Genomic DNA, 56,247 nt, shown 5'->3' with positions numbered 1-56,247 from the left:
CGCTGTGGGTGCTGGGGCCGCAGCTGGAGCAGGTGCTCGGCCGGCTGCGCTACACGGTTCTCTACGTTCTGTCGGCGCTCGGCGGCAACGTCCTGCTCTTCCTGGTCGACCCGGGACAGCCCGCGCTGGGCGCCTCGGGCGCCATCTTCGGCCTGTTCGCGGCGTTCTTCGTGGTCGGACGCCGCCTGGGGACGGACACCAGGGGCATCGCGTTCCTGATCGTGATCAACCTGATGTTCACGTTCACCTTCTCGGGCATCTCCTGGGAAGGCCACGTGGGCGGGCTGGTCACCGGCGCGATTCTGGCCGCGGCGTTCGCGTACGCCCCACGGAACCGGCAGCAGGCCGTCCAGGTGGGAGCGTCGGCGATCGTCGCGGCCGTCCTCGTCATCCTCACGGTCGTTCAGACGACCGCCCTCACCGCCTAGGGCCTAGCGGGCGAGCCGATGGAGCCAGTCGCGGAGTAGGGCCGTCTCCGTCGGGCGGAGGGCGACCTCGTCCGCGGTGGTGAGGGCGGCGTCCAGGGCCAGGGCCCGGGAGGCCAGCCCGGGGTCGGCGGCCGGGGGCGGGCCGGTGGTGAGGGAGTCGATGAGGGTGTCGCGCATCCTCACGGAGATCTCCGGGTCGCGGCTCTCGGCCGGAGCGCCGACCAGCGACAGCGTGACGCCGGTGACGGCGGCCAGGGTGAGCTGGGCGGCCACGGCGGACGGCACCCTCAGGCGGCCCGCGGCCGCGACGCGGTCGAAGAACCTCAGCAGGAGATCGCGGGCTTCGTCGGCGGCGGGCGGGCGGCGGCCGGGGCGGTCCGTGCCGTACATCAGCAGGTAGAAGGCCGGGTGGCGCAGGCCGAAGTCGACATGGACGTCCCAGCCGCGCCGCAGGTCGCCGACCGGGTCGTCGGTCTGCGCCAGATCGTGCTTCTCGGCCAGGTAGAGGTCGAAGGCGTGGATGGCCAGCGCCGCGAGCAGGCCGTCCTTGTCGCCGAAGAGCTGGTAGAGCGAGGCCGCGCGGATGCCGGCCGCCGCGGCGACCGAGCGGGTCGAGAGCGCCTTGGCCCCGTCCCGCTCCAGGATGCCGGCCGCCACCTCGAGGATCTGCCGCCGCTTCGCTTCGTCCACGGTTGCAATGCTACGACATTCGGCGTATCACTGGTACATCCAGTGCTACGCACTTTTGCGTGGCAGTGATACACCGAGGGAGAAGCCACATGAACCGTCTCGGATACGGCGCCATGCAGCTCGCCGGGCCGAACGTCTGGGGACCGCCGGACGACCCCGAGTCGGCGCGGAAGGTGCTGCGCCTGGCGGTCGACCTGGGGGTCACGTTCTTCGACACCGCGAACGCGTACGGGCCGCGTACGGTGAACCGCCTCATCGGAGAGGCGCTGCGGCCGTTCCCCGAAGGAGTCATCGTCGGCAACAAGGTCGGCGCCGGTCGCGGCCCGGACCGGTCGTGGATCATCACCGGCCACCCGGACACCGTCCGCCGGCAGGTCCACGAGGCGCTGACCGACATGGGGACGGAGGCGAGCGAGCTGACCTACCTGCGGCTCGGCGGCGACGGCCCGAGAGCGCGGAGCGACGTGCCGCTGGAAGATTCGCTCGGCGTGCTCGTCGAGTTGCGTGACCAGGGGCTCATCCGCCACATCGGGCTGTCCGGCGCGTCGCCGGAGATGCTGGCCCGCGCGCAGAGGATGACGCCGATCGCGGCCGTGCAGAACCGCTTCAACCTGCTCGACCGCAGTGGAGTCCAGGTCCTCGCCGACTGCGAGGCGCAGGGCATCATGTTCGTTCCCTACTATCCGCTGGCCGCCGGGCGGCTCGGCGGCCACGACGCGTTGACAGGCCCCGCGGAGCGCCTCGGCGCGACGCCGGCCCAGGTCGCGCTGGCCTGGCTGCTGCGCCGTTCGCCGGCCATGGTCGTCATTCCCGGCACGGCCGACCCCGACCACTTGCGCGCCAACGTCGGCGCGACCGTGGTCGCCGAGGAGCTGACCGACGCCGAGGTGGACCGCCTGACCGGCCTCGTCGACGAGTCGGAGGCCGTCCTCGACCGGCCGCACCAGTCCACGCTGGAGGCGTTCGGCTCCGCAGGGGAGAACACCCTCTGACCTGGCCGCCTCAGGCGCCGCGGCGGTATTCGACCTCCTCCTGGGTCCAGGCGAGCAGGGCGAGGAGCTCCTCGACGATGCCGGGTGCGGCGGCGATCGTCGCGACCGACGACGACGTGTGGTCCGAGCCGTCCTGGTCGATGACCACCACGCCGGCCTCGCGGGCGATGATGACGCCCGCCGCCGTGTCCCAGGGCTTGTTGGACATCGTCATGCTCGCGTCCAGCTTGCCCTCCGCCACCCAGGCGAGGTCGATGGCGGCCGACCCGAGCATGCGGACCCGCTGGGCGCGGCCCGCCAGGCGCCCGGTCAGGGCGAGGCGCAGATGGTTCTTATCGTCCGCGTCGACGCCGACGGCGTAGTCGCCGAGCGCCACCACCGCGTCGCGCAGGTCGGCGGTGCGGCTCGCCGCGATCCGGCGGTCGCCGACGTACGCGCCGGCGTGCTCGACCGCCCAGTAGCGAGCGCCCAGAAAGGGCAGGTCGATGACGCCCAGCACCGGGCGCCCGGCGTACAGCAGGCCAAGGGAGACGCCGGTCAGCGGCATGCCGTGGACGAGGTTGGCCGTACCGTCGATCGGGTCGAGCGCCCACAGTAACTCGCTGTCCGGGTCGCCGCTGACCCCTTCCTCCTCGCCGAGCACCGCCACGCCCGGTGTACGTTCGCGCAGGTGGGCGCGGAGGGATCGCTCGACGGCGAAGTCGAGCTCGCTGGCCATGTCGCGGTCGCCCTTGGCCGTCAGGAAGCCGGGCAACCGGGAGCGGATGAGTTCGTTGGCGATGGCGACTGCCTCGATCGCGGCCGGAAGCAGAGCTCCAGGCGCGGCCGTCATATCGGTCGGCTCCGTTCGCATAATTCGGTATAGATCCGCTCGAATGTGCTGTAAAGACCAGGGCTCCTTGAGCACTTGCGAACCACGAACGTCGGCGAGTCGACCCCCCGCGCGTGCGGGAGGTACGGCTGCAGGACACAGGTCTCGCTGTCGACCAGCACGATGCCGAACCGGATCGTCTCGTCGTACACCGCGATCGAGAGCCGGTCGCGCGCCTCGGACGGCAGCCGGTCGCGCAGCCGTGAGAGCACCTCGATGTTCAGCTTGGTCAGCATGACCAGGTGATGGTCGGTGTAGCCCTCTTCGCGCTCGCGCGCCTGGATGGCATCGCCGTCCGGGTCGAGGAACAGGCACCGCAGCTCCGCGCCGCCCTCGATGAGACGGTGCAGGCGCTGGTCGGGGTACTGCTGGCAGATCAGGTTGAGCGACAGGCCCGCGGCCCGGATGTCGCTCGCGCCGTCGAACAGGGCGTGCGGCGGCATCGCGTACGTGAAGTCGGCACGGGTCGGGAAGACCGCCACCAGATCGGCGAACGGCCCCTCGCGTGGGCGGGAGGTCGTACCGGCCAGGACGTCCGGCGGGCAGGGCCCGAACAGCTCGTCGGCGGTCCAGCCGGGAAACATGATCTCCAAGACCCGGCAGTGGTCGGTGTAGGGCAGCCGTTTCAGCTCGCCGGAGGTCCAGCGGTGCAACTGCGCCCGGCTGGGCGCCGTCCCCACGAGACCGCGGTCGACCTGGCGGGCGGCGTCGTCGTACGCGGCGCGGAAGAGTCCGTAGCGGTGCCACTGCCGCTGCCGCAGGAGGATTTGGAGCAGGATCGGCTGAGCTGACACCGTCCGGCCTTTCTGGTCACGAGTGCGAAGTCAAGAATAGCGACAATCCATTACTCAGCGAGACCAACTAGAGACGAAGAGTAGACATTCACGTTGAAGATGCCTCGCCGTGGGCGTCGCGGTGGCAAGCCACCGGCGCGATGCTGTCCTTGTGGGCGACGCGCGAGGCATCGAACAGACCGAAGAAGTCCGGTTACTCGCCGCGCTGTGCAGAGAACTCGCCAAACAGGGACTCGATGTCGGCATGAGCGACGCCAAGCCCGCCCTGTCCGTACGACGCCGTCGCTACGCCCCCAGGCTGTGGATACTCGTCGACGCCGGTTTCTTCGAGTGGGGCTGTGGCCGGCGGCACGCGGTGACCGATCCGGCCGGTACGGCCGCGCGGATCGCCGGCGACGTACGCCGTTCGATTTCCTGAGAGAAAAGGGAACCACTGAGACGCCTGCGGTGTCGAAAGTGTTCAACCCGATCAGGCGGGCCCGATCGAGGCCCTCTGCCGGCCCGCGTTTTCATCCGAGGAGTCGAGTTCAGTGCGTATACCAGCCGTGCGGATCGCCGGGACGTGTGCCATCACCGCTGCCCTGGCACTGTCGGTCGCCGCGTGCGGCAGCCAGGACAAGAAGGCGGCCTGCGACAAGCTGCAGAAGACCATCACGGACGTCAGCCAGAAGGGCATGACGCAGGTCAGCGACCCGAGCGGTCTCGCCGAGACCTACTCCGCCGGCGCGAACACCATGCGCCAGGAGGGCAAGGACTCCGGCGATGACAAGGTGGAGAAGGCCGCGAACGACGCCGCGAGCGCGCTGGAGTCCCTCGGTCAGCAGGTGAAGAGCATCGCCACGAGCGGCAGCACGACCCCCCAGATGCCGGACGTCTCGAAGCTGACGAACGCCGGCATAGAGCTCAAGTCGGCCTGCCAGGGCTGAGGCGGGGTCCGGCGAGTCGGGGGCGCCGGACCCTTCACTCTCTATTCGTCTTGTTCGGCGAGGAACCGCTCGAACTCGGCCGCGATCTCGTCGCCGTCGGGCATCCGTGCGCCCGGTCCGGCCAGCGGCAGACTCGTGCTCGACGCCTCCGCGACCGCGTCGAACCTCGCCTCCAGGCCGCGTACGGCCTCGGCGATCTCGTCGGAGGCGGCGACCTGGTCATCGATCTGCTTCCGGGCCAGCCCGCCGGCCTCTTCCAGCTCGGCCGTACGGAACGCCAGGCCGGTGGCGGCGGTGATGCCGTTGAGCAGCGCGATCGCGGCGGCGGGGTACTCCGCCTGAGCCAGGTAGTGCGGGACGTGGGCGGTGAAGCCGATCGCGTCCTTGCCCGCGTTGCCCAGGCGGTACTCCAGGAGACCGGTGGCGCTGCCCGGAACCTCGACGCGGCTGATCCACGACGGGCTCTCGCCGAGGAGGTCCGGCCGGTTGCCGTGCGGCGTCAGCTCGGTCTCGCGGGTGTGCGGCACGGCCATCGGGATGCCGTGCAGCCCGACCGACAGGCTCACGTCGAGCCGGTCGATCAGCGACATCACCGCGGCGGTGAACGCCTCCCACGACCGGTCCGGCTCCGGCCCGGTCATGACGAGGAACGGCACACCGACCGCGTCCTCACACGCCTGGACCTTCAGCTCGGGCGTCTTGTACTCGATCCACTGGTTGGTGTCGAAGATCATCGGCGGCCGGCGGGACCGGTAGTCGATCAATGAGTCGATGTCGAAGGTGGCCACCGTACGAGGGTTCATGGTGTCCGCCAGATGCTCGGTGGCGAGGCGTCCGGCGCCCCCGGCATCCATGAATCCGTCCAGGTAGTAGAGCAGTACCGGGCGTTCCAGCTCGGGAATCTCCTCGGCCAACGTGTACAGCTGCGTATGGTCCGCCACGAATCCTCCCTAGCCCGTCAATGGTGGTACGAACGCCCAACACGCAAGGCGAATTCCTGACATGGCCCGTTACAGCGTCTTCAACATCACATCGAAGATCGGCGCACCGGGCAGCGGGTTGCGCTTCTGCCCGAGTCTCTCCCAGCCCCACTTGGCCGCGGCGGCCTGAGCGGCGGACGCGGCGGGGAGCACGGTGAGGGTGGCGCGCTCTTCGGGCCGGTCGCGGAGCAGCCGGTCGTGGACGGCCTCGGCGAGATGCAGTCGCCGCCAGCGGGGATGGACGATCAGGTCGGCCAGCGCCCATGTGCGGCCGTCCCGCTCCTCGGTGAGGTCGAGCGGCAACGGGCTCAGGAGGTTTTGCCACCAGGAGGTCGACGGCGTGAGCGTCACGCCGAAGCCCAACCCGATCAGCGTGCCGGTGGTCCTGGCCTCGACGAGCGCGAACCCCGCCTGCTGCCGCTGCGTCTCGAAACGCCGGCGGAACAGGTCGGTGTACTCCTCTCCCCAGGAGTACGGCGGATCGGCGTGGACCTCCGTGTAGAGGTCGCTGTACTCGTCGATACGCCGAGCGGCCTCGTCGCCGTCAGCGTCGTGCAAGTCAATGGCGATGCTCGCCAGCGGTCTCTCCTCCTTGGTAACAAGCTGCGCAATGGGACGACTTCACCGGCCGCGGCCTCGATGAAACGCTCGTACCGGCTCGTACTTGAGGATCAGCGAACGATGACCCTGGGAACATCGTCGCCTAAATCTCTCGCCGTTGTCGCAGATGAGCGAAGCTCCGGCGCTCTCCTTGACGAGGTTCTCGCTCGCGGATATGGTCAACCTACTCGTTGATAAAGCGATTGGTTGATAAAGGTGTCCGTTGACGACGCAGATGAACGGCTGGACCGGGCGTTCGCAGCGCTGGCCGACCCCGTACGACGGGCGCTCGTCGCGCGCCTGTCCCGCGGCGAGGCGACGGTGAACGAGCTGGCCGAGCCGTTTTCGATCACCAAGCAGGCCGTGTCGCGGCACATCCAGGTGCTGGAGGCGGCCGGCCTGATCACACGAAGCCGCGACGGCCAGCGCCGCCCCTGCCACCTGGACCCGGCCGCGCTGGAGACGCTCACGAGCTGGATCGACACCTATCGGCTGGAGACCGAGAGCCGCTTCCGCCGGCTCGACGCCGTACTGGACGAGATGAGGGACCAATGATCGTCAAAGCCGACCCGGGCAGCCCGTTCATCGACGTCGTACGGGAGTTCGCGGCCCCACCGGCCCGCGTGTTCCGTGCGTGGACCGACCCCGCGCTGGTCGCGCGCTGGCTCGTGCCGCACGGGGTGGAGATGACCGTCCTGGAGTTCGACGCGCGGTCCGGCGGCTCGTACCGCTATGTCCACCGCGAGGACTCCGGCGCGGAGCACCGCTTCCGTGGCGTCTTCCACACCGTCGTCCCGGACGAGCGGATCATCCAGACCTTCGAGTACGAGGGCTGGCCGGACGTCGTGAGCGTCGAGTCCGTGACGTATGAGGATCTGGGCGGCCGTACGCGGGTGCGGAGGCACACGGCGTTCCCGTCGGTCGCGGCGCGCGACACGGCGCTGGCGAGCGGGATGGAGCGCGGCATCGTGGAGTCGATGGCGAAGCTGGAGTCGCTGCTCGGCGGGGGTTCGGTCCTGGTCGACATCTCGATGTCGCTGGACGGTTTCGTCGCCGCGCCCGGCGTCGACCTTTCTCACGGCCTCGGTGTGGGCGGTGAGGCTGTCCACGAGTGGGCGATCTCCCGCCTTACGCCGCGCGACGAGGAGATCCTCCAGGGGACCGTCGACCGTACGGGCGCCGTGATCATGGGCCGGCGGACGTTCGACATCGTGGACGCGCCGGGCGGCTGGAGCTCGGAGATGGGGTATGGCGGGGCGCGGGGCCAGGACTCCGCGCCGCCGGTCTTCGTGGTCACGCACTCGGTGCCGTCGGAGGTGCGGCTGGCGTCGCGGTTCACGTTCGTCACCGACGGCCTGGCCGCCGCATTGGCCCGGGCACGCGAGGCCGCCGGCGCGAAGGACGTCGTGATCATGGGAGGAGGGTCCGTGGCCTCGGGCTTTCTCTCGGCCGGCCTCGTGGACCTGCTGTCGATCCACGTCGCGCCCGTGGTCTTCGGGGGCGGGACGCCGCTCTTCCCTCCGGATCTCTCCCTGCGGCTGTCGCTGCTGTCCTCGGAGTCCACCGACGCCGCCACGCACCTGACGTACCGGGTGATCAACGATGGCTGACCTCGTCTCTCTCGCCCGCTCGCTGATCACCGACAACCTCTACATGGCGCTGGGCACCGCGGACGCCTCCGGTGTGCCGTGGGTCAGCCCCGTCTTCTTCACGCCCGAGGACGACTCGACCTTCCTCTGGGTGTCCTCACCGGACGCACGCCACTCACGCAACATCGCCGTACGACCGTCCGTGGGCATCACGATCTACGACTCGCGGTCGGAGGTGGGGCGAGCGTCGGCGGTGTACATGTCGGCGGTCGCTCATAAGGTGCCCGCTGATTCCTCCGCCTCGGCCCTCGCGGTCTTCAACGGGCGGCTGCCCGCGTCGCAGCACATCACGGTCGAGGAGCTTCAGGGGCTCTTCCGCCTCTATCGGGCCACGGTCACCGAGCACTCCGTGCTGATCCGGGGTGGCGACCCCGAGTACGGGAAGGGGGCCGACTCCCGGATGACGGTGACCTTGCCCGGGAAGAGAACGGGATAGAAGGGGGCAAGCCGAGCCGCAGGTGAGAGCGGGCCGTACGAGTCAGCGGGTGCGCCTTGCGACCGACTGGCTGACGGGGTTTCGCAGCAGAGAGCGACTGGTCCCACCCGCCGCTGCCCCCTTCCCCGTTCTCAGGGGGTTCCCGGGCCGGCGACCTGGCCGGACACGCTGGGCCAGTCCTTCCAGCGCAGGGGATACTTCACGAGGATCCGCGGGACGTGGATGAAGAGCTTGGCGACCTCCTGGTTGAGCGTGGGCGCCTGGGTCCAGCCGTCGCCGTCGCCCTCCAGGTAGGAGTCGGTGACGTTGCTCGCGTAGGTGTAGCCGTTCGAGGCGATGAGCCGGGTGGTGAGGCCGCCGAGCGCGCCCTTCACGCCCGGCTGTCTCAGGAAGTAGTGGCCGACCTTCTGGCGGTACCTCGACGCCGGGTTCACTCCCGGGAGCGCGTCCGTCAGGGCGTTGTAGGCGAGGTTTCCGCCGAAGCCGTCGGCGGTCTGGATGGCGTTCGTCTTCACCGAGAAGGGGTCGTAGCCGGCGACGCCGGTGAGGGTCCTGCGATCCACGCCGGCGACCAGGCTCGTACCGTAGATCCCGAGTTGGAGGGCCTGCTGACCTCCGGCGTACAACACGCTGTCGGTCAAAGTAAAGGCGATCCGCTTGACCAGCATCTCGACGATGCTGTTGCGGATCTTGGCGTACCAGCGGGCCTGGGCGATCAGCGTCAGTAACCGGGCCTCGAGGGCTCCGGTGAACCAGCCGTACGCCATGGTGAAGACGATGTTGGCGTACATCTGGATGGCGATGACCTTCAGAGCGCTGCGGATCTGGTCGTTGACGTGGGCGAACTGCTCGTGCGCCTCGGCGACCTTCCGTACGTAGCCGGCGACGTCTTCCGGGTAGGCGGTCAGTGTCTTGTGCTCGGCCGGGCCGAAGTAGTAGTGGCCGAACCCGTTGGTCCCTTCGCCCTCGTTGTGGCCTTTGACGTCGAGGGCGATCTTGTCCATGGCCGCCTTGCTGCGGTCGATCGCGTCGGCGATCTGCCGATGGTACGCGGCCACCTTCCGTACGCCGGCGTCGTCGGCCTTGGGCATCTGGACGCCCGCGACCCACAGGAGGACGTCCTCGGGGGTCATGCGGCGAACCGGTCGACTTTTGGAAGGCTGGAGGCCCAGTCGGCGACCTCGATGTTGGCGTTCATGAGGGTGAGGTTGTCGCCGACGCCGTCGTAGGCCGCGCAGATGGCTCCGGCGTAGTCGGCGATGTTGTTCCGTGCCGTGTCGAAGGACTGCTTGGCGTGCGGGTTGTCGTCGCCGTACACGTCCCCGAGAGCTGTGATCTTCAACAGGAGGTCGTCGATGGTGAGCGCGAGGTCGTGGCCCTCCTTCAGGAACGCTCTGGCTGCCGTCTTGAGTTCTCCGTGGTCGAGGAACATCGCTCTCCGTGTCACATCCGAAGGTCGTGCCGCACGTCCTGCAGGGCGGCGAGGACGTCGTCCAGATCCTGCCCGGCGCTGTGTGCGGCGTCCATGCGCCGGTTGGTCAGCATCAACTCCGTGATCAGCGGCCGCATGAGCGCCTCGGCTTGGGCGTGTACATTCTCGATGCCGTGCCGCGCCGCACTGAGGATGGCCTGAGCGAGCTCTTCGGACCCGAGACGCATGGCCCGGGGATCTATCTTGAGCTGGGAGAGTGCGCCGAACTGATCGACCTCGACTTCGACGCGCTCGTCGGCGGACCGTCCCTTGCCGCGTAGACCCGCCACCTGGCGGCGTACGTCGTGGAGCTTGTCGTTCTGCGCCACGATGGCCGAGGCGAGACTGTCGATGGACCCCATGAGGTCCTGTGGATCGGCCGCGGAGCCGTGCATTCTGGCCTCCTGGGTGTCACCGGGGATGGGTGCACGTTAATCACACATGTTCTCTTGTGTGGGTTCTGTTGGTAAAAATCCCGTTACGTCACATTCACTGCGGCGTCTTGCGCTTGGGGCGGTCGACTGGGGGCCATGATCGCAGTGGCTCCGGAAAGACGGCGGCGCGGGAGCGCGGAATCCTGAGTTCCCTTGTAGGCTGTGGGAGGTTTCCAGAGGGGCCTTAGCTCAGTTGGCAGAGCGCCTGCTTTGCAAGCAGGAAGTCGGGAGTTCGAATCTCCCAGGCTCCACAGTTGCTCATGGGGGCGACCCCCCGCCCCCCCGATGTGGAGGGCTACCGCCCCCCACGGGCTGGTGTTCGCGGTCAGCTTCCTCGTCGTCGCTTCGGCACACCGGACCTACAGTGCATCGGCGCTTGCGGTGAACGCCCTCTGTCGCGTGCTGGGTAGCGCGAGCTACGCCGCTCCGGAAACGATCACCCTGGTCGGTCGCCGGCGAACGACAGCTCGTCCTCGGCGTACCGCCAGTGGGCGTGGCGGGCTGCGTGAGGTCCATGTCTCGACCGCGGACTGTGTCCTTTCCACCCACTCTCGCCGATCAGCGGTGATCGCTCGCACTGTGGAGCGACTGCCGGCTTGAGCCATGTCGAAAAAGCGCTGGTAGAGCTGGCGACCTAGTCCGCTGCCTCGAAAGCGGGGGGCGACGCCTACGAAGTGGATGTAAGCGGCGTCCTCTGCTGACGGCGACAAGAAACCTACGAGGAAGCCGGTGAGCTCGGCATCGTCTTCGGCCACGATGCTGGTTCGGTGAAGTGGTCGAGGAACACACGAGGGAGAGCGCGGCTCGCCGAGCGGGGCCTGGAACTTCCCGAGTAACCGGTCCATCGCCTGCGGCGGGGGCACGGCAACGGCCGGCTGGGGCAGAATCGGTCGGCAGACGATCAAGGGAGCCCCATGGCCGACGAACATGCAGTCATCGTCCACATCGAGCTCGGTGATGACCGCTACGGCTCCGAGGACGAGCGCGCCACCGTCCGTACGCTCGAAACGGCTCTGAGGGTCGCCATCGCCGAGGCGGACGCGGGGGAGTTCGACGGCAACGAGTTCGGCGGCGGCGAGGCGGTGCTCTACGCCTACGGTCCGCACGCCGGCGACCTCTTCACTGCGATGGAACCCGCGCTCCGCGCCTCCGGCCTCAAACCGTCGCATGCGGTCGTCCGCTACGGCGCTGTCACGGACCAGGACTGCCGCGAGGACATCGTTCACTTCTAAGGGCTTCGGGATCTGTCGGCGGCCACGCGCGGGTTCAGCTTTCAGGTGGCGCTTCTGTGTAGTCCGGCGAGTGCCGCGTCAAGGATCGGCTGCCGGTAGTCCGGGGTACCGGGGATCTTCGCGATGGCCACCACGAGATCGAGGATCTGGTCGAGGTCGAGGTCGCCGGCGATCTGGTGTGCGTCCTGGGCGGCGGAGAGAAGCGGCCGGCCGGCTGTGAGCATCCGGCCTCGGCTGTCGAAGACGGGATCGGTTCTGTCCGTGTGCTCAAGCAGCCCGAGGACGACCGGCCGCTTGGTGGTGACGTACTGAAAGAACCGACGCAGCCAGGTCGTGAGCCGGTCCCCCGGGCTGTCACCCTCGACCGTCGCGGCGGCGGCGCAGACCTCATCGACCTCGTCGACGAGTAGTGCCTCCAGGAGTTCGTGGCGGGTCGCGAAGTTGCGGTACAGGGTTGCCGGGCCGACCCCGGATCTCCGGGCGATCTCGGCCATTGACGTCTCGGCTCCGGTGGCGGCGAAAGCGATGCGTGCCGCTTCGAGGATCCGCTGGCGGTTGCGGGCCGCGTCGGCCCTTTTGGAGGGCGGATGGTCAGTCATTCGAGTGTCCTTGCATAAGTGGAGAGGGTCTCCATATAGTGATGCGGACACCCTCTCCGTTTCACCGGAGACTTTATCGAATCTGTTCGAGGATCCGCCATGAGCACAGCGAACACTCCCGGGCCGACGGTGATGGCCGGCCCATCTCGTCCCGTTCACCGCCGGCTGGTGCTGGCGATCTGCTGTCTCAGCGTGTGCGTGACCGGCATCGACCTCACCATCGTCAACGTGGCGCTCCCGTCGATAAGCAAGGAGCTGCACGCCTCGGTCAGCGGCCTGCAGTGGACGGTCGACGCCTACTCCCTGGTCATGGCCTGCCTGCTCGTACTGTCCGGTTCGATGGCCGACCGCTTCGGCCGCAAGCGGATCTTCCAGCTCGGGCTGTCGCTGTTCTCCCTCAGTTCCCTCCTTTGCGGCCTGGCGCCCAGCGTCGGGTGGCTGATCGCCTTCCGCGGCCTGCAGGCGGTGGGCGGCTCGATGCTCAACCCGGTCGCGATGTCGATCATCGTCAGCGTGTTCACCGACCGCCGCGAACGAGCGAGAGCGATCGGCGTGTGGGGATCGGCGATCGGAACCACCATCGCGGCCGGGCCCGTGCTCGGCGGCCTGCTGGTCAGCGGTACCGGCTGGCGATCGGTGTTCTGGGTCAATGCCCCGATCGGGATCGCCGCCATCCTGCTCACCCAGAGATTCGTCCCCGAGTCCAAGGCCGCCCGGGGCCGCGCGTTCGATCCGCCCGGCCAGGCGCTGATCATCGTCCTGTTCGCGTCGATCATCGCCGCGACGATCGAGGGCCCCCGCCACGGATGGGCCGACCCCTGGATCGTCGGGCTGTTCGTACTCGCCGTCCTGGCCCTCATCGGGATGCTCATCGTCGAGCCCCGGCGATCCGAGCCACTGATCGACCTGCGGTTCTTCCGCAGCCCTCCGTTCTCCGGCGCGAACACGATCTCCGTCGTGATGTCGGCCGGCCTCGGCGGGTTCCTGTTCCTCAACACCCTCTACCTCCAGGACCTCCGCCACTTCAGCTCCCTGCACGCCGGACTGATGATCATCCCGCTGGCGGTGGGCCAAGCCGTCGCCGCCAATCTCTCCGGGCGGCTTGTCGCTTCCCGGGGCGCTCGCCTCCCCCTCACACTGGGCGGCGCGCTACTCGCCGTCGGCGGCTTCCTTCTCGTCCCCCTGACCGCGCACACCGAGAGCGTCTACCTTCTGGCCACGTACGCCATCTTCGGCCTCGGCGCGGGCATGGTCAGCCCGCCGATCACCAACACCGCCGTCTCCGGGCTGCCGCCCGGCCAGGTCGGTGTCGCCGGCGCGCTCGCCGCCAGCGCCCGCCAGTTCGGCATCTCCATCGGCGTCGCCGTCACCGGCTCGATCGTGGCCGGCACCGGCGCCGGCTTCATCGACTCAAGCCATGCCGCCTGGGCCGGCCTCGGCGGCTGCGGACTCGTCGCACTCGCGCTCGGCGTCATCTCCACCAGCAAGTGGGCCAAGGCCGCCGCCGCTCGCAACGGCCGGCGCCTCGCCACCGTACCGATCCCCGAATCCCAGGGCCGATCCGCAGAGTCCATCGAAGCGGGGAAAGAGTAATTCATGACCGCAGCCCACTCGCCGTCGGTCAGGTTGGGGCGGGAACGCCTTCGAGGACGACGACCGGGAAAACCCGGTCGGTGTTCTTCTCGTACGCGGAGGTGCCGTCGGAGACCAGGCGGTAGAGCCGCTCGCGCTCCTCGCCTGAGGTCACGACGGCCCGGGCCTGATAAGAACTGTCGCCGAGTTCGACCGTCACGGTCGGGTTGGCTCGCAGGTTGTGAAACCAGGCCGGATGCTGTGGGGCGCCTGCCTTGGAGGCCACCACGAACACTCGTTTCTCGTCGTCGACCGCGAAGCCGACCGGCACGGTCGTCTGCCGTCCGGTCCGCTGCCCGGTCGTGGTCAGCAGCAGGATCGGGAACGGCGGCCGGCTGACCACTCCGTGATTGGCGCGGAACTCGCGGATGACGCCTTGGTTGTAGGCCAGGAACTCCTCGTCGGTCGGCACGGCTCTCCTTAGTCTCTTGATCGACGGCTGTGGTGGGGAAGGCCGAATCTCGCCACGAGCCCGGGACCGCCGGGGAAGACGGTGATGCGGGCGATCCCGGCCGGGGTGGCGGTGAGAACGGCGACCCCGAGGGCTTGATGGGTTCCGTCCTCAGTGCGGTGGTAGGTGGCTGCGGCGGGCTGGCCGTTGGCACTGGTGGGGATCATCAGCCAGTCGCCGGGAGATCCGATCACGTGCGCGAGGTAACGCAGGCACGTCACCTTGCCGGAGAACCAGGTCCGCGTGCCTACCAGTTCGATGGCGGCGTCGGTGCGCAGCGCCTTCTCCAGGGCTGTGATGTCGGCATTCTCGAAACCGGCGATGTACTGGCTGAGCAGGTCCCGGGCGTGCGGTTCGGTGGGCTCGGTGATGATCTCGGCGGAGGGAGCGCTCTCATCGAGCCGGGCGCGGGCTCGTTGCAGCGCGCTCTTGACCGCCGCGGTCGACGTGCCGAGCATGGTCGCCACCTCGGCGGCACTGAAGCCCAGCACCTCCCGGAGCAGGAGCACGGCTCGCTGCCGGGCCGGCAGACATTGCACGGCGGCGACGAGCGCGAGCCGTACGCTGTCACGCGCTGTGAGGATCGCGGCGGGGTCTTGGGTCTCGAAGGTCACCGAAGTGTCCGGGACCGGCTCCAGCCACGCCACCTCGGGCTCGGCCGGCGTCGGCACGCGATCGGGATCTTCGGCGGGGCCGCCCAGGCCAGAAGGAAGTGCCCGCCTGGTGCGTTGTTCGAGCGCGGACAGGCAGGCGTTGGTGGCGATGCGATGGAGCCAGGTACGCGGCGAGGAACGACCCTCGAAGGTGCCGTACGAACGCCATGCCCGTAGGTACGTCTCCTGGATCAGGTCCTCGGCCTCATCCAGCGAGCCGAGCATGCGGTAGCAGTGCGCGAACAGCTCGCGCCGGAACTGCTCGGTGCACTGCACGAACTCCTCTGACCGATCCGTCATCACCGTGTCCTCGCCAGATCTCCAGCGCCCAAAAAGGGCCTCGGTAATACAGACCCTCAACGCCCCCGAAAGGAATCGCTCTCCCCGGCCGACCGGCCGGGAAACTTCGCAGGTACGGCGCGGAGCGGAGCGGGTGAGTGCCGAATGTAGGGTGTCACCCGCCAGAGCAGCCCTGGAGAAGCGAGAGCATCGGGTGACGTTCCAGCAGCACGTTGAGCAGCTCGTCGTACGCGCCCTGGCCGAGTTCCCCGCGGAGTCGGAGATCTACGCCGTCACGTTCCGGATTGACAGTGTCGATCAAGACCCCCGGTTCCCGTACCTGGCGATCGGCTACACCACCGAGGCCGAAGTGGCCCGGCTGCTGGCAGCGCCGAATCCACCGGAGGCGTGGGAGGCGCGCTGGAGCTACGCCTACTTTCCACCGTCCGGGCTGGAGGGAATCCGCGTCGCCGGCCACGATCCCGAACGCGACCCGATCGGCGCTGAGCTGCACCGGCGTGAGACCGCGGAACAGGGCCTTTGGTACGAGGACGAGGACGAGCTCTCCGAGCAGGAGCAGGACGAGCGCGGCGAACGGCTCAATGGTCAGTTCCATACGCTCTGCGTCGACGTGGCCCGTCGGCTTCACACCGACGGTCAGATCACCAAACTCCTGGGCCGATCGCTTCCGGTGATCCTCTACGACATGTTCGACCCCGACGAGATGTTCGCCCTGACCAAAGCCGCCAACCCGGCAGACCTGGTCACGGACTTCCTGACCGAATCCCCAGAGGCGTACGGCTGAACGCGACCTTTGGCACGTCCAGCCGCACGCGGGTGTGTACCGTCAGAGCTCGTGACCACGGACCGGCGCCCTCGCTTGGCGGACGTCTATCCCGGCCTGGTGGCTGACATCGTTCGGGCGCTACGCCTCGAAGGCCCGAAATCGGCCTCCTTCGCGGAGACCTTCCAGGAGCTACTGTTCTACGGCCCCTGTCCCGACCACGGGCCGCCCTGTCTCGTGACGGCGCCGCCCGGTACCCCGTGCCCCGCGATGACCGAGGTAGAGCTGGACGGCGAAACGCTCGCCATGTTCCACCTTGACGTGGACGACACAGCAAAGATGTCGATCACCCACGTAGAGGTCCTCGACGGCCGTGAGCTCGACCCGCCGGCCTGACCGACATCAGTGAGGAGCGGGGACCGCCGTATCGAGCAGGAGCTCCGGCAGGCCGGAGATGCTCTCCAGCACATGCGTCGCGCCGGCCGCTTCCAGGCGGGCTCGGTCGTGGGCGCCCGTAAGGACTCCCGCCACCACCGAGGCACCCGCGCGGCGGCCGCTGGTCACGTCGCTCGCCGTATCGCCGCAGACCGCGATGTGCCGTACGTCCTCCACCTGGAGGCGCAGGGCGGCGGTCAGGATCATGTCCGGGTACGGGCGGCCGCGGCCGCCGGCGTCGTCCGGGCAGATCAGCAGGTCGGCCCGTTTCCACCAGCCGAGTGTGTCGATGACGCGGCCCAGGGTGGAACGGCTGAAGCCCGTCATCAGGCACACGCGTACGCCGGACTGGGTGAGTTTGTCCATCGCGGCCTCGGCGCCGGGGACCGGCTCCAGGCCGACGCGGTCGATGGCCGCGTCGTACGCGCGCTCGAACGAGTGGTTGGCCGCTCGGGCGCGGTCTTCGTCGGGCAAGATCTCACTGAAGATGGCGAGCTTCGACTGGCCCCGTGCGTCACGCACCCGGGCCATCGAGCGGCCATATACCTCAGTGCCGGGCACGACCCCCTGCGTGGCCAGGGCTTCGGCGAAGGCCCTTTCGACCACGCCGCCGTCCGCCACGCTCGTACCGGCGAGGTCAAGGCAGGCGAGCGTGATCCGCGCTGTGTCGTCCACGCACGCCCTCCATGCTCCCCGCCGGTACCAAAGTCGTGTCTCAGCTGTCCGACGAGGTCGCCTCGGTCCAGAGGTCCAGCTCGGCCCGGTCCTGCTGAAGCCGACGCCAGACCGCGAAACCCCCGAGGGCGACCAGCGCAAGAACGATGAGCTTCTTCACGGTGGGACCCCTTCAAACTTCGACTGACAGTGCGTCTCGCAGCCTAGCAACCAGTTCGGCATGTCGGGCCGCTTCCCCCCGCACGCTATCGATCATGGGATTCGAGACATCGCCCAACGTAGGACGCGTGTTCGTCCTCCACAGTTGTGGATAACTTGTCGCACGACAAGCCGGTTTCCCGCCTCCCACTGGGAAGCACGTCTCCAGAACCGTTGTCCACAGGCCTGTGGACAACTCCCGTCTGACACGCTTCCCGGCATGACCCTCATCCGCGTCCCTGACCTGTACGAAGGTGTCGAATACGCCTACGCCGCCGTCGCTCCGCCCGGATCACTCGTCTTCACCGCGGGCGCCTGCCCGCTCGCCGAGGACGGGACGACCGTGGAAGGAGACGTACGCGCCCAGGCCCGGCAGTGCATGGCCAACCTCCGCACCGCTCTCGACGCCGCGGGCACCGACCTCGATCACGTGCTCAAGACCACGGTCTACGTCGCGTCCACGATGCGTTCGGACCTGGTCGCCGCCTGGAAGGAGGTCCGTACGGCCTTCGGCGATCACGACGCCCCCAGCACTCTCCTCGGCGTGACCGTGCTCGGTTACCCCGGTCAGCGCGTCGAGATCGAGGCCGTCGCCCACAGGTTTATTCCTCTATCTGAGGGGATGAATTCTATTGCGTGAAGGGAGACAACAAATGGCCATCGTCATTGCGGTTCTTCTGCTGGCACTGATCCTTGGCGGAGCGGGCTTCGCGGTCCACGTGCTCTGGTACATCGCCTTGGCCATCCTGGTCCTGTGGCTGCTCGGCTTCGTGTTCCGCGGAGCCGGCACGGCGGGCGGGCCCAGGAGTCGCTGGTACCGCTGGTAACCCGGCCTGAAACATACGAGCGCGTCGTCATCGTGAACAAAGCGGTGGCGGCGCGTTCGCCATTGAAGACTAAAGAAAAAGCCCCCGCCGAGAACTTCCGGCGGGGGCTGTGCGCTGGTGGGCCTAGGAGGACTTGAACCTCCGGCCTCATCCTTATCAGGGATGCGCTCTAACCGACTGAGCTATAGGCCCGTGCAGCTGCTCCTGGTCGAGGAAGACCAAGGGGCGACGTCGAGAAACAGTACCCGATCGACACCCTCAACCGGTAATCGTTTGGTCCCCCCGGCGCAGTGCAGTCGCGGTTACTGGTCCGCTTCCTTCAGCGTGACCTCCACGCCACCGACGAGATCGGCGGCCATGTTGTAGATCACCGACCACACCGTGGCCAGTGCCGTGATGAGGAGGACGTTCAGCGTGCCGATCAGGGCCGTGTAGCCGAGGATCCGCGCCGCCGAGAACCAGCTTGCCGGGTTGAGGCCGCCGGTCGTGCCCTGGTCGTTGGAGGTGAGGTCGTGGATCGTGTTGGACAGGGCGTCGAAGACGCCGAGCCAGGACAGGATCACGTACAGCACCGCGACCGCGACGAACAGCACCAGGAAGCACACCAGCGCCATGATGAAGCTGAACTTCATCACTGACCACGGCTCGAACCGTGCGACCTGCAGGTGGGCCTTACGTGCCGGTTTGCGGCCCGGTTCCGGCTTGCGCAGGGCCCGGGAGGCCGCCTCGATCGCCGCACGCGGCGTCGACGCCGGGCGCGGCGGGGCACTCGGAGCCGCGGCGGCACCGCTGGGCGCGTACGACGGCGGTGTGCTACTGCCACCCCCACCACCCCCCGCAGTCCTGCCTCCGCCGAATCCGCTGCTCGGAGGGGTCGAAGAATCCATGGCCGCGCTCCTACCCGAACTCGGCATGGCCTCACTTTCCTGCGGTTCTTTGACTATGTCGTCTTTTTTCGCGACCGGTGCGGCTTCGCCGTCCGGCTCGCCAAGGTCCTTCGGCAGCCCGAACGTGGCCGTGCGATGGGAAGACGTGCGATCCGAAGAGGACGGCGGGACCATGTCGATCCTCGTCGCGTCGGCCTCGTCGTCTTCGTCAGCAACAGGAGCCGCGTCGCGCACCGTGTCCTCGTCGTCCTTAGGCGGGACGTCGGTGACCGTTTCGTCGGCATCGTCCTTAGGGACGGTGCCGTTGGTGTCGTCGTCGGTGCTGTTGGTGCGCACGGTCACTTCGTCGCTCGGCGGCTTCGCGGCGCTGGTCTTCTTCCGCGTACGGCCGCTGTTGCCGTCCGCGCCCTTGCCGGCGTTGGCCGTCATATGACCTCCCCGGGAAGGCGACGCATCACCTGATGTCCGACCAGGTCAATCACGCGTCGCTCCCTTCCCCGGACTCTGTGTCCGGCTCTGCGTCAGCGTCCTCGATGGACTCTACGTTCCTCGCGATCGCTACGACGCTGTCGCCGTCCGCGAGGTTCATTAGACGTACCCCCATCGTCGAGCGTCCAGACTGCTTGACTCCGGAGGCTCGCGTACGGATTACGCCGCCGCTCGCGGTGATGGCATAGACCTCATCGTCTGGCCTGACCATGAGGGCCCCCACCAACCGGCCGCGAGTTTCCACGATCTTAGCGGTCAGAACACCCTTGCCCCCACGACCGTGGAGAGGGTACTGAACGGCGGGTGTGCGTTTGGCATACCCACCCTCGGTCGCGACCAGCACATCTTCGCCTTCGCGGACGACGTGCATGTCGAGAACTTCCTGACCGTCATCGAATCGCATTCCGATCACACCGGCCGTTGCGCGGCCCATCGGGCGCAGCACGTCGTCGCGGGCGGGGAACCGGATGGCCTGCGCGCCACTGCTGACCATCAGCAGGTCGTCCTCGGGGTTGACCAGGCGCGCGGCGATGAGCTCGTCGCCCTCGTCGAGGTTGATCGCGATGAGGCCGGCCGAGCGCGGCGAGTCGTACGCGCCCAGCGCCGTCTTCTTGATCCGGCCCTGCTTGGTGCCGAGGACGAGGTACGGCGCCACGTCGTAGTCGCGCAGGTCCATGACCTCGGCGATGCGCTCGTCGGGCTGGAACGCCAGCAGGTTGGCCACGTGCTGGCCCCGGCTGTCGCGCCCCGCCTCGGGGAGCTCGTACGCCTTCGCGCGGTAGACGCGGCCCTTGTTGGTGAAGAAGAGCAGCCAGTGGTGCGTCGTCGTCACGAAGAAGTGATCGACGATGTCGTCCTGCTTGAGGTGCGCACCGCGTACGCCCTTGCCGCCGCGCTTCTGCTCGCGGTAAAGGTCGGTCTTGGTGCGCTTGGCGTAGCCGCCGCGCGTGATCGTGACGACGACGTCCTCTTCGGCGATCAGGTCCTCCATGGACACGTCGCCGTCGAAGGGGATGATCTGCGTACGGCGCTCGTCGCCGTATTTGTCCACGATCGCGGTCAGCTCGTCGCCGACGATCGAGCGCTGCCGCTCGGGCGAGCCCAGGATGTCGTTGTAGTCCGCGATCTCCGTCATGAGCTTGTCGTACTCATCGGTGATCGCCTGGCGCTCCAGGGCGGCCAGCTTGCGCAGCTGCATGTCGAGGATGGCCTGCGCCTGGATCTCGTCGATCTCCAGGAGCTGCATCAGGCCGGTCTGCGCCTCGGAGGCCGACGGCGACCGGCGGATCAGCGCGATGACCTCCTCGATACGGTCGAGGGCCTTGAGGAGGCCGCGCAGGATGTGGGCGCGCTCCTCGGCCTTGCGCAGCAGGAAGCGCGTACGGCGGACGACGACGTCGATCTGGTGGTCGACCCAGTGCCGGACGAACTGGTCGAGGCGGAGCGTGCGCGGCACGCCCTCGACCAGCGCGAGCATGTTCGCGCCGAAGGTCTCCTGGAGCTGCGTGTGCTTGTAGAGGTTGTTGAGGACGACCTTGGCGACCGCGTCGCGCTTGAGCACGATCACGAGGCGCTGGCCCGTACGGCCGGAGGTCTCGTCGCGGACGTCGGCGACCCCGGTGATCTTGCCTTCCTTGACCTGCTCCGCGATCTTCAGCGCGAGGTTGTCCGGGTTGACCTGGTACGGGAGTTCGCTGACGACCAGGCACGTACGGCCCTGGATCTCCTCGACCTCCACCACGGCGCGCATGGTGATCAGGCCGCGGCCCGTGCGGTAGGCATCCTCGATGCCCCGGCGGCCGACGATCAGGCCGTGGGTGGGGAAGTCGGGGCCCTTGATCCGGGCGAGCAGCGCGTCGAGCAGCTCTTCGTCGGTCGACTCGTAGTTGTCCAGGTACCACGCGACGCCGGCGGCCACCTCCCGCAGGTTGTGCGGCGGGATGTTGGTGGCCATGCCGACCGCGATGCCCGCGGAGCCGTTGACCAGCAGGTTGGGGAAGCGGCTGGGGAGGACGTCGGGTTCTTGGGAGCGGCCGTCGTAGTTCGGCGCGAAGTCGACGGTCTCCTTCTCGATGTCCCGCAGCATCTCCATGGCCAGCGGCGCCATGCGGCACTCGGTGTAGCGCATGGCCGCGGCCGGGTCGTTGCCCGGCGAGCCGAAGTTGCCGTTGCCGTCGACCAGCGGGTACCGAAGCGCCCAGGGCTGGGCCAGCCGCACGAGCGCGTCGTAGATCGCGCTGTCGCCGTGCGGGTGGTAGTTGCCCATGACGTCGCCGACGACGCGCGCGCACTTGAAGTAGCCGCGGTCGGGGCGGTAGCCGCCGTCGTACATGGCGTAGAGCACGCGGCGGTGCACGGGCTTGAGCCCGTCGCGCACCTCGGGCAGTGCCCGGGAGACGATGACCGACATCGCGTAGTCGAGATAGCTGCGCTGCATCTCGACCTGGATGTCGACCGGTTCGACCCGATCCCGCGGTCCGTCGGGCGGCAGCGTAACGTCCGTCACGAATGATCCTCTTCCAGCTTGAGTCGTACGGGGCGCGAGGTGGCCGCGCGGCCGTTAGATGTCGAGGAAGCGCACGTCCTTGGCGTTGCGCTGGATGAACGAGCGGCGTGCCTCGACGTCCTCACCCATGAGCACGGTGAACAGCTCGTCCGCCTGGGCGGCGTCGTCGAGGGTGACCTGCAGCAGGATGCGGTGCTCGGGGTCCATCGTGGTGTCCCAGAGCTCTGCGGCGTTCATCTCACCGAGGCCCTTGAACCGCTGTACGCCGTCGCGGGGGCGCGGGTCGCGCTTGCCGCTCTCCATGCCTCGCTCGATCAGCGCGTCGCGCTCACGGTCGGAGTAGGCGTAGTCCGAGTCTTGGCCCCGCGCGTCCCACTTGATCTTGTAGAGCGGCGGCTGGGCGAGGTAGACGTGGCCGGCCTCGACCAGAGGCTTCATGAAGCGGAACAGCAGGGTCAGCAGGAGCGTGCGGATGTGCTGGCCGTCGACGTCGGCGTCGGCCATCAGGATGATCTTGTGATAGCGCAGCTTCTCGATGTCGAACTCGTCGTGGATGCCGGTGCCCAGGGCGGTGATCATCGCCTGGACCTCGTTGTTCTTGAGGACCCGGTCGATGCGGGCCTTCTCCACGTTGAGGATCTTGCCGCGGATCGGGAGGATCGCCTGGTACTGCGGGTTGCGGCCGCCCTTGGCCGAGCCGCCCGCCGAGTCGCCCTCCACGACGTAGATCTCGCACTTGCTCGGATCAGTGGACTGGCAGTCCGACAGCTTGCCGGGCAGGGAGGTCGACTCCAGCAGGCTCTTGCGCCGGGTCAGGTCGCGGGCCTGCCGGGCGGCGATGCGCGCCCGCGCGGCCTGCGTGGCCTTGTTGATGACCTCTTTGGCCTCGCCGGGGTTGGCGTCGAGCCAGCCGCGCAGGTTCTCGTACATCGCTTTTTGTACGAACGACTTGGCCTCGGTGTTGCCCAGCTTGGTCTTGGTCTGGCCCTCGAACTGCGGGTCGGCCAGCTTGATCGAGATGATCGCGGTGAGGCCCTCGCGCACGTCCTCGCCGGCGAGGTTGTCGTCCTTGCCCTCGCGCAGGAGCTTCTGCTCGCGCGCGTACTTGTTGACGACGGTCGTCAGCGCGGCGCGGAAGCCCTCTTCGTGCGTGCCGCCCTCGGCGGTATTGATCGTGTTCGCGAAGGTGTGGACGGACTCGGAGTAGGAGCCGCTCCACTGCATGGCGACCTCGACCGACATGCCCTCGGTCTCGTCGCTGAAGGCGATCACCGACTGGTGGACCGCGTCCTTCTTGGCGTTGAGGTAGCGGACGAAGTCCTCGATGCCGCCCTCGTAGTGGTAGGAGACGGTCTTCGGCTCGCCGTTGATGTGCTCGGGCCGCTCGTCGGTCAGCGAGATCGACAGCCCGCGGTTGAGGAAGGCCATCTCCTGCATGCGCCGGCTGAGGGTCTCGAAGTTCCACTCGAGCGTCTCGAAGATCGAGTCGTCCGGCCAGAAGGAGATGATCGTGCCGGTCTCGTCGGTCGCCTCGCCCTTGGCCAGCTCGCTCGTGGGGCCCTGCCAGTTGTAGGACTGGCGCCACACGAAGCCGTCGGTCCTGACCTCGGCCTCCAGCCGGGTGGACAGGGCGTTCACCACCGCGGAGCCGACGCCGTGCAGACCACCGGAGACGGCGTAGGACTTGCTGTCGAACTTGCCGCCCGCGTGCAGCGTGGTGAGGACGAGTTCGATCGCCGGTCGTTTCTCCACAGGGTGCATGCCCACGGGAATGCCACGGCCGTTGTCCGTCACGCGGACCCCACCGTCGGCGAGCAGCGTCACCGTGATGGTGTCGGCGTGCCCCGCGAGAGCCTCGTCGACGGAGTTGTCGACAATCTCGTAGACGAGATGATGAAGGCCGCGCTCGCCGGTGGAACCGATGTACATCCCGGGGCGCTTGCGAACCGCCTCCAGGCCTTCTAGGACAGTGATCGAGCTAGCGTCGTACGCCAAGTGGAGATCCTCCTGCCGGAGGACACACGCCGCGCAGCTCCCCGTAACACAAGCGGGGCGCCCGATCCACGGGCGGCCCGCAACGGCGATCGTGTCCTGTATCCGCCTCCATTCTATCCAGACCAGCCCCCTTCCTGGGCCATGAAGCGCGTTGTGAGGCCGTACAAGCCCCGAAACCCGCCCCTTCGGGATCCCCCTATTAGGTCTGGGGGGTTGCGACGCGTACGGACGGCGAAATCGAATCGGACTCATCGCCTTCACCGAGCGGTCAAGTCCCTCCACACAGCCTGTGGAAAACTCTTACGGACAGCCCGGATCATCCGACATGACAAAGCCGGATTCGGGGTCGTTCGGGGAGCCGCCGGTCAAGTACGCGGGCGGCGTCCACCGGTCACGCGGAGGCGTCCGCTGCCCCGCTGGCCGGTCGACGGACCCACGACCTTCACCCGCTGCACGGTCCCGTGGCCGAGGTCCTCGTTCAGCCGTTTGACCAGGTTCGCGGCCAGCAGACGCACCTGGGTCGCCCAGTTCGCCGAGTCGGCGGCGATGACCAGGATGCCGTCCTCGAAGGTCTCCGGCTTGGTGTGTTCGGCCAGCTCAGGGCCGACGATCTGCGGCCAGCGCCCGAAGACGCCGCCGACGGCCGCGCGCTCCTGCCAGCCGCGAGCCGCCATCAGCTCGCGGATCGCGGGGCCGAACGCCGTCGGGTCGCCCCCGCGCCCGGAGGCCCGTACGGGCTTGCGGCGCTTCTTCCGCACCTGGCCGGGCAGCGCGCCGCGCTCGCGTGCGTCGGCCTTCGCCTGGGCCAGCGCCTCCCGTGCCAGCTCGATGCCGGACTTCGCCGGGCCGGAATTTTCCACAGGCTGTGGATCCTGAGGCTCATCGGACACGGGAGACCTCCCCTTCGGAGACGTCAAAGGTCGCACCCGTGAGCTGCTCGGGCACGTCCGCGGGCACCGCCGCGGTGATCAGGACCTGTTCGGCCGGCGCGACCAGCTCGGCCAGACGCGTACGGCGGCCGGTGTCCAGCTCGGCGAACACGTCGTCGAGGATCAACACCGGGTCGTCGCCGTCGGCACGCAGCAGCTCGAACGCGGCCAGGCGCAGGGCCAGGGCGAACGACCACGACTCCCCGTGGCTCGCGTAACCGCGGGCCGGCAGGTCGCCGAGCTTGAGCACGAGCTCGTCGCGGTGCGGCCCGACCAGGCTGACGCCGCGCTCCAGCTCGTTGCGGCGTGTTTCCGCCATCGCGGCGAGCAGTGCCTCGCCGAGTTGTGCACGGTCTGTGGACAACTCCACGCCGGATGAGGCGCGGTACTCCAGGTCGGCGGCGCCGCCGGGAGCGAGGTCGGCGTAGGCCTTGGCGACCAGCGGCCGGAGCGCGGCGACCAGGTCCAGCCGGCCGCCGAGGAGCTCGGCCCCCGTACGCGCGAGGTGGGTGTCCCAGACATCGAGGGTGCTCAGCACCTCCTGGCCGGGCGCGCGGCGGTGCGCGGCGGCCGACTTCAGCAGGGCGTTGCGCTGCTTGAGCACCCGGTCGTAGTCGGAGCGCACCCCGGCGAACCGCGGCGTGCGTACGGTCAGCAACTCGTCCATGAACCGGCGCCGGTCGCCGGGATCGCCCTTGACCAGCACGAGGTCCTCGGGTGCGAACAGCACGGTCCGCAGCATCCCCAGCACCTCGCGGGGCCGCTGCACCGGCGAGCGGTTGAGCCGGGCGCGGTTGGCGCGGCCCGGGTTGATCTCCAGCTCGATCAGCGCGCGGCGCTCGTCGCGGATCACTCCGGCCCGTACGATCGCTCGCGCGGCGCCCTGCCTGACGAGGGGAGCGTCTGTGGACACGCGGTGGCTTCCGTGCAGCGCGACGTAGCCGATGGCCTCGACGAGGTTGGTCTTGCCGTGGCCGTTCGGGCCCACGAACGCGCTGATCCCCGGCTCAAGGGCGATCTCCGCGGACTCGTAGGACCGGAAGTCCAGCAGCGTCAGATGGGCGACGTACACCCAGACGAGAGTAGGGCCTGTGGCGCGCGCTCGCCTCGCCTGTCTCAGGGAGCATGGTTATCCCCAGGCTGTGCACAGTCTTCTGTGGAAACACCGGAGGGGCGGCCCCGTACGAGGCCGCCCCTGCCGAAAAGTGCGTCAGGCCGGTGGATTGACGTCGGCGCCGGGCGAGTCGGCGCCCTTCTGCGTCTCCACGGCGTGGCCGCCGAACTGGTTGCGGAGCGCCGCGACCATCTTCATGGCCGGTGAGTCGTCCTGCCGGGAGGCAAACCGGGCGAACAGCGCCGCCGTGATCACCGGTAGCGGCACGGCCAGCTCGACCGCGGACTGCACCGTCCACCGGCCCTCACCGGAGTCCTGTGCATAACCCTTGAGCTTGGCCAGGTCGGGATCGTCGTCCAGCGCCCGGTCGGCCAGGTCCAGCAGCCAGGAGCGGATCACCGTGCCCTCGCGCCAGCTGTGGAAGGTCTCCGGGACGTTCTTGATCAGGTCGCTGGCCTCGAGAAGCTCCCAGCCCTCGGCGTAGGCCTGCATCATGCCGTACTCGATGCCGTTGTGGACCATCTTGGCGAAGTGCCCGGCGCCGACCTCGCCGGCGTGCACGAAGCCGTAGTCGCCCTCGGGCTTGAGCGCGTCGAAGATCGGCTTCAGCTGCTTCACGTGGTCTTCGCTGCCGCCGACCATCAGCGCGTAGCCGTTGTCGAGCCCCCAGACGCCGCCGCTCACGCCCACGTCGAGGAAGCCGAGGCCCTTCTCGGCCAGCACCTTGGCGTGCTCCTGGTCGTCGGCGTAGTGCGAGTTGCCGCCGTCGATCACCACGTCGCCCGGCTCGAGAACCTCCGCGAGGCTGTCGACCGTGGCGCGTGTGGGCTCTCCGGCCGGAACCATCACCCACACCGCCCGTGGGGCGCTCAGGCGCTCGACGAGCTCTGCCAGAGAGCCGACGTCGGTCACGTCGGGATCGCGGTCGTAACCGACGACCGTGTGGCCGGCGCGGCGCAGGCGCTCGGCCATGTTGCCGCCCATGCGGCCCAGGCCGATCATCCCCAGTTGCATGTGAGTTCTCCTCAGAAGGGGTCCCCGTCCCTTATGAGCGTAGTGAACGGGACGATCAGCTCGACAAGCGGATCGGCATGATCAGGTAACGGTAGTCCGGGTCTTCCTCGTTCGCAGGCTTTCCGGTCATCACCGCGGGCTTGGTCGAGGTGGTCATCGCCAGCCGCGCGACGTCGGAGCCGATCGCGCTGAGCCCGTCGAGCAGGAAGTGCGGGTTGAAGGCGACGTCGATGTCCTGGCCCTCGAGCGAGGCGCCGAGAACTTCCACAGCCTGTGCATCATCGCCGCTGCCGGCCTCGAGGACGACCTCGCCCTGGCGGAACGACAGGCGTACCGGGGTGTTCTTCTCGGCGACGAGGCCGACGCGCTTGACCGCCTCGGCGAACGGGCCGGTCTCTACCTCGGCGACCGCGGAGGTCTCCTTCGGCCACAGCGACTGGTACTTGACGAACTCGGCGTCGAGCAGCCGGGTCGTCGTACGGCGGCCGCCGCCCTCGAAACCGATCATGCCTTCGCCGCTGCCGCTCCCGCCGGCGGCGAGGGCGATGGAGACCTCGGCGCCGGAGGTCAGCGACTTGGCGGTGTCCGAGAGCGTCTTGGCGGGCACCAGGGCGACCGCGGAGAAGTCGGGCTGCTCGGGCTTCCACTTCAGCTGCCGTACGGCGAGGCGGTAGCGGTCGGTCGAGGCGAGCGTCACGGTCTCGCCCTCGATCTCCAGCCGTACGCCGGTGAGCATCGGCAGGGTGTCGTCGCGGCCCGCGGCGATGGCGACCTGCGCGACGGCGGCGGCGAACTCGTCGCTGCCCACCATGCCGGCGGCCGGCGGCATCGCCGGGAGGCTCGGGTAGTCCTCCACAGGCATGGTCAGCAGTGTGAACTTCGCGGTGCCGCACTTGAGCGTGACCTTGGCGCCGTCGGTGGTGATCTCGACCGGCTGCGCCGGGAGGCTGCGGGAGATCTCGGCGAGGAGGCGGCCCGACACCAGCGCGGTACCCGGCTCGTCCGCGTCGATGTCCATCGTCATCTGCGCGGAGACCTCGTAGTCGAACGAGGACAGCTTCAGAGTGTCGCCGGCCTCGATGAGCATGCCCGCGAGGACGGGTACGGGCGGGCGGACCGGCAGTGTGCGCGCGGTCCAGGCAACGGCGTCTGCGAGGACGTCCCTGTCGATGCGGAATTTCACTTTGGACCGTCTCCTGGGGTTTCGATCACCAAGGGTCGTGGAACGGAAGAGAACGAGCGGCTTGCCTCAATCGTGGCGCGGCACGGCTCCCTACGTTCTGTCTTTCTCTCTCTAGATAGAACAAGAGTCATCGTCATAGGGGCCGTGGATACTGGGGAAAAGTCTAGTCCTCGCAGGTCAGACCGCGTTTCTGCGTCCACCGCCGCTGTGCATGGACCCTGTGGAATCAGTGGATGCCTGAGGACGAACGAAAACTGTCCCCATCTCGTCCACCGAACGTCCACCACTCGTCCCCATCTCATCCACCGGTTCTGCCCTCGATCCACATGGTTGTCCACCGAGATTGATCCACAGGTTTTTCCCCACCCTGTGTAATCCACGATCTTTGGATAACCGGTGTGGACTTCCTGTGGACGCCTGTGGACCGCTGGGGACAACTCAGGCTCCGCCGTTGCGTGCCTGTTGCTTGATGCGGTTCGTGAGCTCGGTGACCTGGTTGTAGATCGGGCGCTTCTCCGCCATGAGCTTGCGGATCTTCTTCTCCGCGTGCATCACGGTCGTGTGGTCCCGTCCCCCGAACTGCTGGCCGATCTTGGGCAGCGACAGCTCGGTCAGCTCGCGGCAGAGGTACATCGCGATCTGCCGGGCGGTGACGAGCACCCGCGAGCGCGACGGACCGCAGAGCTGCTCCATGTCGATGCCGAAGTACGTCGCGGTCTGCGCCATGATCGTCGCCGCGGTGATCTCGGGACCCGTGTCGTTGGGGATGAGGTCCTTGAGCACGATCTCGGCGAGCTGAAGGTCGACCGACTGCCGGTTGAGGCTCGCGAAGGCGCTGACCCGGATGAGCGCGCCCTCCAGCTCACGGATGTTGGTGGAGATCTTCGAGGCGATGTACTCCAGGACCTCGGGCGGGGCGACCAGGCCCTCCTGCACGGCCTTCTTGCGCAGGATCGCGATGCGGGTCTCCAGCTCCGGCGGCTGGACGTCGGTGATCAGTCCCCACTCGAACCGGTTGCGCAGGCGGTCCTCCAGCGTCACCAACTGTTTGGGCGCGCGATCGCTGGAGATCACGATCTGCTTGTTGGCGTTGTGGAGGGTGTTGAAGGTGTGGAAGAACTCCTCCTGCGTCTGCTCCTTGTTCTCCAGGAACTGGATGTCGTCGACGAGGAGGATGTCCATGTCGCGGTAGCGCCGGCGGAAGTTGTCGGCCTTGCCGTCGCGGATGGCGTTGATGAAGTCGTTGGTGAACTCCTCCGAGCTCACGTAACGCACCCGCGCGCCGTTGAACAGGCTCTGCGCGTAGTGGCCGATGGCGTGCAGCATGTGCGTCTTGCCCAGGCCGGAGTCGCCGTAGATGAACAGCGGGTTGTACGCCTTGGCGGGCGCTTCGGCCACCGCCACCGCCGCCGCGTGCGCGAAGCGGTTGGAGGAGCCGATGACGAAGGTGTCGAAGGTGTACTTCGGGTTGAGTCGGGCGGGCTCGCCGGTGTTCTTGCTCTCGGAGGGCGCCGAGGGACGCGGCTGCCAGTTGGAGCCCGGGGTGGGGACGAAGGGGTCGCGCTGAGCGCCCTTCGGACTGGGCGGGCCGCCGCTGGGCTGCTGGTCCTGGCGGTAGTGGCCGCCGTACTGGTCGTAGCGCTCGGAGCTCTGGTACTGGTCGTTCCGGCCGTACTGCTGGTCATTGCCGTACTGCTGGTTGCCGGCGTAGCGCTCGGCGGCGTACTGGCTCTCGGCGTACTGCTCGGGAGAATAAGGACGCGGGTCGGCGGCCGGGCCTCGCAGGGTCTGCCCGGTGTAGCCGGTGGGCTCGGGTGAGTAGGCGCGGGGCGCCTGCTCGTGGTCGGACTCCGGCTCGGCGGGCAGCGGCCGGTCAGGCGCCGGCGGCTGGTCCGGTTGTACGGTCACGGCGACGCGGATGTCGCGGCCGAGCTGGTTCGACAGCACCTGCGTGATGAGCGGGCGCAGGCGGTTCTCCAGGACGTCCTTGGCGAACTCATTGGGCGTCGCGAGCAGCGCGGTGTCCTCGACGAGGGCGAGCGGCCGGGTCATCGCCAGCCAGGCTCGATGCTGGGGTGGGAGGTCTCCCGGCAGGGCCTCTAGCGCCCTGGTCCACACCAGGGCAAGGTCCAGACCGTCCATGTGTTCTCCCCTCCCTCTCAGGCCCGTGTACGACACGCCGTTCCCCGGGCGTATCCCGCGCACCTGCAGTGGACCACTCTCTCACGCGTCATCCACAGGGTTGTCCACAAGTTGTGCACGGGGTGAAAGAAGGCGGTGGATAAGTCCCCTCGGTTTGACCGGAGGGCAGGCCAGACCGTAACGTACGACGGTCGAGTCGCATCGACGGCGGTGCTGCACGCCCGCAGGTCGCCGGCTCTCGCAGGCGGGGGTCCACGCGCCCGCGATGCGACCAGAGAAACGTTGACCACCCGCCCCACTGGAGTTTCGAGTGAGCAAGCGTACATATCAGCCGAACAACCGCCGCCGGCACAAGAAGCACGGCTTCCGGCTCCGCATGCGCACCCGGGCGGGGCGGGCGATCCTGTCGTCGCGCCGTCGCAAGGGGCGCACCCGCGTCGCGGTCTGACCGCGGCAGTCATGCTGCCGTCCGGCAACCGGATGCGGCGGCGAGAAGAGTTCACTTCGGCCGTCCGGCGCGGTGACCGTGCCGGGCGGCCTCGTGTGGTCTTGCACCTGCAGCATCGGGACGAGACAGACGAACCGGTGCGTGTCGGGTTCACCGTCGGCCGGCCCGTCGGAGACGCGGTGGTGCGCAACAAGGTGCGCCGCAGACTCCGGCATATCGTGCGTGAGCGCCTCTACCGGCTGCCAGCAGGTAGCCTGCTAGTCGTGCGCGCCAACCCGAAGGCGGCGACCGCACGAAACGACGAACTCGCCGCGGATGTCGACGCGGCGCTCGACCGGCTCCTTCGGCGAGAGGTCAAGAGGCGGAGATGACAGCCAAGCCGACGCCCGTCGCCCGGGCTCTGATGCTGCCGATCGTCTTCTACCGTCGATTCATCAGCCCGCTCTTCGGGCCCGTCTGCCGTTACCAGCCGAGCTGCAGCACGTACGCGATCGTCGCGCTGCGCCGGCACGGCGCCCTGCGTGGCGGATGGCTGGCCGTACGCCGAATCGCCCGCTGTCACCCCTTTCACGCGGGCGGGTACGACCCCGTGCCCCCGCGCCGGGGAGAGGCACCCTCAGACCTCACGCCGCCGCAGGGTGGCACCGTAATCGGAGAGCATTAGGAGCCAGTCGGTGAGTCTCAGCTTTCTAAGTCCGCTGTTCGAGGCCGTTACGTGGGTGATCATTCAGATCCACGCCGGCCTCAGCCTGATCTTCCCCGCGGACAGTGGCTGGGCGTGGGGTCTGTCGATCTTCCTCCTGACGGCCCTCATGCGGATCATCATCTTCCCGCTGTTCGTGAAGCAGATTCACGCGTCACGGAAAATGCAGGAGCTGAACCCCCAGGTTCAGGCGTTGCGCAAGAAGTACAAGAAGGACAAGCAGCGCCTCAATCAGGAGATGATGAAGCTCTACCAGGAGGCGGGTGCCAACCCTCTTTCCGGGTGCCTGCCGCTGGTCGTGCAGTTCCCCATCTTCATCTCGCTCTACAACGTGCTGCGCGCGATCTCGACGACCAAGCCGGGTCAGTCCAAGTACGGCATGTCGTCCGACCTCATCCAGAGCGCCCAGCACGCGCACATCTTCGGCGCCTCGATCCCCACGACGTTCGTCGAGGCGTTCGGCGACAAGCACATCGGCGCGATGATCGTGGCCGGGCTCGCGGTCGTGATCAGCTCGACGACGACGTTCTTCACCATGAAGACGAGCGTCGGCCGGTCGATGCAGAGCATGACGGCCGACAACCCGATGATGCAGTCGCAGAAGTTCCTGGTGTACCTCTCGCCGCTGTTCGGACTCTTCGGCCTGACGCTGCCCCTCGGTGTGCTGATCTACTGGGTGACCACCAACTCCTGGACGCTGGCCCAGTCGCACTACGTCTACAAGAAGTACCCGATGTCGACGCCGGACGGGCAGGCCACCGCCGGGTCCAACGGCAAGGCGGGCACCACGGCGAAGGCCGGGACGGGCGCGGCCCGTACGAACACGGCCCGTACGAACACGGCCAAGGCGGGGGCGAAGACGGGCGGCAACAGCTCGCTCGCGTCCACGGTGAAGCAGCCCTCCGGCATGCTCGGCAAGGCGCGGAAGAAGGCCGAGCCGGAGCCCGAGGACACACCCCCCGACACACCGAAGGTCGTGCGACAGCAGCCGTCACGGCAGTCGCGCAGCAAGAGGAAGCGATAGCGTGACTTCTCAGACCAGTCCGAGTACGCATGAGGAGCCCGGCGTGAGCCAAGCCGAAGCCGAGACCACGGAGGCCGAGACGGTCGACGTCCAGGCTCTCGAGCAAGAGGGTGAGATCGCGGCCGACTACATCGAGGGCCTCCTCGACATCGCCGATCTCGACGGCGACATCGACATGGACGTCGAGGGCGAGCGGGCGATGGTCTCGGTCGTCGGCGCCACGCTCGACGAGCTCGTGGGCAAGAAGGGCGAGGTGCTCGAGGCGCTCCAGGAGCTCACCCGCCTGGCGGTCCACCGTCGTACGGGCGAGCGCAGCCGGCTCATGCTCGACGTCGGCGGCTTCCGCGAGCGGCGGCGCGCCGAGCTCACCAAGCTCGGCCGCGAGACGGCCGAAGAGGTCAAGCGCACCGGCGAGCCCAAGCCGCTGGCGCCGATGACCCCATTCGAGCGCAAGGTCGTGCACGACGCGGTGGCCGCCTTCGGGCTCCGCAGCGAGTCAGAGGGCGAGGAGCCCAGCCGCTACGTCGTGGTGCACGCCGAATAGTTTCGCTGCCAACGGCCCCGTCACCTTCTTCAGGTGGCGGGGCCGGCTGCGTTGTGGGCCGTCACCTGATGTCCCGGCGGACGGTCCGCCGTACGTGCTGCTCGGCCGCCGGTTCGACGGGCTCGACGACCGGGGGCTCCTGCTCGGCGCGCACGAACGCGCCGGGCTGCGGCTGTCCGTCCACGATGTCGACGTCCTCCACGACCTGGCGGCGACGGCGAGGCCGCGTGTAGGCGAGCGTGATGACCAGCATCGCGGCGCCGACGAAGATGAGGATCCAGCCGATCATCTGGACGTCGATCCCACTGACGTGAAAATGGGTGGCGAACGCGAGGATCGCCCCTAGTGCGATGAACGCCAGAGCTGTACCGATACCCATGTCCTTTACCTTCCCTTCCCACGGAACGTCGCCTAAGGGGTACCCCTCTCCTGTGGGATATGCGTCCTGGGGCGAACGGGTTCGCCCTGGGGCGGCGTGGGGTCGGCGTGGGGGGCGGCCTCGGGCCGGCTTTGGGCTGGTGAGGGATACGTTGGCGGGTCGGCGTTCGCGGGGTGTGCCGGCGTGTGGAACCATTCGATGGTCGTGGAAGTCGCCACGCCGTTCCCGAGAGTCGCTGATTCGCGAGCCTATGTCCTCACTTCCTGCGCCGCCTCACGCTCAAGAGGTCTTCGGTGACGCGCTCCCCCTGGCCGAGCGGTACACCACGTTCCTGGCCGGTCCGGGCGTAGAACGCGGTCTCATCGGTCCACGGGAGGCTTCACGCCTCTGGGAGCGACATGTCCTCAACTGTGCCGTCTTGACGGAGCTCGTTCCGGATTCTGCGGTGGTCATCGACATCGGTTCGGGCGCGGGTCTACCCGGTGTGGTACTGGCCATCATGCGTACGGATCTGTCGGTCACGCTGCTGGAGCCGCTGCTGCGGCGTACCGTCTTTCTGCAGGAGTGTGTCGACCTTCTCGGGCTGCCGAACGTCGTCGTACGGCGGGCCCGTGCGGAGGAGGTCGCCGGCGAGTACGCCGCGGACATCGTGACCGCACGCGCGGTCGCGCCGCTGACGCGTCTCGCCGGGTGGGCGCTGCCCTTGCTCAGGCCGGATGGAGAGCTGCTCGCGCTCAAGGGAGAGCGTGCGGCGGCCGAGCTCGAAGAAGCACGACTCGTTCTGGAGAAATTCGGGGTTCGCGCGGCCGAGGTAGTCCACGTCGGTCGCGGTAAGGTCGACCCGCCGACGACGGTCGTTCGCGCTGTCGCGGGGACGGCCCCATCGAAGGGGCGGTCCGGCTCTCGTCGGGGCGGGCGTCGGCGCGGCGGAGCGCACGGACGGAAGAGGTGACGGTCCTTGACCACGAGCAAGGGACTGGGCTGGCCGGACGGAGCGTCGACGGCGCCGTCGCAAGACGCGTCGGGGCTTGGCTGGCCGACGCATGCCGCACCGGAGCAACCGCCGGTCGCCCCGCCTGAGCCGGTCGAGACGGCTCCGGTGGTCGAGGTGCCTACGCCGGTCGAAGTGATCGCGCCGGTCGAGGTGCCTGAGCCGGCTTCTCCGCAGGCCGCGGCGCCTCCGCCTCCTGATCCTGTAAAAGAGACGTCGCAGCGCGATCCGGCCCACGGGGAGTCGAAGTTGGTAAGCGAGGCACTCAAGTCCGCCGAGGTTTCACGTGAAACGAGCCAGCCGATAGCGCAGGCCGCCGCGGCCGCGTTGCGGGTGCAGGCGAAGCGTGGCGAGAAGGAGTGGCCTCGGCCGCCCAAGTGCCGTGTGATCACGATCGCGAACCAGAAGGGCGGCGTGGGCAAGACCACGAGCGCCGTCAACCTGGCCGCGGCGCTGGCGATGCACAACTGCCGCGTCCTTGTGGTCGACCTCGACCCGCAGGGGAACGCTTCGACCGCTTTGGGCGTCGAGCACCACAGCGACATCCCGTCGGTGTACCACGTGATCCTGGAGGGCGGGTCGTTCGACGACATCGTCGTGCCGGCCGAGGGGCTGCCCAACCTCTACTGCGCGCCCGCGACGCTCCACCTGGCCGGCGCCGAGGTGGACCTGGTGCCGATGGTGGCCCGCGAGAACCGCCTGCGGAAGGCGCTGGAGTCCTACGACACCGGCAACTTCGACTACGTGCTCATCGACTGCCCGCCGTCGCTGGGCCTGCTGACGGTCAACGCGCTGACGGGTGCGGATGAGCTGCTGATCCCGATCCAGACGGAGTACTACGCGCTGGAGGGCCTGAGTCAGCTCCTGCACACGGTCGATCTGGTGAAACAGCACCTGAACCCGCGGTTGACCGTGACCACAATTCTGCTGACGATGTACGACGCGCGTACGCGGCTGGCGGCTCAGGTGGCGGACGAGGTACGGAGCCACTTCGGCCCCCTGGTGCTGGGCACGGTCATCCCCCGTAGCGTCCGGGTGTCGGAGGCGCCGAGCTACGGCGAGTCGGTGCTGACGTACGACCCGGGTTCCAGCGGCGCGCTGGCCTACACAGAGGCCGCGCGCGAGATGGCGTACCGCGGGGCGGAAGAGCCCAAGTGAGCGTTGTGATGGTGGCCGGGCGGCGGCTCGGCACTGTGGTCATGGAGGAACCGAAGTGAGTCAGCCACGACGCGGGCTCGGCAAAGGCCTGGGCGCGCTGATCCCGACGGCGCCACCGCCGGGAGAGGAACCGGAGGCCGGGTCGGGCGCCGCCGCCTCCCCGGAGGGCGTCGGCCCCATGGAGCCGGTACTCGTCGCGGGAGCACACTTCGCCGAGATTCCGATCGGCGACATCACGCCGAACCCACGGCAGCCGCGCCGGACCTTCGACGAGGAGGCGCTGGAGGAGCTGTCGGCGTCGATCAGCATCGTGGGCCTGCTGCAGCCGATCGTCGTACGCGAGCTGCGCTCCGGCGGGTACGAGCTGATCATGGGGGAGCGGCGCCTGCGGGCGTCGAAGCTGGCGTCGGTGGAGAAGATCCCGGCGATCGTCCGGGAGACGGGCGACGACGACCTTCTGCGCGACGCGCTGATGGAGAACCTCCATCGGCAGCAGCTGAACGCGCTGGAGGAGGCGGCGGCGTACCAGCAGCTGCTGGACGACTTCGGCGCGACGCATGAGGAACTGGCGACGAGAGTCGGTCGCTCTCGCCCGCACATCACGAACACGCTGCGCCTGCTGAACCTGCCGCCGGCCGTGCAGCGCCGCGTGGCGGCAGGCGTGCTGAGCGCCGGCCACGCGCGTGCGCTGCTGGGGCTGGACAGCCCGGAACGCCAGGAACACCTTGCAGGCCGCATCGTTGCGGAAGGCCTGTCAGTGCGTGCGGTGGAGGAACTGATCGCCCTCGGCGAGGGCGGCGAGACGAAGCAGGCAGTCCGCCGGAAGGCGATCAACACGCCGGTGAACCCGCGGATCGAGGAACTGGCAGCCGAACTCTCCGAACGCTACGAGACGAAGGTGAGCGTCGACCTCGGCCGCCGCAAAGGGAAGATCGTCGTGGAGTTCGGCTCGATCGAGGACCTGGAGCGCATCATCGACGCCATGAACCCCGGCGCTCACCCGGGCTCGTAGGTCGACTCCGCCGTAGCTTTTCTGTTTCACGTGAAACGGCGCCACCTCGCCGCGACTATCGCGGCGCTAGGCGGCGCCGTTCGCTTTGAGTGGGCAGACGTCTGAAGCTTCGCCATGGCGAGACGCCCGCGCGGCGGCACCCGCGGGAGGCGGTGTGCGCGGGAGGCGGCGTGCGACCTAGTCGGCGATCCATGCCGTGGTGGACCCCGCCGGGCCGGTCGGCTGTAGCCCGACACCTCGACAGTCGCCGACCCTCTCCCCGCGCCCTGACGCGGACCCAGTGATCGTGGCATCCCCCTGGAGCCCAAGCACCGCCTATACGCCCCGAGACGGGGACACGCGACACCCGCGACACTCCGACGTGCGCGGCGTCGCGGTACATGTGGCATCGCGTGCATGCAGCACCTCCGACGCGCGGCAACCTGACTCACGCGATACCGCGACACACTCCGCACGCGACGCGCGTGGATCTCACCGTGCGCGGCACCTGGCGCACCTCGCACCCGACGCGCGCGGCATATCGCCGAGCGCGGCGTCCCAACGCATGCGGTGACGCGACCATGTCTCCGCTCGGTGGCCGCGGCGTCGATGCCGCCGGAAAGGTAAGTCGGGGGTCTTCATGACGGCGGTCGCGCTTGTTGGGTGGCCCGCCAGACGATGGGCGACACCGCCCCGCCGTGCCGGTCGTCGGCATCGATCGCGTCCGGAGTCCATAGGACGACAGGGGCGTTGGTACTGCAGATCCCCGAACGAGGACACGCTCTTGCCGCGGGATGCGACGTAGACCGCATGCATGCATGGATGCGCCAGGGCGCGCGTGACGTCTGTCGCTGGGCCTACCTTGCCCCCGCCTGCCGCCTGCCGCCTGCCGCCTGCCGCCTGCCGCCTGCCGCCTGCCCGCCGCGCGCTCGGCTACATCTCCGTTCGATGGCCTCGGCATCGATGTCTCCGTCGAGGCCAGCCCCACCACCGCGCCGGCGAGGCAGTAAGAAACGCTCTCCGTCGAGGCGTAGGTGCGGTTACTTCGACTCTTAAGATCAGCTCTGCCGTGGTGAAGAGACCGAAACAGCAGGGCCGCTCACGGCAATCCCACGCGCGGTTACGACTTCCGCTGGGTGACCCATGCAGGCAGCGGCGCCCAGCCACAACGACATCCGCCAAACGGGGGCCGCGTCGACGCGTCCTTTGCTGTTTCACGTGAAACGGCGTAGCCCAGTTCGTCTTAGACGGAGTAGCCGAACACTCCTCGCGCTCCTGCGTAGGTCGGTAGCGATCGCAAGACTGACCGCGACCGCGTTCCCGGTGCCGGTTTCACGTGAAACGGCATGAGGTTCACCAGCGGGACGAGACGTAGCGTTGATGCCACACCCGAGCGTGAGTCGACAGGCACGCCGGCCCCGCGTGCTCCGGCCCTCTGGGAAGAGTCGAGACAGTGATCGCTCGCCCGCTCCACATCGACCCTGGAGCATCTCTCCGTGTGTGGCGTCCCGACGCACACGACATCCCAGACCTATGCGGCGTGCCCGCCTGCCTGCTACCCGTGTGCTCTCGTGCCCGCGTGAGCACTCCGGCGTTGTTGACCAGAACGTCCAGCCACCCGAGGTCCCGCGCAGTGGTGCCGACGAGGGCGGTGGTGCCGTTGGCCGTGGTGCCAGGACATCGTCGGCATCAACGACGTAGCGGAACGTCGCCTCGCCCAGGTCGGCGGCCCTTGCCGGGACGAGGTCGACGGTGGTCGGGGCGGATCTGGGCTCTCGGCCGCTTCGCGAAGTAGAGCTCTGGTAGTGCTCGGAGGCGGACGGTGGCGCATCGCCGACAGGTCGCGTCATGGCAGCCCCGGAACAGCCGATCACCCGTGCGGTCACGGCCAAGGCGGGGATCGAGGCGGGGATCGAGGCGGGGATCGAGGCGGGGATCGAGGCGGGGATCGAGGTGAAGTGCACGCGGGTGGCTGGGATGGTGCCGCCTGCATGACCGTGCGGACGCAGTAGCGGCGCTCCCCTGCTTTCCAACACTTCTCCTGTTCCCCGTTTCACGTGAAACGGGCTTGCGGTCCGGCCTCAGGGTGACGAACTCTCCGAGGTGCCCTGCTGCGCGAGGCCTTCCGTACGGGGAAGTCTGTTCGCCTCACGGCGGCCGGTTGGGCGCGGCGGTTGTCCCGGCGGCCGCTCGACTGCTCATTCAAGGCCGGCCAGAGGTGTCCGTCTGCAGTAAGCAGCCGGCGCGGTCGGATGAGTCCCGCGGACTGCGACAACGGCGTACGGGTGCGTGTTCGCTGCGGGGCTGTTCCGGCGTGCTCTCGCCGCGAGAGCGGGCAGCGATCGCTGTCTCGACCTTTTCGGAGGGCCGGCGCACACAGGGTCGGTGTGGTGCCAGGAGATGGAGAACTCCCGTCCGCTCAGGCCGGGAACACTGATCGGCTTAGGGCTTCGAGTCGTCTCGCGCCTGAGAACGGACGTTACTGACGTGTCCGGCGAGGCGATGTCGACGCCTACAGGCCGACCAGCTGGCGCGTCCGCCTAGATACCTCGTGCCGGGCCGAAGTTAGCGCGTCCGATACCGCTCGTGCTGTTGGCAAGGCGCATGAGAACGGTTTCCTGTTGAGGTAGCCGTCCCCTGCGTCATGAACCGTGTGCCGTATCGGGTCCATTGTCGAGGGAAGTAGAGCCCGTGATCGCGTGTCGGGCACGCGGGTGAGAGCGGCCTGGGCGCATGTGCCGCCCGCCGGCTACGACGTCGTCCATGTCCATTCGGGGGACGTGAGCGTCGTGAGTGAGTGGGGCATCGCGATCGGTGCCCGACACGAAGCGACGTTCAAGGGCGTTCCCGCATGCTCTCGGCCCTGCGGGAGCGAGCATCCAGCGGCCAGTTGCTCCGGGTGGACCTCTGACGGACCCGAGCCGCGGGCTGTCTCGACCTTCCCAGGTGGGTCGGAGCTCGCAGGGGTCGGTGTGGTGTCAGGCGACGTGAGGAGACGGCGAACTCGCTGTCACGTGCCGGCTTACTGGGCAGCGCGGTGACCCCCTGGCCGGGACGTGCCGGGCCCTGCCGGCGCCGGTCGGCGGGTGTCAGCACGTGCAGGATCTCGGGCCTATCCCGCGGACCGGACCGTTCGGCCGGCAGGTCGACCACGGCCTGTCGGTAGCTCCGGAGGGCGACGCTTCGCCGCTGTCCATTCACGGTGCAGATGGTCTCGACCGGGGTCCGGCAGACCGCCCGTCGGAGGCTGCCCCGGCGTCGACGCGTCCACTGGCCTCGACGCATCCCGCGGGCGTCCATGCACCCCGCGGGCGTCCACGCATCCCGCGGGCGTCCACGCATCCCGCGGGCGTCCACGCGCCCGTCGGTACCACTGACTTGCGTGCCGCGAATCTCGGGGCCGTCCCGGCCGCGCCCGACGAGTGTCCTCTACGAAAGGGGGCGCTTCGGGCGTACGCAGCCGGTCTGATTGCTGCTTTCCCTAGAAGTCCAGCTGCCCCGATGCGGTGACCTCCGACGGGCGGCACGGTTCTAGTCGGTCGAAGGCGGAGTTCGTCCGCGCGCTCGGCGCCGGTCGTGCTCTACGAGGACGCCTGCCTGCCAGGGCCTGCGGCCGGGCATCCCCGGGCCGCTGGTGGTCTCCCTGACCGACTTCCCCCGGTGCCGTTCCGAATGCCCGTGACAGCACGCGGCGTACGCGGGTAGGCGACGGTTCCATAGCGCGAGCCGAAGGGCTCGGTAGCCAGATCCGGGGCAGCCGCCGTCACGGCAAAGCAGGTCGCCGATGGTCTCCAGTGGACCCCCATGATGACGCTGCAGGACAGCAGAACGGACCAGCGCACGCCCCCTGTGAGTCGGCCCCGCGTCGGCAGGGCTTGTGTTTCATGTGACACGCTTGATGTCAGTTACCAGAAGGCAGAGTGCAAGAACCAGCTCTAAGATCTCCCCTAAGCGGGAATAGGTCCTGGTGATGAAGACGCTCCGCCCAAGAAGGGGGCCTGGCCGGTGTCGCGTCGTCTGGTCAATATCACGCTCGACAACCTCGAGGACCTGCCGATTCGGTGTCGCAGGTGCGTGTTCTGGGAGCTCGACCCCGTGAGCATGCAGCGGGCCGAAGACGCCGGGGATCCCGAGTTGGAAAAGGAAGCCTGGATCTCGTCCACGCTCCTCGAGTGGGGCAGCTGCGGCAAGCTCGTCTACGTCGACAGCGTCCCCGCGGGATTCGTGATGTACGCGCCGCCGCTCTACGTTCCCCGGTCGGTCGCCTTTCCCACGAGTCCCGTCAGTGCCGACGCCGCGCTCATGATGACCGCTCACATCCTCCCGGAGTTCCAAGGGGGCGGGCTCGGGCGGATGCTCGTCCAGGGCGTCGCCAAAGATCTCACGCGTAGAGGGCTGCGGGCCATCGAGGCGTTCGGGGATCTCAAGTGGGAGAAGCCCGGCTGTGTCATGCCGGCCGACTACATGCTCGCGGTCGGGTTCAAGACCGTGCGCCCGCACCATCGCTTCCCCCGGCTCCGCCTCGAGATCAAATCCGCCGTCTCCTGGCGCGAGGACGTCGAGGTCGCCCTCGAACGGCTCCTCGGGTCGATGTCGCCCGAAGGCGCTCTCCGACCGGTCTAAAAGGGTCCGACGCAAGGCGACACGCCGCAAAAATGGGCACGAAAAAACGCCACCCCACCCCACACCCGTACGCCACCTCTACAACACATCTCCACGGCCACCACACGCCCCACCGCTCACGTACACCCCATCTCTAACCGATCACACCAGGGCACCCGCGTTCGTGCGCCAGTGGACCTCTCACGAGTTTTCCCAGGTCAGAGGGCACAAAACAGCGCCGGCCCCACGTCAGAGGACGTGGGGCCGGCGCTGACCAGACCGCGGGAGGGCGGGTGGCTCAAATAAAGTCGGCGAGATCCTTCATGAGGGCCGCCTTCGGCTTCGCGCCGATGATCTGCTTGACGACCTCGCCGTCCTGAAAGACGTTGAGCGTCGGGATCTGCATGATCCCGTACTTCGCCGGCACCCCAGGGTTCTTGTCGATGTTGATCTTGACGACGGACAGCTTGTCGGCGTGCTCGGTGGCGATCTCCTCCAGGATCGGGCCCACCTGGCGGCACGGGCCGCACCACTCCGCCCAGAAGTCCACCAGGACCGGCTTGTCACTCTTGAGAACCTCGACGTCGAAGTCGGCGTCGGTGACGGCCTTGGTTGCCACGAGATCTCCTTCGAAAAGAAACGAAACCCGCGAGGAGCGTCCCCGCGCGACGTACTCACACCTGCTGCGGTTGCACCTCAGGCTCCGGCTGCCCGGTGAGCTCGGCCGTACCCTGGTCCTGCAGCCAGTGCTCCGCGTCGAGCGCCGCCGCCGACCCGGTACCCGCAGCGGTGATGGCCTGACGGTATCGATGGTCGACCACATCGCCCGCGCCGAACACGCCGGGCAGCTTGGTCTCGGTCGTCGGGGCGTTGACGATCAGGTAGCCCTCGTCGTCCAGGTCGAGCTGGTCGGCGAAGAGCTCCGTACGCGGGTCGTGCCCGATGGCGATGAACACGCCGGAGGTCTCCAGCGTCGACTCCTCGCCCGTGTTGACGTTGCGGAGCTTGACGGCGGTCACGCGGTCGTCGCCGACGATGTCCACGACCTCGGCGTCCCACTCGAACCGGATCTTGTCGTTGGCGAACGCGCGGTCCTGCATGATCTTGCTCGCACGCAGCTTGTCACGGCGGTGGACCACGGTCACGGAGCTGCCGAAGCGGCTCAGGAAGATGGCCTCCTCCAGGGCGGAGTCGCCCCCGCCGACCACGACGATCTCCTTGTCGCGGAAGAAGAACCCGTCACAGGTCGCACACCAGGACACGCCGTGCCCGGCGAGCCTCTTCTCGCTCGGCAGCCCCAGCTCGCGGTACCTAGAGCCGGTCGTGATGATGACCGCACGGGCGAGGTGGATCTCGTCGCCGACCTTGACGACCTTCGGCGACGCCGTCAGGTCGACCTCGGTGACGTCGTCGGTCACGAGTTCGGCGCCGAAGCGCTCGGCCTGCTTGCGCAGGTTGTCCATGAGCTCGGGGCCCTGGATGCCGTCGGGGAAGCCGGGGAAGTTCTCCACCTCGGTGGTGTTCATCAGCGCACCGCCGGCGGTGACGGCCCCTTCGAAGACCAGCGGCTTCAGGTCACCACGGGCGGCGTAGATCGCGGCCGTATAGCCCGCGGGCCCCGACCCGATGATGATCACGTTACGCACGTCGCTCACTTTGCGCCTCTTTCTGATCGGCGAAGCGGTGGCCGTTCTTGCTTCGCATGCGGGTAAACCGATCCTAGGCCGCCGGGATTCCCTCACCGTCCAGCGGCACGAAAGAGCCGGCCCGCCCCGATGGGGACGGACCGGCTCGACAGGGTGTCAGCGGGCGATCTGACGATGCAGGAGCACATCGCCGCCGGACGCCGAGCACTTCGGGCCGACGATCCAGACGTCCGCGTGAGCGGTGTCGCCACCGGGCAGCGCGATGATGGTGGCGGACCGGCCTTCGTACGTCGCCGAGTCCACCAGCAGCGGGACCTTCCCGCCGCCGACGCGCGTCACGCAGTCGGCCAGCGGGCCGTTCGCGGCGCTCATCGCCTTCGGGTCGTTCGCGGCGGCCTTCGACAGCGCGCCGGTGACCTGGGACTCCAGGCCGGCGGTCGTGTATCTCGTCCCCGTCTGCACCACCGTGAACGGGACCGCGCGAGCGATCGCCGGCCCCCGTGGGACGACGGAGTGGGTTCGGTCGATCATCGGTGGTTGGGTGCCCGTGACGCTCGACGACTCTCCATCGTCCATGACCGTACGGACGGCGGCGGCCCCCCCGCCAACGAGCACGACCGCGGCGGCCGCCGCGGCGATGTACTGAAAGCGGCGATTGGGCCGGTGGGCGTGCACGTGCGACGCCGCCTCAGCGGCGAGTGCCGCATCGAGACGGTCGACGAGGTGAGCGGGCATCGGCGGCGTCGGTGCCCGCGCGAGAACGCGGGAGACCTCCGCCACCTCGGCGGCGCGCCTGCGGCAGTCGTCGCAGTACGCCAGATGCTCCTCGGTGGATGTGGCCGTGGCATCGTCGAGAATTCCCTCGGCGAAGTCGGCCAGTGCTTCATAATCAAGGTGTGCGGCAGTCACGCGGGTTTGCCACCTCCTTCCTCCGCAGATTCGACGGCTGAACCGCCTCCCTGGTTCCGCAAGTGGCCAAGAAGTGGTGCCAGCCGTGCCCGGCCGCGTGCGCAACGGCTCTTGATCGTGCCCGGAGGCACCTCCAGAACCTTGGCCGCGTCGTCGACGGCGTACCCCATCATGTCCACCAGGACCAGGGCCGCCCGTTGCTCGAAGGGTATGCGCTGTAGTGCCTGACTCACGTCGAGCGACAGCTCGTGCGCCGAGGTCGGGTCGCTGTTCTTAGGCGCCACCGAGTCGAGGGTGGCGTCGTCGCCCATCGGCACCACGGGGCGGATCGCGCGCCGCCGCAGCCGGTCCAGGCAGGCGTTCACGACGATCCGGTGCAGCCACGTCGTCACCGCCGCGTCACCGCGGAACCGGCCCGCCGCGCGGTACGCCGACAGGAACGCCTCCTGCAACGCGTCCGCGGCCTCCTCCGGGTCGCCGAGCGTCCGCAACGCCACGGCCCACATCCGGTCCCGGTGTCGGTGCACGAGCTCTGAGAAAGCATCCGGATCGCCCTCGGCGTGCCGTCTCAGCAGCTCCTTGTCCGGAGCAGCCTCGACCGAGCGTCCCCCACGCATGATCGCCATAATCCGTCAGCCCGTTCCGTCGCAGGCATCATCGCTGAACGTGTGCGAGGCCCGGCCCGCGCTCCCCGGTTCGGCGTCGGCGCGGTCGTACGGGCATACCGCAAGGCGCTCGGACGATCGGCGGAAACCGCATTCTCCGTTTCGGGGGGCCCTCAGCACGATCCCGATGTTAGCCGTCCCTGGTCGATCATGCCCGATGTGACGGGATCAGCCCGTTCCGTACACCGCAACGTCGCGTACGACCGCCCGGAACTCACCGACGTTCGGCAACTTCGTGAACCACAGCGTGACGTAGCGGCCCTTGGTCTGCTTGCCGTTGATCTCGAAGGACCCGCTCGCCGCGGCGGTGCCGGCCTGCGGCGTGCTCGCGTCCTTGGAGTCGCCCACGTGGAGCTCCACCGTGCCCGCCGCGCTGGCCTGCGGCATCATCACCTTGACATTGGAGACGGTCACGGACTTGCCCATGTCGATCACGAGCCCGATGCCGGAGCGGTAGCCGCCGTAGTGGGCGTTTCCGTAGTGCTGGGTGGTCCAGGCGCTCGACTTGCTGTTGTCGATGGCGTTGCCGACGTCCTGTGTGGCGGAGCTGTCGGGATGCGGTGGCCGGTTGTAGGCGCTCGCGCCGACCGTTTTGAGCTTCACCACCGTCGGCTTGGCGGACGTGCTGGTCTTGGCGCCCGCCTTGTCCTTCGTGTCGTCGCCACCGCCGCCACCGAGCCGGGACAGGCCCCAGCCGCCGAGACCGACGATGATGAGCACACCGACCGCGATGGCCGCGAGGACCGGCCGGCTGACCGAGCCCGAACCGTTCGAGGGCGAGTGACGCACCGGTGCCGGACGGGTGGGCCGCGGAGCGTGCTGTGCGTGCTGCGTACGCGCGGTCTGCGGATCCGGGACGGTGTGCCCTGACAGCGGGTCGATCGGCGAGGTACGCGTGCTGGTCGGCGGGTGGTCCGGCGGGTTGTCCGGCCGGGAGATGACTCCGGGCGGCGTCGAACCCGCGAGCGGCACGAAGGGCAGCGGAGAGCGCGGTACCCGGCTCAGGGCGGCGACGAAGTTCGCCGGCGCCGTCAGCGGCTCCTGCGAGCCGCGTACGGGCAGGTGCAACGCGCGGCAGGTGATCTCGTCGAGGTCGGACGGAACGCCGGGCCGTAGTTGCGCGGGGGAGACCGGCCGTCCGTCGGGTCCGGCCGGGGCGGCCGGCAGCTGAGTGCCTTCGGGGCCGCACCAGTGCCCGGTCAGCGCGGCGTACAGCAGGTGGCCCAGGCCCTGGGTGTCCTCGGCCGCCGGGGCGTCGGAGGTGGAACCGGCGAGGACGGCTTCGACGCCCAGGCCGGTGACCTTGACCGTGCCACCGCTGGTCCACACGAGGTTGTGCGGCGTGATGCACAGGTGGGCCAGGCCCGCACTGTGCGCCGACGCGAGCGCCTCGGCGGCCTCCAGCAGGAACGCGGCCGCTCGTCCGGGCTCCATCGGGCCGTCGGCGAGCAGGTCTTCGAGCGTCTCGCCGGTGACCCACTCACTCACGACGTATGCGCGCTCACCGCTGTCATCGGCGTCGAAGACCTGGGTGAGGCGCGGGTCGGTGAGCCGGCTGGCGGCGCGGGCCGCGGTGACCACGTCGTGCACCCGGGGAAAGCCCGGGGCGAAGGTGAGCACCGCGACGGGACGGGCGAGGATCTCGTCCGTCGCTTTCCAGAATGTGGAACCGCCCGCTTCGCTGACGCGGTCGTCCAAACGGTAACGACCGGCAAGGCGGGTCCCGGGTTCGATGACGGACGTGCTCAACGCGGCGTCCGGCGCAGGTAATCGCGTCCCATATGTGCCGTGGCTCCCTTACGCCCTCGACCCTCCCTCGATGCCTCGTGGGCGGTTTCGTGCACGACTCCGCCCGATGGTAGGACGCTCGAGGAGCGTCTCTGGGTTACTACCCGTAGACGGTTGCGCTCTCCCACCATACGGGCACCCTCTCCTAACTCGAGACACGTCCGGGCAACCTGCGCATCACGGTTCCGGCGAGTGTTTCCACTTCGGAGATTCGCAGTCTGCGCGCAACCAGCACATACAGCACGGCCGCTCCGGCGCCGCCGACAGCGAGCGCCAGCACCGAAGTGATCAGCTGATAATAGAAAAGTTTCAAGAACACTTCATGGACGATGAGCGCGAACACGAACGCCGGAACGGTGGCGACCGCGATCTTTATATGCGTTCGTACCATCTGCCGGGCTCCGAGGCCGACCAAACGGCGGCGAAGGATGAGCGCGGCCACCACACAGCCGGCCGCCCAGGAGATGCCGAGCGCGATTGCGATGCCTTCGACGATCATGTCAGTGGGCAGGATCTCATAACCGACCAGACCGAGCGAGATGCTGATCACGATGTTGCCGATCGCGATCAGCGCCGGCGTCCGTGTGTCGGCCAGCGAGTAGAAGACCCGCAGCAGCAACTGGAAGATCGCGAACGGCACCAGGGCCAGCGCGAACGCCTGTACGACGTTGGCGATCATCAGTCCGTCGGCCATGCCGGTGGAGCCGTGTGCGAAGAACGCCGTGACGAGTTCGGGGCTGAGCGCGAACAGCAGCGCCGCCGACGGCACGATGATCACCGAGGACAGGTTGAGGCCCGACGTCAGGTCCTCGCGGACCAGGTCGAACCGCTCCTCGGAGGCGTGGCGGCTCATCCGCGGCAGCAGTGCCGTCATCACCGACACGCCGACGATGGCGTACGGGAGCTGGAACAGCAGATAGGCGTTGTTCCACGGGGTGAGCCCGACGCCGTACCCGAGATGCTCCTTCTCGCCCCGAACCCCGGCGCGCACCGCGATGTTGGTGTTCACCACGAAGCCGATCTGCATGATCGCGACGTAGAGCAGGGTCCACAGCGCCATGCCACCGACCGGCGCGAGCTCCTCGCGGCGGAAGTCGAAGCGCGGGCGGTAGCGGAAGCCGACCGCCCGCAGCGAGGGCCACATCGCGATCGTCTGCACGATGATGCCGAGCGTCGTGCCGCCGGCCAGCAGGATGATCTCGCCGTTGGTGACGCCCGACGGCGTGGCGCCCGCGCCCGCGACGAGCAGGAACGCGCCGCCGACGACGATGACGACGACGCTGTTCAGCACCGGGGTCCACATCGGCGCGCCGAAGCTGCCGCGGGCGTTGAGCGAGGCCCCGGCGAGCGCGCCGACGCCGTAGAAGAAGATCTGCGGGAGGAAGAACAGCGCGAAGATCACGGCCAGCTTGTGCTGTTCGGGCGTGAAGCCGCTGGCGTACAGGTCGACCAGGAGGGGCGCGCAGAGCATCGCGATCGCGGTCAGCACCAGCAGGCCGCCGAGCACGATCGTGAGCAGCCGCGCCTCGTACTCCTCGCCGTACTCGCGGTCCTTCTCCAGTGCGCGTACGAGCATGGGCACGTGCACCGCGGTGAGGATGCCACCGAGCAGCAGGTCGTAGATGACGTTGGGGAAGGTGTTCGCGACGTTGTATACGTCGCCCAGCGGGCCGGTGCCCAGGGCGATGACGATGACCGCGTTGCGCACGAAGCCGAGCAGCCGTGAGGCCACGGTGCCCAGCGCCATGACGGCGCTGGACTTCAGCAGGCCGCCGACACCGCCGCTGCGGGCGCGCGAGGCGTCGATCTCGGCGGCCTCGGTCTCGACCTCGACCACCGGGATGTCGGGCAGTGTGACGTCGGCGACGTCGGGCCTGCCCGGCTCCAGGTCACTCAACGGATTCCTCCGGTCGCTCGGCTCTGCGGCGCATGATGCGATAGGCGACGCCGACGAAGAGTACGGCAAGTGAGACGCCCGTGATGAGCAGTGCGGTTCGCCCGTATCCGGTGGCGCGTACGTGGAGCACGTGCGAACCCCCGAAAGCGCGGCCGTCAGGAGCGAGGAGCTCGAGGTAGACGTACGCCATGCCGTTGGCGGACGCCTTCATGTCGAGAGTGACCTGGTCCTTGTGCCCGGGTTCGAGAACGAGCGTGCGGTCCACGGAGTTGACCCGCAGCCGGGTGTCGTTCTGCGAGTAGGCGTGCAAGGTCACCGAGACCGTGCCGCGTTCGAGCCCGTTGGAGATCGTGATCGGGATGCGGCCCGACTTTCCGGCCATGGTGATTCCGTCGTTCAGCACCTTGATCTTGCCGGCGTCATGGTCGAGTTCGCTCTTGAGGGTGTCGCGGACCTTCTTGCCGCGCCGCGACTGGCCGTTCCACGCCGAGGACTCCGTCCGCGGGATGCCGAGCGTGAAGTCGCTGGCGGGCGGGGTGAAGATCGAGGTGAACTGCTGGACGCGGACGCTGAGGTCGCGCACTTCGGACAGGTAGTTCTTGCTCAGGCCCGCGCCGCCCTTCTGCGGCTGGAACACGCGTTCCGAGGCGCGCAGGCTCTCGGCGTCGCTCAGCGGGACCGCTCGCAGCCACGGCGCCTTGGCGGTGTAGTTCAGCACCGCCTTGGCAAAGGCCGGGCTGGGCGTCCAGCGGCGCGGCGGCGTGATCACGACGGTCCGCGCGTGCTGGGGGGCCTCACCGGTGATCATGGCCGTTTCGGCGAGGAAGCGCTGTTCGGCGAGGATGGTTCCACCGACGTCGGTGGTGTCCGAGGCCAGGATCTTGCGCAGCGTGTCGTCGTACGCGACGAGCTTGACGTTCGTGCCGGAGACGTTCTTGTTCACCGTGGGGTCCGGCGTGAAGGTCTCCGGGCGCCCGTCCGGCAGGATCGCGCTGCTCAGCAGGATCGTACGGGACCCGCTCGCGACCAGGGAGGCGAGCGTGGCCTGGTCGGCGAGCCCGTCGGGCGGCATCGCGACCGACGACGTCGCGCCGCCCAGGTGCGCGGAGGCGAGCGTGCGCATGCCCTCCTGCGTGGCGAGCTTCACGTCCCGGCTCATGTGGCGCTGGGAAAGGGCCAGGACGTCGGGATCGGCGTACGGCGTGGCGATGAGCCGGTCGCCGTTGACCGCGGAGTGCAGCGAGGTGAGCCAGTCGTTGGCGGCCACGCTCTGCGCGCGGTTGACGTCACCGGTGATCGTGTAGCCGTCGGTGTCGCCCATGTGGGTCGCGTCGTCGACCAGGCTGGGGTCGATGAGCCAGCTCAGCGGGGTGCTCGTACGGGCGGCGGCGGAGACGAGGGTGGACAGGCGGCCGCCGGAGCCGAGCTGGCGTTCGAGGCGGTCGTCGACGAACGTCCTGTCGTCCGCGCGGTGCGGCTGGTCGATGAGCGGCCACACCCAGGCGACCTTGGTCCGCTGCGCGTAGGTGCCGACCGGGTAGTAGGTCACGAAGGTGCGCTGGTGGCCGAGCACGGTGCCGACGGCGTTGAACACCTCCACCGAGATCGGGTACACGCCGAACGCCTGGAAGCCCATCCGGCGCACCGAGAGAGAGAGGGACCAGGACTGCTGGCCGCCGACCTGCAGTGTGGCCGCGACCATCCGGGACGGGCCGGCCTGCGGCGGGTCCAGGCCTTTGTTGTCCGCGTACGCCTCCAGCTCGCCCCGTGTGGTCATCGCACGCGAGCTGTACCTGAGGCGTACGGACACCCGCTGGTAGCCGCTCTCGGACTGGTTCACGAACCGTCCGCGTACGTGCAGGGTCGAGGTGGCCCGCAGATAGCCGGCCGGCCGGATCGAGCCCAGGGTGACCGCGACAGGAGGCTTGGGCGCGGGCTGACGGGCACGGGAGGCGCTCGAGGCGCGCTGAGTGTGCCTGGGGGTCGGCGACGGCGTCGCGGCGAGCGCGGGCCCTCCGCTGAGCAGCAGAGCCATCACCAGAGCGGGGAGCGTTCGTCTCACGTCACGTCCGCGAGGAGTCCGGGCACGAGGCCGACGAGGTGACGCTCGTCCTCGTGGGCGAGCCGGCCGGGCACGTCGGCGAGCGGCACCCACGCGACCTCGGCGACCTCCAGGTCGGCGTCGGACAGGACGCCGCCGATGGCGAGCAGCAGATGATGGTGGACCGTCTTGTGCACACGCCGGCGATCGACGGAGAACCAGTAGTCGACGGCGCCCAGAGGAGCGATGATCCGGCCGCGTATGCCGGTCTCCTCCTCGACCTCCCGCACCGCCGCCTCCTCGATCGTCTCCTCGCCTTCGACATGGCCCTTGGGCAGCGACCACCGGAGGCGGCCCTCACGGCCGTACCGGGCGATCAGCGCCGCGCGCGCGGCGCCCGCGACGTCGACGACCAAGCCGCCCGCCGAGGTCTCTTCACGATGACGCCCAGGCGGGCCGGCGAGCCGTCGGCGACTTCGCGGGCGGGGCACGGCGGCAATGGTAGTAGCCAGACATGCGTAATCGGTCATTGCTACGACCGATTTCGGGGGACCTGCGAGGGCGGCCCGCGCCTCGTCCGCGCTGGTCGTGTCGCGAGGCGGGCGGACGATCTCGTGGGTCGTCCTCCGCCCGTACGGTGGACGATGGGAGGTGAGAGCGCACTTCATGCACGTCTCCACGGCGCCACCGCCGCGTATACCGCTATTTCGGAACAAGCCGGGATCAACCGCCACGCGATTCGCGTTTTGCCTGCCACCTGCGAGGATCTACGCTCGATTGCCGTGTCGAACGACGAACTGACCTCGAACCACCACGCCGCCATCGCCGAGCTGCTCGGCCGGGTGACGCCGCTCGCCGACGACCTCGGCCGGGTGTTCGCCGCGGCGGGCCAGGAGCTCGCGCTGGTCGGCGGGCCGGTACGCGACGCACTGCTCGGACGTGCCGTCAACGACCTGGACTTCGCGACCGACGCCCATCCCGAGCGCATCCTCGAGATCGTCGAGGACTGGGCGGACACCGTGTGGACGATCGGCATCGAGTTCGGCACCATCGGCCTGCGCAAGGGCGACCACCAGATCGAGATCACGACTTACCGTAGCGAGTCCTATGACCCCAAGTCGCGCAAGCCGGAGGTGGCCTACGGCACGTCGCTGGAGGACGACCTCGCGCGCCGCGACTTCGCCGTGAACGCCATGGCGGCGCGGCTGCCGGGCCACGAGTTCGTCGACCCGTACGGTGGGCTGGACGACCTGCGCGCCAAGGCGATCCGCACGCCCGGACGTCCCGAGGACTCCTTCGGCGACGATCCGCTGCGGATGCTGCGGGCCGCGCGGTTCTCCTCCCAGCTCGGCTTCACCGTCGACCCGGCGGTCGTGACCGCGATGACCGAGATGGCCGGCCGTATCGAGATCGTCTCGGCCGAGCGGGTCCGCGACGAGCTGTCCAAGCTGCTGCTGGGCACGTACCCGCGCGAGGGCCTGGCGCTCCTGGTCGACACGGGCCTCGCCGCCCAGGTGCTGCCCGAGCTGCCCAAGCTGCGGCTGGAGATCGACGAGCACCATCGGCACAAGGACGTCTACGAGCACTCGCTGATCGTCCTGGAGCAGGCGATCGCCCAGGAGGAGCACGGCCCGGACCTCGTCCTGCGGCTGGCCGCGCTTCTGCACGACATCGGCAAGCCGAAGACCCGGTCGTTCATCGAGGGCGGGCGCGTGACCTTCCACCACCACGAGGTCGTCGGCGCCTCGATGAGCAAGGCGCGCCTCGTCGCGCTGCGCTATCCGAAGGACGTCGTCGCGGACGTGTCCCGGCTCGTCGAGCTGCACCTGCGCTTCCACGGGTACGGCACCGGCGAGTGGACCGACTCCGCGGTCCGCCGCTACGTGCGCGACGCGGGCCACCTGCTGTCGCGGCTGCACAAGCTGACCCGGGCCGACTGCACGACGCGCAACCGGCGTAAGGCGGCGGCGCTGGCCCGTACCTATGACGACCTGGAGCGCCGGATCGCGCGGCTGGAGCAGGAGGAGGAGCTCGCCAAGATCCGCCCGGAGCTCGACGGCCACGAGATCCAGGAGGTCCTCGGCCTGGCGCCCGGACCGGCCATCGGTAAGGCGTACCGGTTCCTGCTCGACCTGCGCCTCGACCGCGGGCCGATCGGCAAGGAGGCGGCCATCGAGGCGCTCCGGGAGTGGGCGCGCGAGCAGGCCTGACATCATGGGGACGCATGTCCGCTGAGGATCTCCTCGCCTTCGACCGCGAGCACATCTGGCACCCGTACTCCCCCATGCCGGCCACGACGCCGGTGCACCCGGTCGTCTCGGCCGCGGGCGTACGCCTGACGCTGGCCGACGGCCGCGAGCTGGTCGACGGGATGTCCTCGTGGTGGGCGGCGATCCACGGCTACCGCCATCCGGTGCTCGACGCGGCGGTGACCGGGCAGCTGCGGGACATGGCCCACGTGATGTTCGGCGGGCTGACGCACCCGGCCGCGGTGGACCTGGCACGGCTGCTGGTCTCGCTGACGCCGGAGCCGCTGACGAAGGTCTTCTTCGCCGACTCGGGATCCGTGTCGGTGGAGGTCGCGATCAAGATGGCGCTGCAGTACCAGCGCTCTCTGGGCCGTACGGGCCGGTCGCGGCTGCTGACCGTACGGGGCGGCTACCACGGGGACACGTTCGCCACGATGGCGGTCTGTGACCCGGTCGGCGGGATGCACCACCTCTTCGCGGAAATCCTGCCCGCGCACGTCTTCGCGCCGCTGCCGCCCGTGTCGTACTCGGCGTCGTACGGCGACGAGCTGTCGGAGCTGGTCGAGAGGCACGCGGGGGAGCTGGCCGCGATCATCGTGGAGCCGGTCGTGCAGGGCGCGGGCGGCATGCGCTTCTACGACCCGGAGGTCCTGCGGACGCTGCGCTCCCTCGCCTCCGCGCACGACGTGCTGCTGATCTTCGACGAGATCGCCACCGGCTTCGGGCGCACGGGGACGTTCTTCGGCTGCGAGCACGCGGGCGTCGCGCCGGACATCATGTGCGTGGGCAAGGCGCTGACCGGCGGATACCTGACGCTGGCCGCGACGCTGTGCACGTCACGGGTGGCGCGGGGGATCACCGACGGCGAGGCGGGCGTGCTCATGCACGGCCCGACGTACATGGCCAACCCTCTCGCGTGCGCGGTGGCGGTCGCGTCTGTCGGACTGCTGCGCGAACGCGACTGGCGGGCCGAGGTGGCCGGCATCGAGAAGGGGCTGCGGGAGGGGCTGGAGCCGGCGCGCGGCCTGCCCGGCGTACGGGACGTACGGGTCCTGGGCGCGATCGGCGTGATCGAGACGGTCGATCCGGTGGACGTGGCGGCGGTCCAGGAGACGGTCATGGGCCTCGGCGTCTGGCTCCGGCCGTTCCGCAACCTGATCTACACGATGCCCCCGTACGTCACCGAGCCCGCCGACCTGGCCGGCATCACCACCGCCATGGTGGCCGTCGCCGAGTCCCTCTGATCAGATCGAGGTCACGGACACGCCGGGCGCACCCTCGGTGAGGGCACGCAGATCCTTCGGGTCACTGGTGAGGATCACCACGGGCCGGGGCTCGGCGAGCGCGGTCGCGGCGACCATCGCGTCGATCGAGGCCTCGGCCGTGAAGCCCTGCGTGCCGAGCAGCTCGCCGGCGTGGCGGGCGAGTTCGGGCGTCAGGTCCTTGACGTTCATGCGCTTGACGACCCGGTGGATCGCGGCGTCGCGAGGGCCACCACGGAGGAGCTCGGTGAGGGTGACGGCGGACACGACCACGTTGGTGCTGCGGCGCGCGGCGTGCATGAGATGGAGCTGCATGATCCGATCGTTCAGGGCGGCCTTGGACAGGCCCTCACAGTCCAGAACGAGGGTCCGGGCTAGGAGGATCCCCTGTTTCGCCACGACTCTTCCGCCTCCAGCCAGACCGCCTCCACGGCGGCGAGCTCATCGTCGGACACCGGGCCGTTCGCGGCCTCCATGTCCGCGAGAAGCTCGGTGAGCTGGTCCTGTTTCAGCTTGTGATGAGCTGCTTCCGTAACGTAGCGGCTGAACGCTCCCGGGCCGACCCGTTCGCGAATGTCCCTGGCAAGAGACTCGGGCATGGAGACGCTCACCTTCCGTACGCGGTCGGACGACGGCTCCTCGTGCTCACCGGGCATGGCGGCCTCGCTCATACCTTCACGTTACTACCAGTGGTGGCAACATGCTCGGTGTTCTTCGCGCCGAGGTGGAAGGCGAGAGCGGCGAGGGCGTAGCCGCCGCCGATGACGGCGAGGGCGGCGTAGGACTTGCCGGTCGGCGGGAGGATGGCCGCGGCGGCGGCGAAGCCGGCCACGTACAGGCCGTTGAAGATCATGTCGTAGAACGAGAACACCCGGCCCCGGTAGGCGTCGGAGATGATCGTCTGGACGATCGTGTCCACGCAGAGCTTCACTCCCTGGGCGGCCAGGCCCAGCGCGAAGCCGCCGATGACGAACGGGATCGGTGAGAACGGCGCCGCCAGGGCCACCTCCGCCACCGCCGCGAACGCCAGTTGCGCGGTGATCCACGTCTCCTTGCGGATGTGCTCGGTGACCGGCGGGGTGATCACGGCCGCCAGGAAGTAGCCGAAGCCGGACACCACGAGCGTCAGTGCGAAGCCGCCCATCCCCGCCTGGGCGCTGTCGGTGAAGTAGTTGCGGAACAGCAGCACCGTCATGATCGTCGTGATGCCGTACAGGAAGCGATGCACGCCGATCGCGCCCAGGGCGAAGCCGGCCGCGCGGCGCTCGCGTACGTGCCGGGCGCCGTCGGCCAGGCCGCGCAGCACCTGCCCCAGCGCCTCGCGGGCCTCCGGGCGGATCGTTCGCAGCTCCGGGCCGAGCATGTCGCGGCCGAGCCGGGTGGCGATCACCGACGTCACGACGTACGCGGCGGCGGCCCACAGGAGGATGACCGCGGCGCCGTTCTGCCCGGCGCCGAACGCCAGCCGCAGCACGTAACCGACCCCCGCGCCGGCGAAGGCCGCCATCGTCCCCGAGGTGACGGACACGGCGTTCGCGGTGATGAGCTCGGGCCGGCCGACGACGTGCGGCAGCGCGGCCGACAGGGCGGACAGGAAGAACCGGTTGACGCCCAGCACGACGAGCGCGGACAGCAGGAAAGGCGCGCCATCGTGGCCGTACACCAGCAGCGCGGCCGTGGCGACGAGGCACGCGGCGCGGATCAGCGGGGCGTAGACGAGGATCTGGCGGCGCCGCCACCGGTCGATGAAGACGCCGGCGAACGGGCCGAGGATGGAGTACGGCAGCAGCAGCACGGCGGCGGTGGCGGCGGCCTCCGCCGCGGTGGCCTGCTGCTCGGGAGAGAACAGGACGTATCCCGCCACTCCAAACTGGAACACTCCGTCCGCCAGCGCGGAGACGAGCCGCGTCGCGAAGAGGCGGCGGAAGTCCCGGCCCTTGATGACCAGCCGCAGGTCCGACGCGTATGACACGGGCACAGCCTAGATCAGCGGGGGTGGTGGAACGCGAAACGGCCGTCCCCGGGCCGGGGACGGCCGTTTCGGTGAGAAACCGCTCAGGAGAGACGTACGCGCGGGTCGAGGAAGGAGTACGCGACGTCCACCACGAGGTTGCCGAGCACCACGAAGAACGCGGCGATCAGCACGACGCCCATGATGACCGGCAGGTCGCCGTTGGTCAGCGACTGCACGGTCATCTGGCCGATGCCCTGCAGGCCGAAGACCGTCTCGGTGACCAGGGTGCCGCCGATGAGGACGCCGATGTCGACGCCCGCCTGGGTGACGACCGGGGTGAGCGCGGAGCGCAGCCCGTGGCGGTAGATGACCCGCCGCTCGGGCAGGCCCTTGGCGCGCGCGGTGCGGATGTAGTCCTCACCGAGCACGTCCAGCAGCGAGCCGCGGGTCAGCCGGGTGTAGATGGCCGACTGCAGCAGCGCCAGCGTGATCCACGGCAGGATCAGGTGCTGGAACCACTGCACCGGGTTGTTCTGGATCGGCACGAACCCGGTCTGCGGGAAGATCTGGATCTTGACCGCCAGGACGTACGACAGCGTCAGACCGACGATGAACGCCGGCATCGAGATGCCGACGAGCACCGACAGGGTGATGCCGCGGTCGAGCAGCGTGCGAGCCCGGGTGGCGCTGATGACGCCGGC

At 68.7% G+C, this 56,247-nt stretch carries 60 protein-coding genes and 2 tRNA genes (2 of these 62 cut by a window edge); 26 read left to right on the top strand and 36 right to left on the bottom strand.

Translation table 11 applies throughout. From position 1 onward, the window contains the following. On the top strand, positions 1-428 hold the 3' portion of the coding sequence (locus tag QWU11_RS10050; RefSeq protein ID WP_354670826.1) for a rhomboid family intramembrane serine protease. Its footprint begins 346 nt before the window's first position; 428 of the gene's 774 nt are visible here — the last part of the coding sequence; its start codon lies beyond the left edge, outside the window; it ends in the stop codon at positions 426-428. 3 nt (positions 429-431) lie between these two features. Here the strand turns inward: QWU11_RS10050 and QWU11_RS10045 are convergent, their stop codons facing one another. Next, a complete protein-coding gene (locus QWU11_RS10045; protein ID WP_290104827.1) occupies positions 432-1,118 on the bottom strand; it encodes a TetR/AcrR family transcriptional regulator in 687 nt (228 codons plus the stop codon). Between the two features lie 89 nt (positions 1,119-1,207). On the opposite strand from QWU11_RS10045, the gene QWU11_RS10040 reads away from it, so the two are divergent. Next, positions 1,208-2,110, top strand: a complete 903-nt coding sequence (locus QWU11_RS10040; RefSeq protein ID WP_290104824.1) for an aldo/keto reductase — start codon at positions 1,208-1,210, stop codon at positions 2,108-2,110. Between the two features lie 10 nt (positions 2,111-2,120). On the opposite strand, the gene QWU11_RS10035 is transcribed toward QWU11_RS10040, so the two are convergent. Both QWU11_RS10035 and QWU11_RS10030 read right to left on the bottom strand, forming a co-directional pair. Beyond that, positions 2,121-2,942, bottom strand: coding sequence for an inositol monophosphatase family protein (locus tag QWU11_RS10035; protein WP_290104822.1), 822 nt, complete (start codon positions 2,940-2,942; stop codon positions 2,121-2,123). Next, positions 2,939-3,775: a DUF5919 domain-containing protein gene (locus QWU11_RS10030; protein ID WP_290104821.1), complete on the bottom strand. Its 837-nt coding sequence runs from the start codon at positions 3,773-3,775 to the stop codon at positions 2,939-2,941. The genes QWU11_RS10035 and QWU11_RS10030 overlap by 4 nt, the downstream gene beginning before the upstream one ends. 151 nt (positions 3,776-3,926) lie before the next feature. Between QWU11_RS10030 and QWU11_RS10025 the strand changes: the two genes are divergently transcribed. Both QWU11_RS10025 and QWU11_RS10020 read left to right on the top strand, forming a co-directional pair. Beyond that, positions 3,927-4,193: a hypothetical protein gene (locus tag QWU11_RS10025; protein WP_290104820.1), complete on the top strand. Its 267-nt coding sequence runs from the start codon at positions 3,927-3,929 to the stop codon at positions 4,191-4,193. A gap of 112 nt (positions 4,194-4,305) precedes the next feature. After that, complete coding sequence (locus tag QWU11_RS10020) at positions 4,306-4,701, top strand: hypothetical protein (RefSeq protein WP_290104819.1); 396 nt, start codon at positions 4,306-4,308, stop codon at positions 4,699-4,701. A gap of 41 nt (positions 4,702-4,742) precedes the next feature. Here the strand turns inward: QWU11_RS10020 and QWU11_RS10015 are convergent, their stop codons facing one another. Together QWU11_RS10015 and QWU11_RS10010 are read right to left on the bottom strand one after the other, a co-directional pair. Then, positions 4,743-5,642, bottom strand: coding sequence for a PAC2 family protein (locus tag QWU11_RS10015; RefSeq protein ID WP_290104817.1), 900 nt, complete (start codon positions 5,640-5,642; stop codon positions 4,743-4,745). Between the two features lie 69 nt (positions 5,643-5,711). Then, positions 5,712-6,239: a GNAT family N-acetyltransferase gene (locus QWU11_RS10010; RefSeq protein WP_290104816.1), complete on the bottom strand. Its 528-nt coding sequence runs from the start codon at positions 6,237-6,239 to the stop codon at positions 5,712-5,714. Positions 6,240-6,497: 258 nt separating this feature from the next. Here QWU11_RS10010 and QWU11_RS10005 point away from each other — a divergent pair, with 258 nt between their 5' ends. Genes QWU11_RS10005 through QWU11_RS09995 form a run of 3 tightly spaced genes read left to right on the top strand, consistent with a single transcriptional unit; the run spans position 6,498 to position 8,366 of the window. Continuing rightward, positions 6,498-6,836: a metalloregulator ArsR/SmtB family transcription factor gene (locus QWU11_RS10005; RefSeq protein ID WP_290104815.1), complete on the top strand. Its 339-nt coding sequence runs from the start codon at positions 6,498-6,500 to the stop codon at positions 6,834-6,836. Continuing rightward, complete coding sequence (locus QWU11_RS10000) at positions 6,833-7,891, top strand: SRPBCC domain-containing protein (protein ID WP_290104813.1); 1,059 nt, start codon at positions 6,833-6,835, stop codon at positions 7,889-7,891. The genes QWU11_RS10005 and QWU11_RS10000 overlap by 4 nt, the downstream gene beginning before the upstream one ends. Further along, positions 7,884-8,366: a pyridoxamine 5'-phosphate oxidase family protein gene (locus QWU11_RS09995; RefSeq protein WP_290104812.1), complete on the top strand. Its 483-nt coding sequence runs from the start codon at positions 7,884-7,886 to the stop codon at positions 8,364-8,366. The genes QWU11_RS10000 and QWU11_RS09995 overlap by 8 nt, the downstream gene beginning before the upstream one ends. Before the next feature lie 131 nt (positions 8,367-8,497). On the opposite strand, the gene QWU11_RS09990 is transcribed toward QWU11_RS09995, so the two are convergent. The 3 genes from QWU11_RS09990 to QWU11_RS09980 are packed head-to-tail and all read right to left on the bottom strand — an operon-like array spanning position 8,498 to position 10,232. Beyond that, on the bottom strand, positions 8,498-9,499 hold the full coding sequence (locus QWU11_RS09990) for a hypothetical protein (protein ID WP_290104811.1): 1,002 nt from the start codon (positions 9,497-9,499) through the stop codon (positions 8,498-8,500). After that, positions 9,496-9,798 carry a hypothetical protein gene (locus QWU11_RS09985; RefSeq protein ID WP_290104810.1) on the bottom strand — a complete coding sequence of 101 codons (303 nt, stop codon included), beginning with the start codon at positions 9,796-9,798 and terminating at the stop codon, positions 9,496-9,498. Before QWU11_RS09985 ends, QWU11_RS09990 begins: the two co-directional genes overlap by 4 nt. A gap of 11 nt (positions 9,799-9,809) precedes the next feature. Then, the gene (locus QWU11_RS09980; RefSeq protein ID WP_290104809.1) at positions 9,810-10,232 is read right to left on the bottom strand and encodes a YbaB/EbfC family nucleoid-associated protein; all 423 of its coding nucleotides are present in this window, start codon (positions 10,230-10,232) and stop codon (positions 9,810-9,812) included. Positions 10,233-10,449: 217 nt separating this feature from the next. Between QWU11_RS09980 and QWU11_RS09975 the strand changes: the two genes are divergently transcribed. Continuing rightward, a tRNA-Ala gene (locus QWU11_RS09975) sits at positions 10,450-10,522 on the top strand. A 165-nt stretch (positions 10,523-10,687) separates the two neighbouring features. Here QWU11_RS09975 and QWU11_RS09970 read toward each other — a convergent pair. Further along, a complete protein-coding gene (locus tag QWU11_RS09970) occupies positions 10,688-11,116 on the bottom strand; it encodes a GNAT family N-acetyltransferase (RefSeq protein ID WP_290105111.1) in 429 nt (142 codons plus the stop codon). Positions 11,117-11,185: 69 nt separating this feature from the next. On the opposite strand from QWU11_RS09970, the gene QWU11_RS09965 reads away from it, so the two are divergent. Next, complete coding sequence (locus tag QWU11_RS09965; RefSeq protein WP_290104806.1) at positions 11,186-11,503, top strand: hypothetical protein; 318 nt, start codon at positions 11,186-11,188, stop codon at positions 11,501-11,503. Between the two features lie 41 nt (positions 11,504-11,544). Here QWU11_RS09965 and QWU11_RS09960 read toward each other — a convergent pair whose 3' ends face one another. Further along, positions 11,545-12,102, bottom strand: coding sequence for a TetR/AcrR family transcriptional regulator (locus tag QWU11_RS09960; RefSeq protein WP_290104804.1), 558 nt, complete (start codon positions 12,100-12,102; stop codon positions 11,545-11,547). A 99-nt stretch (positions 12,103-12,201) separates the two neighbouring features. Here QWU11_RS09960 and QWU11_RS09955 point away from each other — a divergent pair, with 99 nt between their 5' ends. Beyond that, on the top strand, positions 12,202-13,695 hold the full coding sequence (locus QWU11_RS09955) for an MFS transporter (protein WP_290104803.1): 1,494 nt from the start codon (positions 12,202-12,204) through the stop codon (positions 13,693-13,695). Positions 13,696-13,723: 28 nt separating this feature from the next. Here the strand turns inward: QWU11_RS09955 and QWU11_RS09950 are convergent, their stop codons facing one another. Together QWU11_RS09950 and QWU11_RS09945 are read right to left on the bottom strand one after the other, a co-directional pair. After that, positions 13,724-14,146: a nitroreductase/quinone reductase family protein gene (locus QWU11_RS09950; protein ID WP_290104801.1), complete on the bottom strand. Its 423-nt coding sequence runs from the start codon at positions 14,144-14,146 to the stop codon at positions 13,724-13,726. Between the two features lie 8 nt (positions 14,147-14,154). After that, positions 14,155-15,138, bottom strand: coding sequence for a sigma-70 family RNA polymerase sigma factor (locus QWU11_RS09945; protein WP_290104799.1), 984 nt, complete (start codon positions 15,136-15,138; stop codon positions 14,155-14,157). Positions 15,139-15,331: 193 nt separating this feature from the next. Here QWU11_RS09945 and QWU11_RS09940 point away from each other — a divergent pair, with 193 nt between their 5' ends. Further along, the gene (locus tag QWU11_RS09940; protein ID WP_290104798.1) at positions 15,332-15,922 is read left to right on the top strand and encodes a hypothetical protein; all 591 of its coding nucleotides are present in this window, start codon (positions 15,332-15,334) and stop codon (positions 15,920-15,922) included. Positions 15,923-15,973: 51 nt separating this feature from the next. Beyond that, positions 15,974-16,297 (top strand): hypothetical protein, encoded by a 324-nt coding sequence (locus QWU11_RS09935; RefSeq protein WP_290104797.1) that lies wholly within the window; start codon positions 15,974-15,976, stop codon positions 16,295-16,297. Between the two features lie 6 nt (positions 16,298-16,303). Here QWU11_RS09935 and QWU11_RS09930 read toward each other — a convergent pair whose 3' ends face one another. After that, a complete protein-coding gene (locus QWU11_RS09930; protein WP_290104796.1) occupies positions 16,304-17,011 on the bottom strand; it encodes an HAD family hydrolase in 708 nt (235 codons plus the stop codon). 40 nt (positions 17,012-17,051) lie between these two features. Next, the gene (locus QWU11_RS09925) at positions 17,052-17,171 is read right to left on the bottom strand and encodes a DLW-39 family protein (RefSeq protein ID WP_252785262.1); all 120 of its coding nucleotides are present in this window, start codon (positions 17,169-17,171) and stop codon (positions 17,052-17,054) included. A gap of 258 nt (positions 17,172-17,429) precedes the next feature. Between QWU11_RS09925 and QWU11_RS09920 the strand changes: the two genes are divergently transcribed. Together QWU11_RS09920 and QWU11_RS09915 are read left to right on the top strand one after the other, a co-directional pair. Further along, positions 17,430-17,849 (top strand): RidA family protein, encoded by a 420-nt coding sequence (locus QWU11_RS09920; RefSeq protein ID WP_290104795.1) that lies wholly within the window; start codon positions 17,430-17,432, stop codon positions 17,847-17,849. A 13-nt stretch (positions 17,850-17,862) separates the two neighbouring features. Next, positions 17,863-18,036 carry a hydrophobic protein gene (locus QWU11_RS09915; RefSeq protein ID WP_290104794.1) on the top strand — a complete coding sequence of 58 codons (174 nt, stop codon included), beginning with the start codon at positions 17,863-17,865 and terminating at the stop codon, positions 18,034-18,036. A gap of 115 nt (positions 18,037-18,151) precedes the next feature. On the opposite strand, the gene QWU11_RS09910 is transcribed toward QWU11_RS09915, so the two are convergent. The 9 genes from QWU11_RS09910 to dnaA form a co-directional block, all read right to left on the bottom strand. Then, positions 18,152-18,228, bottom strand: a tRNA-Ile gene (locus tag QWU11_RS09910). Between the two features lie 110 nt (positions 18,229-18,338). Continuing rightward, positions 18,339-19,259, bottom strand: a complete 921-nt coding sequence (locus tag QWU11_RS47275; protein WP_354670825.1) for a DUF3566 domain-containing protein — start codon at positions 19,257-19,259, stop codon at positions 18,339-18,341. Between the two features lie 142 nt (positions 19,260-19,401). Beyond that, complete coding sequence (gyrA, locus tag QWU11_RS09900) at positions 19,402-21,918, bottom strand: DNA gyrase subunit A (RefSeq protein WP_290104793.1); 2,517 nt, start codon at positions 21,916-21,918, stop codon at positions 19,402-19,404. Between the two features lie 54 nt (positions 21,919-21,972). Further along, positions 21,973-23,913, bottom strand: a complete 1,941-nt coding sequence (gene gyrB / locus QWU11_RS09895) for a DNA topoisomerase (ATP-hydrolyzing) subunit B (RefSeq protein WP_290104792.1) — start codon at positions 23,911-23,913, stop codon at positions 21,973-21,975. Positions 23,914-24,278: 365 nt separating this feature from the next. Further along, on the bottom strand, positions 24,279-24,773 hold the full coding sequence (locus tag QWU11_RS09890; protein WP_290104791.1) for a DciA family protein: 495 nt from the start codon (positions 24,771-24,773) through the stop codon (positions 24,279-24,281). A gap of 19 nt (positions 24,774-24,792) precedes the next feature. Further along, positions 24,793-25,914: a DNA replication/repair protein RecF gene (recF, locus tag QWU11_RS09885; RefSeq protein ID WP_290104790.1), complete on the bottom strand. Its 1,122-nt coding sequence runs from the start codon at positions 25,912-25,914 to the stop codon at positions 24,793-24,795. A gap of 138 nt (positions 25,915-26,052) precedes the next feature. Continuing rightward, positions 26,053-26,985 (bottom strand): phosphogluconate dehydrogenase (NAD(+)-dependent, decarboxylating), encoded by a 933-nt coding sequence (gene gnd / locus QWU11_RS09880; RefSeq protein ID WP_354670833.1) that lies wholly within the window; start codon positions 26,983-26,985, stop codon positions 26,053-26,055. A gap of 40 nt (positions 26,986-27,025) precedes the next feature. Beyond that, the gene (gene dnaN / locus QWU11_RS09875; protein ID WP_290104788.1) at positions 27,026-28,153 is read right to left on the bottom strand and encodes a DNA polymerase III subunit beta; all 1,128 of its coding nucleotides are present in this window, start codon (positions 28,151-28,153) and stop codon (positions 27,026-27,028) included. Between the two features lie 438 nt (positions 28,154-28,591). Next, positions 28,592-30,295, bottom strand: coding sequence for a chromosomal replication initiator protein DnaA (gene dnaA, locus QWU11_RS09870; RefSeq protein ID WP_290104787.1), 1,704 nt, complete (start codon positions 30,293-30,295; stop codon positions 28,592-28,594). 310 nt (positions 30,296-30,605) lie between these two features. Between dnaA and rpmH the strand changes: the two genes are divergently transcribed. Genes rpmH through QWU11_RS09845 form a run of 5 tightly spaced genes read left to right on the top strand, consistent with a single transcriptional unit; the run spans position 30,606 to position 33,014 of the window. After that, on the top strand, positions 30,606-30,743 hold the full coding sequence (gene rpmH / locus QWU11_RS09865; protein WP_290104786.1) for a 50S ribosomal protein L34: 138 nt from the start codon (positions 30,606-30,608) through the stop codon (positions 30,741-30,743). Positions 30,744-30,754: 11 nt separating this feature from the next. Continuing rightward, entirely contained in the window at positions 30,755-31,114 is a 360-nt protein-coding gene (rnpA, locus tag QWU11_RS09860; protein ID WP_290104785.1) for a ribonuclease P protein component, read from the top strand. Then, positions 31,111-31,407, top strand: a complete 297-nt coding sequence (gene yidD, locus QWU11_RS09855; protein WP_290104784.1) for a membrane protein insertion efficiency factor YidD — start codon at positions 31,111-31,113, stop codon at positions 31,405-31,407. Before rnpA ends, yidD begins: the two co-directional genes overlap by 4 nt. A 10-nt stretch (positions 31,408-31,417) precedes the next feature. Beyond that, positions 31,418-32,470 (top strand): membrane protein insertase YidC, encoded by a 1,053-nt coding sequence (gene yidC, locus QWU11_RS09850; protein WP_290104783.1) that lies wholly within the window; start codon positions 31,418-31,420, stop codon positions 32,468-32,470. Between the two features lie 43 nt (positions 32,471-32,513). Continuing rightward, a complete protein-coding gene (locus QWU11_RS09845; protein ID WP_290104782.1) occupies positions 32,514-33,014 on the top strand; it encodes a R3H domain-containing nucleic acid-binding protein in 501 nt (166 codons plus the stop codon). Positions 33,015-33,075: 61 nt separating this feature from the next. Here the strand turns inward: QWU11_RS09845 and QWU11_RS09840 are convergent, their stop codons facing one another. Beyond that, positions 33,076-33,393, bottom strand: coding sequence for a DUF6458 family protein (locus tag QWU11_RS09840; RefSeq protein ID WP_290104781.1), 318 nt, complete (start codon positions 33,391-33,393; stop codon positions 33,076-33,078). A 250-nt stretch (positions 33,394-33,643) separates the two neighbouring features. Between QWU11_RS09840 and rsmG the strand changes: the two genes are divergently transcribed. The 5 genes from rsmG (at position 33,644) to QWU11_RS09815 (ending at position 41,156) form a co-directional block, all read left to right on the top strand. Next, positions 33,644-34,345 (top strand): 16S rRNA (guanine(527)-N(7))-methyltransferase RsmG, encoded by a 702-nt coding sequence (rsmG, locus tag QWU11_RS09835; RefSeq protein ID WP_290105109.1) that lies wholly within the window; start codon positions 33,644-33,646, stop codon positions 34,343-34,345. A 342-nt stretch (positions 34,346-34,687) separates the two neighbouring features. Then, entirely contained in the window at positions 34,688-35,542 is an 855-nt protein-coding gene (locus QWU11_RS09830) for an AAA family ATPase (protein WP_290105108.1), read from the top strand. Between the two features lie 55 nt (positions 35,543-35,597). Further along, positions 35,598-36,554, top strand: coding sequence for a ParB/RepB/Spo0J family partition protein (locus tag QWU11_RS09825; RefSeq protein ID WP_290104780.1), 957 nt, complete (start codon positions 35,598-35,600; stop codon positions 36,552-36,554). Between the two features lie 1,827 nt (positions 36,555-38,381). Further along, a complete protein-coding gene (locus tag QWU11_RS09820) occupies positions 38,382-38,528 on the top strand; it encodes a hypothetical protein (RefSeq protein ID WP_290104777.1) in 147 nt (48 codons plus the stop codon). A 2,010-nt stretch (positions 38,529-40,538) separates the two neighbouring features. Further along, positions 40,539-41,156, top strand: coding sequence for a GNAT family N-acetyltransferase (locus tag QWU11_RS09815; protein WP_290104775.1), 618 nt, complete (start codon positions 40,539-40,541; stop codon positions 41,154-41,156). Between the two features lie 277 nt (positions 41,157-41,433). Here the strand turns inward: QWU11_RS09815 and trxA are convergent, their stop codons facing one another. The 8 genes from trxA to QWU11_RS09775 form a co-directional block, all read right to left on the bottom strand. Then, on the bottom strand, positions 41,434-41,754 hold the full coding sequence (gene trxA / locus QWU11_RS09810; RefSeq protein WP_290104774.1) for a thioredoxin: 321 nt from the start codon (positions 41,752-41,754) through the stop codon (positions 41,434-41,436). A 55-nt stretch (positions 41,755-41,809) separates the two neighbouring features. Further along, a complete protein-coding gene (trxB, locus tag QWU11_RS09805) occupies positions 41,810-42,790 on the bottom strand; it encodes a thioredoxin-disulfide reductase (protein ID WP_290104772.1) in 981 nt (326 codons plus the stop codon). 147 nt (positions 42,791-42,937) lie between these two features. Further along, complete coding sequence (locus QWU11_RS09800) at positions 42,938-43,690, bottom strand: zf-HC2 domain-containing protein (RefSeq protein WP_290104770.1); 753 nt, start codon at positions 43,688-43,690, stop codon at positions 42,938-42,940. Further along, complete coding sequence (gene sigM / locus QWU11_RS09795) at positions 43,687-44,316, bottom strand: RNA polymerase sigma factor SigM (RefSeq protein WP_290104769.1); 630 nt, start codon at positions 44,314-44,316, stop codon at positions 43,687-43,689. The genes QWU11_RS09800 and sigM overlap by 4 nt, the downstream gene beginning before the upstream one ends. Before the next feature lie 207 nt (positions 44,317-44,523). After that, positions 44,524-46,053, bottom strand: coding sequence for an AMP-binding protein (locus tag QWU11_RS09790; protein WP_290104767.1), 1,530 nt, complete (start codon positions 46,051-46,053; stop codon positions 44,524-44,526). 235 nt (positions 46,054-46,288) lie between these two features. Beyond that, positions 46,289-48,040 (bottom strand): murein biosynthesis integral membrane protein MurJ, encoded by a 1,752-nt coding sequence (murJ, locus tag QWU11_RS09785; protein ID WP_290104766.1) that lies wholly within the window; start codon positions 48,038-48,040, stop codon positions 46,289-46,291. Further along, complete coding sequence (locus QWU11_RS09780) at positions 48,033-50,102, bottom strand: DUF6049 family protein (RefSeq protein WP_290104765.1); 2,070 nt, start codon at positions 50,100-50,102, stop codon at positions 48,033-48,035. The genes murJ and QWU11_RS09780 overlap by 8 nt, the downstream gene beginning before the upstream one ends. Next, on the bottom strand, positions 50,099-50,497 hold the full coding sequence (locus QWU11_RS09775; RefSeq protein ID WP_290104764.1) for an NUDIX domain-containing protein: 399 nt from the start codon (positions 50,495-50,497) through the stop codon (positions 50,099-50,101). The genes QWU11_RS09780 and QWU11_RS09775 overlap by 4 nt, the downstream gene beginning before the upstream one ends. A gap of 366 nt (positions 50,498-50,863) precedes the next feature. On the opposite strand from QWU11_RS09775, the gene QWU11_RS09770 reads away from it, so the two are divergent. Continuing rightward, complete coding sequence (locus QWU11_RS09770) at positions 50,864-52,291, top strand: CCA tRNA nucleotidyltransferase (protein WP_290104763.1); 1,428 nt, start codon at positions 50,864-50,866, stop codon at positions 52,289-52,291. 14 nt (positions 52,292-52,305) lie between these two features. Next, positions 52,306-53,574 carry an adenosylmethionine--8-amino-7-oxononanoate transaminase gene (locus QWU11_RS09765; RefSeq protein ID WP_290104762.1) on the top strand — a complete coding sequence of 423 codons (1,269 nt, stop codon included), beginning with the start codon at positions 52,306-52,308 and terminating at the stop codon, positions 53,572-53,574. Here QWU11_RS09765 and QWU11_RS09760 read toward each other — a convergent pair whose 3' ends face one another. From QWU11_RS09760 to QWU11_RS09745, 4 genes are all read right to left on the bottom strand, one after another. Continuing rightward, positions 53,575-53,991 carry a PIN domain-containing protein gene (locus tag QWU11_RS09760; protein WP_290104761.1) on the bottom strand — a complete coding sequence of 139 codons (417 nt, stop codon included), beginning with the start codon at positions 53,989-53,991 and terminating at the stop codon, positions 53,575-53,577. It lies immediately after the preceding gene. Then, complete coding sequence (locus QWU11_RS09755; protein ID WP_290104760.1) at positions 53,967-54,263, bottom strand: hypothetical protein; 297 nt, start codon at positions 54,261-54,263, stop codon at positions 53,967-53,969. The genes QWU11_RS09760 and QWU11_RS09755 overlap by 25 nt, the downstream gene beginning before the upstream one ends. Further along, complete coding sequence (locus QWU11_RS09750) at positions 54,260-55,564, bottom strand: MFS transporter (protein WP_290104759.1); 1,305 nt, start codon at positions 55,562-55,564, stop codon at positions 54,260-54,262. Before QWU11_RS09750 ends, QWU11_RS09755 begins: the two co-directional genes overlap by 4 nt. Before the next feature lie 83 nt (positions 55,565-55,647). Next, on the bottom strand, positions 55,648-56,247 hold the 3' portion of the coding sequence (locus QWU11_RS09745; RefSeq protein WP_290104758.1) for an ABC transporter permease. It continues 345 nt past the right edge of the window; 600 of the gene's 945 nt are visible here — the last part of the coding sequence; its start codon lies beyond the right edge, outside the window; its stop codon occupies positions 55,648-55,650.

This window comes from Actinomadura sp. DC4, assembly GCF_030406325.1.
Classification (GTDB): domain Bacteria; phylum Actinomycetota; class Actinomycetes; order Streptosporangiales; family Streptosporangiaceae; genus Actinoallomurus.
This window is presented reverse-complemented; position numbering and strand designations above follow the sequence as displayed.

Bases quoted from the DNA above. Each gene is read 5' to 3' on its own strand.
- QWU11_RS10040 (WP_290104824.1), top strand. From the start codon at position 1,208: ATGAACCGTCTCGGATACGGCGCCATGCAGCTCGCCGGGCCGAACGTC.
- QWU11_RS09765 (WP_290104762.1), top strand. From the start codon at position 52,306: ATGTCCGCTGAGGATCTCCTCGCCTTCGACCGCGAGCACATCTGGCAC.
- QWU11_RS09945 (WP_290104799.1), bottom strand. From the start codon at position 15,138: ATGACGGATCGGTCAGAGGAGTTCGTGCAGTGCACCGAGCAGTTCCGG.
- QWU11_RS09955 (WP_290104803.1), top strand. From the start codon at position 12,202: ATGAGCACAGCGAACACTCCCGGGCCGACGGTGATGGCCGGCCCATCT.
- QWU11_RS09920 (WP_290104795.1), top strand. From the start codon at position 17,430: ATGACCCTCATCCGCGTCCCTGACCTGTACGAAGGTGTCGAATACGCC.
- QWU11_RS10035 (WP_290104822.1), bottom strand. From the start codon at position 2,942: ATGACGGCCGCGCCTGGAGCTCTGCTTCCGGCCGCGATCGAGGCAGTC.
- QWU11_RS09915 (WP_290104794.1), top strand. From the start codon at position 17,863: ATGGCCATCGTCATTGCGGTTCTTCTGCTGGCACTGATCCTTGGCGGA.
- rsmG (WP_290105109.1), top strand. From the start codon at position 33,644: ATGTCCTCACTTCCTGCGCCGCCTCACGCTCAAGAGGTCTTCGGTGAC.
- dnaA (WP_290104787.1), bottom strand. From the start codon at position 30,295: ATGGACGGTCTGGACCTTGCCCTGGTGTGGACCAGGGCGCTAGAGGCC.
- QWU11_RS09960 (WP_290104804.1), bottom strand. From the start codon at position 12,102: ATGACTGACCATCCGCCCTCCAAAAGGGCCGACGCGGCCCGCAACCGC.
- QWU11_RS09980 (WP_290104809.1), bottom strand. From the start codon at position 10,232: ATGCACGGCTCCGCGGCCGATCCACAGGACCTCATGGGGTCCATCGAC.
- QWU11_RS09970 (WP_290105111.1), bottom strand. From the start codon at position 11,116: ATGGACCGGTTACTCGGGAAGTTCCAGGCCCCGCTCGGCGAGCCGCGC.
- yidD (WP_290104784.1), top strand. From the start codon at position 31,111: ATGACAGCCAAGCCGACGCCCGTCGCCCGGGCTCTGATGCTGCCGATC.
- QWU11_RS09995 (WP_290104812.1), top strand. From the start codon at position 7,884: ATGGCTGACCTCGTCTCTCTCGCCCGCTCGCTGATCACCGACAACCTC.
- QWU11_RS09840 (WP_290104781.1), bottom strand. From the start codon at position 33,393: ATGGGTATCGGTACAGCTCTGGCGTTCATCGCACTAGGGGCGATCCTC.
- QWU11_RS09820 (WP_290104777.1), top strand. From the start codon at position 38,382: ATGGCAGCCCCGGAACAGCCGATCACCCGTGCGGTCACGGCCAAGGCG.
- QWU11_RS10000 (WP_290104813.1), top strand. From the start codon at position 6,833: ATGATCGTCAAAGCCGACCCGGGCAGCCCGTTCATCGACGTCGTACGG.
- QWU11_RS09985 (WP_290104810.1), bottom strand. From the start codon at position 9,798: ATGTTCCTCGACCACGGAGAACTCAAGACGGCAGCCAGAGCGTTCCTG.
- sigM (WP_290104769.1), bottom strand. From the start codon at position 44,316: ATGGCGATCATGCGTGGGGGACGCTCGGTCGAGGCTGCTCCGGACAAG.
- QWU11_RS09990 (WP_290104811.1), bottom strand. From the start codon at position 9,499: ATGACCCCCGAGGACGTCCTCCTGTGGGTCGCGGGCGTCCAGATGCCC.
- QWU11_RS09965 (WP_290104806.1), top strand. From the start codon at position 11,186: ATGGCCGACGAACATGCAGTCATCGTCCACATCGAGCTCGGTGATGAC.
- rnpA (WP_290104785.1), top strand. From the start codon at position 30,755: ATGCTGCCGTCCGGCAACCGGATGCGGCGGCGAGAAGAGTTCACTTCG.
- QWU11_RS09755 (WP_290104760.1), bottom strand. From the start codon at position 54,263: ATGAGCGAGGCCGCCATGCCCGGTGAGCACGAGGAGCCGTCGTCCGAC.